The 57,019-nt window shown below is 65.1% G+C and carries 51 protein-coding genes and 1 pseudogene (1 of these 52 cut by a window edge); 31 read left to right on the top strand and 21 right to left on the bottom strand.

What is annotated here, in order from left to right; all coding sequences use genetic code 11:
- Both glgB and treS read right to left on the bottom strand, forming a co-directional pair.
- On the bottom strand, positions 1–1,391 hold the 5' portion of the coding sequence (glgB, locus tag ADADO0_RS04955) for a 1,4-alpha-glucan branching protein GlgB (RefSeq protein WP_511303990.1). 823 nt of this gene lie to the left of the window's left edge; the window shows 1,391 of its 2,214 coding nt (coding positions 1–1,391); it begins with the start codon at positions 1,389–1,391; its stop codon lies beyond the left edge, outside the window.
- A 52-nt stretch (positions 1,392–1,443) separates the two neighbouring features.
- Positions 1,444–4,752 carry a maltose alpha-D-glucosyltransferase gene (gene treS / locus ADADO0_RS04950; RefSeq protein ID WP_511303989.1) on the bottom strand — a complete coding sequence of 1,103 codons (3,309 nt, stop codon included), beginning with the start codon at positions 4,750–4,752 and terminating at the stop codon, positions 1,444–1,446.
- A 367-nt stretch (positions 4,753–5,119) separates the two neighbouring features.
- Between treS and ADADO0_RS04945 the strand changes: the two genes are divergently transcribed.
- The 3 genes from ADADO0_RS04945 (at position 5,120) to ADADO0_RS04935 (ending at position 8,725) form a co-directional block, all read left to right on the top strand.
- Positions 5,120–6,676: an alpha-amylase family glycosyl hydrolase gene (locus ADADO0_RS04945; protein WP_511303988.1), complete on the top strand. Its 1,557-nt coding sequence runs from the start codon at positions 5,120–5,122 to the stop codon at positions 6,674–6,676.
- Between the two features lie 185 nt (positions 6,677–6,861).
- A complete protein-coding gene (locus ADADO0_RS04940; RefSeq protein WP_511303987.1) occupies positions 6,862–7,608 on the top strand; it encodes a YebC/PmpR family DNA-binding transcriptional regulator in 747 nt (248 codons plus the stop codon).
- A 316-nt stretch (positions 7,609–7,924) separates the two neighbouring features.
- Positions 7,925–8,725, top strand: a complete 801-nt coding sequence (locus tag ADADO0_RS04935; RefSeq protein WP_511303986.1) for a mechanosensitive ion channel family protein — start codon at positions 7,925–7,927, stop codon at positions 8,723–8,725.
- Positions 8,726–8,758: 33 nt separating this feature from the next.
- Here ADADO0_RS04935 and ADADO0_RS04930 read toward each other — a convergent pair whose 3' ends face one another.
- On the bottom strand, positions 8,759–10,492 hold the full coding sequence (locus ADADO0_RS04930; RefSeq protein ID WP_511303985.1) for a CocE/NonD family hydrolase: 1,734 nt from the start codon (positions 10,490–10,492) through the stop codon (positions 8,759–8,761).
- Positions 10,493–10,694: 202 nt separating this feature from the next.
- Here ADADO0_RS04930 and ADADO0_RS04925 point away from each other — a divergent pair, with 202 nt between their 5' ends.
- Positions 10,695–11,762, top strand: a complete 1,068-nt coding sequence (locus ADADO0_RS04925) for a Bug family tripartite tricarboxylate transporter substrate binding protein (RefSeq protein WP_511303984.1) — start codon at positions 10,695–10,697, stop codon at positions 11,760–11,762.
- Positions 11,763–11,802: 40 nt separating this feature from the next.
- Here the strand turns inward: ADADO0_RS04925 and ADADO0_RS04920 are convergent, their stop codons facing one another.
- From ADADO0_RS04920 to ADADO0_RS04885, 8 genes are all read right to left on the bottom strand, one after another.
- A complete protein-coding gene (locus tag ADADO0_RS04920) occupies positions 11,803–12,573 on the bottom strand; it encodes an ABC transporter permease (RefSeq protein ID WP_511303983.1) in 771 nt (256 codons plus the stop codon).
- Positions 12,570–13,349: an ABC transporter ATP-binding protein gene (locus ADADO0_RS04915; RefSeq protein WP_511303982.1), complete on the bottom strand. Its 780-nt coding sequence runs from the start codon at positions 13,347–13,349 to the stop codon at positions 12,570–12,572. Before ADADO0_RS04915 ends, ADADO0_RS04920 begins: the two co-directional genes overlap by 4 nt.
- 175 nt (positions 13,350–13,524) lie before the next feature.
- Positions 13,525–14,541, bottom strand: coding sequence for an ABC transporter substrate-binding protein (locus ADADO0_RS04910; protein WP_511303981.1), 1,017 nt, complete (start codon positions 14,539–14,541; stop codon positions 13,525–13,527).
- Between the two features lie 846 nt (positions 14,542–15,387).
- On the bottom strand, positions 15,388–16,086 hold the full coding sequence (locus ADADO0_RS04905) for an ABC transporter ATP-binding protein (protein WP_511303980.1): 699 nt from the start codon (positions 16,084–16,086) through the stop codon (positions 15,388–15,390).
- Positions 16,073–16,861 (bottom strand): ABC transporter ATP-binding protein, encoded by a 789-nt coding sequence (locus ADADO0_RS04900; RefSeq protein ID WP_511303979.1) that lies wholly within the window; start codon positions 16,859–16,861, stop codon positions 16,073–16,075. The genes ADADO0_RS04905 and ADADO0_RS04900 overlap by 14 nt, the downstream gene beginning before the upstream one ends.
- Positions 16,858–17,805 carry a branched-chain amino acid ABC transporter permease gene (locus tag ADADO0_RS04895; protein WP_511303978.1) on the bottom strand — a complete coding sequence of 316 codons (948 nt, stop codon included), beginning with the start codon at positions 17,803–17,805 and terminating at the stop codon, positions 16,858–16,860. The genes ADADO0_RS04900 and ADADO0_RS04895 overlap by 4 nt, the downstream gene beginning before the upstream one ends.
- A complete protein-coding gene (locus ADADO0_RS04890; RefSeq protein ID WP_511303977.1) occupies positions 17,805–18,677 on the bottom strand; it encodes a branched-chain amino acid ABC transporter permease in 873 nt (290 codons plus the stop codon). The genes ADADO0_RS04895 and ADADO0_RS04890 overlap by 1 nt, the downstream gene beginning before the upstream one ends.
- 198 nt (positions 18,678–18,875) lie before the next feature.
- On the bottom strand, positions 18,876–20,033 hold the full coding sequence (locus ADADO0_RS04885; protein WP_511303976.1) for an ABC transporter substrate-binding protein: 1,158 nt from the start codon (positions 20,031–20,033) through the stop codon (positions 18,876–18,878).
- A 266-nt stretch (positions 20,034–20,299) separates the two neighbouring features.
- Between ADADO0_RS04885 and ADADO0_RS04880 the strand changes: the two genes are divergently transcribed.
- Positions 20,300–21,067: a TetR/AcrR family transcriptional regulator gene (locus tag ADADO0_RS04880; RefSeq protein WP_511303975.1), complete on the top strand. Its 768-nt coding sequence runs from the start codon at positions 20,300–20,302 to the stop codon at positions 21,065–21,067.
- 16 nt (positions 21,068–21,083) lie between these two features.
- On the opposite strand, the gene ADADO0_RS04875 is transcribed toward ADADO0_RS04880, so the two are convergent.
- Positions 21,084–21,881, bottom strand: coding sequence for a hypothetical protein (locus ADADO0_RS04875; protein ID WP_511303974.1), 798 nt, complete (start codon positions 21,879–21,881; stop codon positions 21,084–21,086).
- Positions 21,882–22,231: 350 nt separating this feature from the next.
- Here ADADO0_RS04875 and paaX point away from each other — a divergent pair, with 350 nt between their 5' ends.
- The 12 genes and pseudogenes from paaX (at position 22,232) to ptsN (ending at position 33,783) form a co-directional block, all read left to right on the top strand.
- A complete protein-coding gene (paaX, locus tag ADADO0_RS04870) occupies positions 22,232–23,083 on the top strand; it encodes a phenylacetic acid degradation operon negative regulatory protein PaaX (protein WP_511303973.1) in 852 nt (283 codons plus the stop codon).
- Positions 23,084–23,425: 342 nt separating this feature from the next.
- Entirely contained in the window at positions 23,426–24,448 is a 1,023-nt protein-coding gene (locus ADADO0_RS04865) for an SDR family oxidoreductase (RefSeq protein WP_511303972.1), read from the top strand.
- A gap of 289 nt (positions 24,449–24,737) precedes the next feature.
- Positions 24,738–26,240, top strand: a complete 1,503-nt coding sequence (locus ADADO0_RS04860; protein ID WP_511303971.1) for an MFS transporter — start codon at positions 24,738–24,740, stop codon at positions 26,238–26,240.
- Between the two features lie 383 nt (positions 26,241–26,623).
- Positions 26,624–27,415: pseudogene (locus ADADO0_RS04855) on the top strand (retron St85 family effector protein); the annotation flags it as partial.
- Complete coding sequence (locus ADADO0_RS04850) at positions 27,408–28,394, top strand: retron St85 family RNA-directed DNA polymerase (protein ID WP_511303970.1); 987 nt, start codon at positions 27,408–27,410, stop codon at positions 28,392–28,394. The pseudogene ADADO0_RS04855 and the gene ADADO0_RS04850, both read left to right, overlap by 8 nt.
- Before the next feature lie 103 nt (positions 28,395–28,497).
- A complete protein-coding gene (gene paaA, locus ADADO0_RS04845; protein ID WP_511303969.1) occupies positions 28,498–29,487 on the top strand; it encodes a 1,2-phenylacetyl-CoA epoxidase subunit PaaA in 990 nt (329 codons plus the stop codon).
- Between the two features lie 17 nt (positions 29,488–29,504).
- On the top strand, positions 29,505–29,792 hold the full coding sequence (paaB, locus tag ADADO0_RS04840) for a 1,2-phenylacetyl-CoA epoxidase subunit PaaB (RefSeq protein ID WP_511303968.1): 288 nt from the start codon (positions 29,505–29,507) through the stop codon (positions 29,790–29,792).
- Positions 29,793–29,958: 166 nt separating this feature from the next.
- Positions 29,959–30,735, top strand: coding sequence for a 1,2-phenylacetyl-CoA epoxidase subunit PaaC (gene paaC / locus ADADO0_RS04835; RefSeq protein ID WP_511303967.1), 777 nt, complete (start codon positions 29,959–29,961; stop codon positions 30,733–30,735).
- The gene (gene paaD, locus ADADO0_RS04830) at positions 30,735–31,238 is read left to right on the top strand and encodes a 1,2-phenylacetyl-CoA epoxidase subunit PaaD (RefSeq protein ID WP_511303966.1); all 504 of its coding nucleotides are present in this window, start codon (positions 30,735–30,737) and stop codon (positions 31,236–31,238) included. The genes paaC and paaD overlap by 1 nt, the downstream gene beginning before the upstream one ends.
- 23 nt (positions 31,239–31,261) lie before the next feature.
- A complete protein-coding gene (paaE, locus tag ADADO0_RS04825) occupies positions 31,262–32,386 on the top strand; it encodes a 1,2-phenylacetyl-CoA epoxidase subunit PaaE (protein ID WP_511304103.1) in 1,125 nt (374 codons plus the stop codon).
- A gap of 231 nt (positions 32,387–32,617) precedes the next feature.
- On the top strand, positions 32,618–33,211 hold the full coding sequence (gene hpf, locus ADADO0_RS04820; RefSeq protein ID WP_511303965.1) for a ribosome hibernation-promoting factor, HPF/YfiA family: 594 nt from the start codon (positions 32,618–32,620) through the stop codon (positions 33,209–33,211).
- 107 nt (positions 33,212–33,318) lie between these two features.
- Positions 33,319–33,783 carry a PTS IIA-like nitrogen regulatory protein PtsN gene (ptsN, locus tag ADADO0_RS04815; RefSeq protein WP_511303963.1) on the top strand — a complete coding sequence of 155 codons (465 nt, stop codon included), beginning with the start codon at positions 33,319–33,321 and terminating at the stop codon, positions 33,781–33,783.
- A 13-nt stretch (positions 33,784–33,796) separates the two neighbouring features.
- On the opposite strand, the gene ADADO0_RS04810 is transcribed toward ptsN, so the two are convergent.
- On the bottom strand, positions 33,797–34,144 hold the full coding sequence (locus tag ADADO0_RS04810) for a cupin domain-containing protein (protein ID WP_511303962.1): 348 nt from the start codon (positions 34,142–34,144) through the stop codon (positions 33,797–33,799).
- Positions 34,145–34,282: 138 nt separating this feature from the next.
- Here ADADO0_RS04810 and bioB point away from each other — a divergent pair, with 138 nt between their 5' ends.
- Genes bioB through ADADO0_RS04780 form a run of 6 tightly spaced genes read left to right on the top strand, consistent with a single transcriptional unit; the run spans position 34,283 to position 40,071 of the window.
- On the top strand, positions 34,283–35,272 hold the full coding sequence (gene bioB / locus ADADO0_RS04805) for a biotin synthase BioB (protein ID WP_511304102.1): 990 nt from the start codon (positions 34,283–34,285) through the stop codon (positions 35,270–35,272).
- A complete protein-coding gene (locus ADADO0_RS04800; protein ID WP_511303961.1) occupies positions 35,269–36,414 on the top strand; it encodes an 8-amino-7-oxononanoate synthase in 1,146 nt (381 codons plus the stop codon). The genes bioB and ADADO0_RS04800 overlap by 4 nt, the downstream gene beginning before the upstream one ends.
- Positions 36,415–36,419: 5 nt before the next feature.
- Positions 36,420–37,031, top strand: a complete 612-nt coding sequence (gene bioD, locus ADADO0_RS04795) for a dethiobiotin synthase (RefSeq protein WP_511304101.1) — start codon at positions 36,420–36,422, stop codon at positions 37,029–37,031.
- Between the two features lie 16 nt (positions 37,032–37,047).
- Entirely contained in the window at positions 37,048–38,313 is a 1,266-nt protein-coding gene (locus ADADO0_RS04790; RefSeq protein WP_511303960.1) for an adenosylmethionine--8-amino-7-oxononanoate transaminase, read from the top strand.
- The gene (locus tag ADADO0_RS04785) at positions 38,310–39,287 is read left to right on the top strand and encodes a beta-ketoacyl-ACP synthase III (RefSeq protein WP_511303959.1); all 978 of its coding nucleotides are present in this window, start codon (positions 38,310–38,312) and stop codon (positions 39,285–39,287) included. Before ADADO0_RS04790 ends, ADADO0_RS04785 begins: the two co-directional genes overlap by 4 nt.
- Positions 39,288–39,309: 22 nt before the next feature.
- Entirely contained in the window at positions 39,310–40,071 is a 762-nt protein-coding gene (locus tag ADADO0_RS04780; RefSeq protein ID WP_511303958.1) for an SDR family NAD(P)-dependent oxidoreductase, read from the top strand.
- On the opposite strand, the gene ADADO0_RS04775 is transcribed toward ADADO0_RS04780, so the two are convergent.
- Positions 40,064–41,008: a LysR family transcriptional regulator gene (locus ADADO0_RS04775; RefSeq protein WP_511303957.1), complete on the bottom strand. Its 945-nt coding sequence runs from the start codon at positions 41,006–41,008 to the stop codon at positions 40,064–40,066. The two genes, ADADO0_RS04780 and ADADO0_RS04775, sit on opposite strands and share 8 nt — an antisense overlap.
- 138 nt (positions 41,009–41,146) lie before the next feature.
- On the opposite strand from ADADO0_RS04775, the gene ADADO0_RS04770 reads away from it, so the two are divergent.
- The 6 genes from ADADO0_RS04770 (at position 41,147) to ADADO0_RS04745 (ending at position 46,886) form a co-directional block, all read left to right on the top strand.
- Positions 41,147–42,235, top strand: a complete 1,089-nt coding sequence (locus ADADO0_RS04770; protein WP_511303956.1) for an ABC transporter ATP-binding protein — start codon at positions 41,147–41,149, stop codon at positions 42,233–42,235.
- 23 nt (positions 42,236–42,258) lie between these two features.
- Positions 42,259–43,305: an ABC transporter substrate-binding protein gene (locus ADADO0_RS04765; protein WP_511303955.1), complete on the top strand. Its 1,047-nt coding sequence runs from the start codon at positions 42,259–42,261 to the stop codon at positions 43,303–43,305.
- Between the two features lie 2 nt (positions 43,306–43,307).
- Positions 43,308–44,177 carry an ABC transporter permease gene (locus tag ADADO0_RS04760; RefSeq protein WP_511303954.1) on the top strand — a complete coding sequence of 290 codons (870 nt, stop codon included), beginning with the start codon at positions 43,308–43,310 and terminating at the stop codon, positions 44,175–44,177.
- A gap of 9 nt (positions 44,178–44,186) precedes the next feature.
- Complete coding sequence (locus ADADO0_RS04755; RefSeq protein ID WP_511303953.1) at positions 44,187–44,996, top strand: ABC transporter permease; 810 nt, start codon at positions 44,187–44,189, stop codon at positions 44,994–44,996.
- A gap of 17 nt (positions 44,997–45,013) precedes the next feature.
- The gene (uraD, locus tag ADADO0_RS04750) at positions 45,014–45,892 is read left to right on the top strand and encodes a 2-oxo-4-hydroxy-4-carboxy-5-ureidoimidazoline decarboxylase (protein ID WP_511303952.1); all 879 of its coding nucleotides are present in this window, start codon (positions 45,014–45,016) and stop codon (positions 45,890–45,892) included.
- Positions 45,893–45,992: 100 nt separating this feature from the next.
- On the top strand, positions 45,993–46,886 hold the full coding sequence (locus ADADO0_RS04745; protein ID WP_511303951.1) for a LysR family transcriptional regulator: 894 nt from the start codon (positions 45,993–45,995) through the stop codon (positions 46,884–46,886).
- Between the two features lie 15 nt (positions 46,887–46,901).
- Here ADADO0_RS04745 and ADADO0_RS04740 read toward each other — a convergent pair whose 3' ends face one another.
- From ADADO0_RS04740 to ADADO0_RS04715, 6 genes are all read right to left on the bottom strand, one after another.
- Positions 46,902–47,612: an SDR family oxidoreductase gene (locus ADADO0_RS04740; protein ID WP_511303950.1), complete on the bottom strand. Its 711-nt coding sequence runs from the start codon at positions 47,610–47,612 to the stop codon at positions 46,902–46,904.
- Between the two features lie 11 nt (positions 47,613–47,623).
- Complete coding sequence (locus tag ADADO0_RS04735) at positions 47,624–49,072, bottom strand: MFS transporter (protein WP_511303949.1); 1,449 nt, start codon at positions 49,070–49,072, stop codon at positions 47,624–47,626.
- Between the two features lie 188 nt (positions 49,073–49,260).
- A complete protein-coding gene (locus ADADO0_RS04730; protein ID WP_511303948.1) occupies positions 49,261–49,773 on the bottom strand; it encodes a DinB family protein in 513 nt (170 codons plus the stop codon).
- 64 nt (positions 49,774–49,837) lie between these two features.
- Positions 49,838–51,553, bottom strand: a complete 1,716-nt coding sequence (locus tag ADADO0_RS04725; RefSeq protein WP_511303947.1) for a solute carrier family 23 protein — start codon at positions 51,551–51,553, stop codon at positions 49,838–49,840.
- A gap of 16 nt (positions 51,554–51,569) precedes the next feature.
- Positions 51,570–52,286, bottom strand: coding sequence for a carbonic anhydrase (locus ADADO0_RS04720; RefSeq protein ID WP_511303946.1), 717 nt, complete (start codon positions 52,284–52,286; stop codon positions 51,570–51,572).
- Between the two features lie 173 nt (positions 52,287–52,459).
- Positions 52,460–54,886 (bottom strand): carbohydrate-binding family V/XII, encoded by a 2,427-nt coding sequence (locus ADADO0_RS04715; protein ID WP_511303945.1) that lies wholly within the window; start codon positions 54,884–54,886, stop codon positions 52,460–52,462.
- Positions 54,887–55,104: 218 nt separating this feature from the next.
- Between ADADO0_RS04715 and aqpZ the strand changes: the two genes are divergently transcribed.
- Positions 55,105–55,791 (top strand): aquaporin Z, encoded by a 687-nt coding sequence (gene aqpZ, locus ADADO0_RS04710; RefSeq protein ID WP_511303944.1) that lies wholly within the window; start codon positions 55,105–55,107, stop codon positions 55,789–55,791.
- 46 nt (positions 55,792–55,837) lie between these two features.
- Here the strand turns inward: aqpZ and ADADO0_RS04705 are convergent, their stop codons facing one another.
- Complete coding sequence (locus ADADO0_RS04705) at positions 55,838–56,389, bottom strand: sugar O-acetyltransferase (RefSeq protein WP_511303943.1); 552 nt, start codon at positions 56,387–56,389, stop codon at positions 55,838–55,840.
- 99 nt (positions 56,390–56,488) lie between these two features.
- Here ADADO0_RS04705 and ADADO0_RS04700 point away from each other — a divergent pair, with 99 nt between their 5' ends.
- Positions 56,489–56,965 carry a CinA family protein gene (locus ADADO0_RS04700; RefSeq protein ID WP_511303942.1) on the top strand — a complete coding sequence of 159 codons (477 nt, stop codon included), beginning with the start codon at positions 56,489–56,491 and terminating at the stop codon, positions 56,963–56,965.
- Positions 56,966–57,019: the final 54 nt, after the last annotated feature.

Here is a 57,019-nt window from a genome sequence, read left to right as displayed (position 1 = left end):
GCGCCCGGCGCCTCGTGGGCGATGGTTTCATTGAGGCGCTTCAGGAACGCGACCGCTTCCAGGTTTTCCCGCCCGCCGTGGATGTTGGGCACCCATTCCCCGGCCTTTCGGGAATAGTCGCGGTAGAGCATGGAGGCGACCGCATCCACCCGAAGCCCGTCGATGTGGAAATGGCGCAGCCATTCCAGCGCGCTTGCGATCAGGAACTGCGACACCTCGCGACGGCCGAAATTGTAGATCAGCGTGTTCCAGTCATGGTGGAACCCCTCGCGCGGGTCGGCATGCTCATAGAGGGCGGTGCCGTCGAAGCTGGCGAGGCCGTGGGCGTCGTTGGGAAAATGCGCCGGCACCCAGTCGAGCAGAACGCCGATCTTCGCGGCATGGCAGCGGTCCACGAAGCGGGCGAAATCGGCCGGTGAGCCGTAGCGCGCGGTGGGGGCGAACAGGCTGAGCGGCTGGTATCCCCAGGAGCCGCCGAACGGATGCTCCATGATCGGCATCAGCTCGATATGGGTGAAGCCGAGGCGGGTCACATAGGGAATGAGCCGGTCGCCCAATTCCTGCCAATTGGGATCGCGCCACCCCTCCATGTGCATCCACGAACCGGCGTGCATCTCATAGATGGAGATGGCGGCATCCGCGCTCTGGCGCACCGCGCGTTCCGCCATCCAGAGATCGTCGGACCAGGAAAACGGCGTCGGATCGGCGACCACCGATGCGGTCTTGGGCGGCATTTCGGCGGCGCGGGCCACCGGGTCGGCCTTGAGTGGCAACAGGCGACCATCCTGCGAGAGGATTTCGTATTTGTAGCTGGTGCCGGCACCGAGACGGGGGATGAAAATCTCCCACACGCCCGCGCCCGGATGCCGCCGCATGGCATGACGGCGCCCGTCCCACGTATTGAATTCACCCACCACCGACACGCGCTGCGCGTTGGGTGCCCAGACCGCGAAGCGCACGCCGGGCACGCCCTCCACTGTCGTCACGCGGGCGCCGAGCGCATCGGCGAGATTAAGATGCGTGCCTTCCGAGAGAAGATGCAGGTCCAGCCCGCCAAGCAGAGGCGGGAAGGCGTAAGGGTCCTCGCCCTCTTGCACCGCGCCGCCGGGCCAGGTGACGCGCAGACGATAGGCGGGCGTCAGCGCGCCCTTGATGCGACCCGCGAAGATGCCGGCGGGATCGATGCGTTCGAGGTTTGCAAGTTCTTCGCCCGCAGGGCCGATGGCGACCACGCGCTCGGCGCCGGGCTGGACCGTGCGCAGGGCGATGGCCCCCTTCAGCGCATGCGGCCCAAGCACGGAGAAGGGATCGCCATGGCGGCCTTCCCGCAGCAAGCGAAGGGTTTCGGCATCAAGGCCAGGCGTTGCGAGGGAGGGGTCGATGGCGCCCATCAGATGCTCCTCCAGAAGCGTGTTTTCCCGATAAGCGTCACGTCAGTGCGCTTCATGCCGTCACCCGCTCGAATGCAGCTTCGGCGTGCAACTCGGCGGCACCGGCATGCTTGACGGCTAGGTTGTGCAGGCTGCGCACGGCATATTCGATCGCCACCTGCCGCGCATCCGGATCCTGGCCGATCCGGCGGGCCAGCATTTGCAGCAAGAACAGGTCCATGAGCGGGCGATCCGCCCCGCTTGTCGTCGCGCCGCCATCGACATAGCCCGAGAGGAATGCGCGCAGCGCGCGGGACTTGAAGTTCTCCATCAAGGCGCGGCGCTGATGGGTCGAGGCGAGGCCGTGTATCTCCTTGCCGGAGAAATCCACATGGGCGGCGGCGGCATCGATGGAGCGCACCAGCCCCGCCACGTCGCGCCACGGACTGTCCTTCATCCGCCTGACCTCGGTGGAATCATGGGGATTGCCCTCGAAATTCATGATGTAGGCATCGCCGCCCGAAACCATGACCTGGGCAAAGTGGAAATCGCCATGGATGCGGGTGAGGATTGCACCGTTCCCCGCCGCGGCGAGCCGGTCCACGGCAGCCAGAAGGCCCTGGCGAGCGGCGAGGATCGCAAGCACCTCCTCCCGCACATCGTCCGAGGTCCATTGGCGGTCCGTCTCAAGTGTCGCGAAGGCTTTTTCCAGCGCAGTGCGCGCGGCTTCGGCCCACGCGGAGACATGGGCCTCGTTCGCGAATTCCGGGGCAAAGGCGGGATTGTCGGTCTGCCGCGCCAGCACGGCGTGAAACTCCGCCAGCCGCCGGCCGACCGCCCGCATGAACGGCGAGAGACCGGACAATTGCTCCTCGAAGCTCTGCTCCACATCTTGCCCGCCCTGGGTGGAGGCGGTGAGGGCGCGGCGCAACTGGTCGATCACCCAGTTCCAGGCATCGCCCTGGTTGCCGACATAGCCGAGCAGCAAGGCAAGGACCGCCGGGCGTCCCTCGGGGTCGAAGCGCACCACCTCGCCCAGAAGTGGCGCGGTGTTGGCATAGTTCTGCTGCGTGAGGTAGCGCACCATCTCGGATTCCGGGTGGATGCCGAACAGGGTGCGACGGATCACCTTGAAGGTGGCTTTCTCCTCGATGACGATGGTCGAGTTCGCCTCTTCCGCGCGGATGCGGTGGATCCGCGCCTCGGGCGGAATGTCCAGTCCGGCGAGGCGGCTGGTGGCAACAAACCTCAGATCGCCGCCATCCGGCAGCGGCAGAGCCGTGCCGCTGCGCAGGGCACGCACGACGGCATGTGGCATGGAATCCAGCGTGAGCGCATCGGTGAGATAGCCGACGCGCCGGCCCTGCCGCACCCGCGTCAGCGCCAGTTGCACCGACAAGGCGGAGGGCTGCTGGTCTTCCCAGGCGATGGCGAGCGGCATGACATAGCGTTCCGTGCCGCCGGCCACCTCGATCGCGATCTCCGCCAGGAACACATTGTTGCCGGCACGCGGCAACGGCATCGCCCAGGACAGGCGCACCGCGCCGATTTGCTCCTTGCGGGAGGCGAACCAGCGCCGCCGCCGCACATAGGCCGGCAGCGCGTCGCGCTCAAGCGCCGGGCGGTGGCGTTCCGACACTACGTCGGCAAGCCCGCCGCGCAGCACCAAAGTCTCGAATTCGGGAAGCTGCTCGGGCGGCGAGGAGTGCCAGCTCGGCTCGGCCATCTGGCTGGACAGGTTGAAGGCGTAGAAGCCATAGGCCGGGATTGTCAGGAGATAAGGAAACCGCCCCACGGGAGGGAACGGCGTGCCGCCGGCCATCTCGACCGGCACCCGCTGCTCGAATTCCGAGAGATCAAGCTCCACCGCCTGCAACGTCTGCGAAAGGTTCGCAACGCACAGGATGGTCTCGTTCTCGTGCGAGCGCAGATAGGCCAGGATCTTGCGGTTGCCGGGATACAGCAGGCGAAACGTGCCGCGCCCCATGGAGGGATGGCGCTTGCGGATCGCGAGCACCCGCCGCGTCCAGTTGAGCAGCGAGTGGGGGTCGCGCAATTGCGCTTCCACGTTCAGCGCGAAGTAGCCGTAGAGCGGGTCCTGGATCGGCGGCAGCACGAGTTGCTCGGGATCGGCGCGGGAGAAGCCGCCGTTGCGGTCCGGCGACCATTGCATGGGGGTGCGCACGCCATCGCGGTCGCCCAGATGGATGTTGTCGCCCATGCCGATCTCGTCGCCGTAATAGATCACCGGCGTTCCAGGCATGGAGAGCAGCAGCGCGTTCATCAATTCGATGCGCCGCCGGTCACGCTGCAGCAGCGGGGCGAGGCGGCGGCGGATGCCGAGGTTGAGGCGGGCGCGCCGGTCCGCTGCATAGACGGTCCAGAGATAGTCGCGCTCGGAATCCGTCACCATCTCGAGCGTCAGCTCGTCGTGATTGCGCAGGAAGATGGCCCACTGGCAATTGTCGGGAATGGCCGGGGTCTGGCGCAGGATGTCGGTGATCGGGAAGCGGTCTTCCTTGGCGATCGCCATGTACATGCGCGGCATCAGCGGGAAGTGGAATGCCATGTGGCACTCATCGCCGTTCTCGCCGAAATATTGCTGGGTGTCCTCCGGCCACATATTGGCTTCCGCCAGCAGCATGCGGCCGGTGTAACGCTCGTCCAGATGGGCGCGGATCTTCTTTAAGATGTCATGGGTCTCGGACAGGTTCTCATTCGAGGTGCCGTCGCGCTCGATGAGGTAGGGCACCGCGTCGAGCCGCAGGCCGTCCACGCCGATATCGAGCCAGAAGCGCATGACCGAGAGGATGCGGTCCAGCACCTCGGGATTATCGAAGTTGAGGTCCGGCTGGTGGGAATAGAAGCGATGCCAGAAATACTGGCCGGCCACCGGGTCATACGTCCAGTTGGACTTCTCGGTGTCGAGGAAGATGATCCGGGTGCCCTGATAGCCCTGGTCGTCGTCCGCCCAGACATAATAATTGCGCTCCGGCGAGCCCTTGGGCGCGTTGCGTGCCGCCTGGAACCAGGGGTGCTGGTCGGAGGTGTGGTTGACCACCAGTTCGGTGATCACGCGCATGCCGCGTGCGTGCGCCGCCTCGATGAAGCGGCGGGCGTCCTCCATGGTGCCGTAGTCCGGCGAGACGCCCTCGTACAGAGCGATGTCGTAGCCATCGTCGCGGCGCGGCGAGGGATAAAAGGGCAGCAGCCAGATGGCGGTGGCGCCGAGGTCGGCGATATAATCCAGCTTCGAGATCAGGCCCGGAAAGTCGCCGATCCCGTCATTGTTGGAATCGAAGAACGACTTCACATGAAGCTGGTAGATCACCGCATCCTTGTACCAGAGCGGGTCGTCGCCGGCGGTGATGGGAGCGGTCATGTCAACGCTCCAGACACGAGCTTAAGGAAACGGAAGGTGCGGTGCGCGCGGAGTGAACGCTGTGGAAAACGGCGGGTTCGCGAAGTTTCGGCATCGGCCTCGTCGCGGGTGCTGGCGGAGCGACGGATTTCCCTCCGGCAACGTGCCGGCAAATCCCCTCCACCTCGGCCAACGCCTCGCCGCGCTTCCGGTTCCATACCACCGCCGTATTCCGGGTGCGATTTTTTGGCGCCTTTTTCAAGTCCCGCGCCAGCCGGGGAACAGAGGCTCGCGCGCACCGGTTAGAAGCGGGCAGGGAACGAGGAGAACCATTTTGCAGAACCCACCAGCGCGGCATTCGGACGAGGCTCCTTGGTGGCGAAGCGGGGTGATCTACCAGATCTATCCCCGCTCTTTTCAAGACACGAACGCGGACGGCATCGGCGACCTCGTCGGCGTCACGGGGCGGCTCGACTATCTCGCGGAACTGGGTGTCGATGCCGTCTGGCTGTCGCCCTTCTATCCCTCGCCCATGGCGGATTTCGGGTATGACGTGGCCGATTATGTGGACGTCGACCCGATCTTCGGCACCCTCGCCGATTTCGATGCGCTGGTGGCGGCGGCGCACGAAAAGGGCCTGAAGATTCTTGTGGACCTTGTCCCCAATCACACCTCGGACGAACACGCTTGGTTCAAAGAAGCGCGGTCCTCCAGGGACAATCCCAAGCGCGATTGGTATATTTGGCGCGACCCCGCAGCGGACGGCGGCCCCCCCAACAATTGGCTGTCGGAATTCGGCGGCAGCGCCTGGGCGCTGGATGCGGCGTCCGGCCAATATTACTACCACGCCTTCCTGGACCGGCAGCCCGACCTCAACTGGCGCAACCCGCAAGTTGCGCAGGCGATCTTCGAGGTCATGCGCTTCTGGATGCGGCGGGGCGTGGATGGGTTTCGCGTCGATGTGCTCTGGCACATGATGAAGGACCCAAGCTTCCAGGATAATCCGGAAAACCCCGGATTCGCGGTGGGCAAGAACCCCTATCAGCGGCTGATCCCGCTCCACACCACCGACCTTGACGATGTCCAGGAGGTGGTCGCCGGCCTGCGGCGCACGGTGGATGAATTCCCGGACCGCCTGCTGATCGGCGAGATCTATCTGCCGCTGGAACGCCTCGTCGCCTATTACGGGGCGAACCTCGACGGCGCCCACCTGCCCTTCAACTTCGCTTTGCTCGATACGCCCTGGAACGCACGTAACATCGAGGCGCTGGTTTCCGCCTATGAGGCCGCCATCCCTGAGGGTGGCTGGCCCAACTGGGTGCTGGGCAACCATGACCGCCCGCGCATTTCCAAGCGCGTCGGTGCCGATCAGGTGCGGGTCGCCGCCATGCTGCTGCTGACGCTGCGCGGCACGCCGACACTCTATTACGGCGATGAGATCGGCATGGCGCATGTCGATATCCCGCCGGAGCGCATCCAGGACCCCTATGAGAAGAACGTGCCCGGCCTCGGGCTCGGCCGCGACGGCGTGCGCACCCCGATGCAATGGGACGCTTCGGATTTCGCCGGCTTCTCCAAGGTTGAGCCCTGGCTTCCGGTGGCGCCGGATTTCACCGAGGTGAATGTCGCGTCCGAGCGCGGCGCGGCCGGCTCCATGCTGACCTTGCATCGCCGCCTCCTGGCACTGCGGCGGGCGCATCCTGTGCTGGCGCTCGGCGACTACAGCCCGGTCTCGGCGCAAGGCAATCTGCTGCTCTATGTCCGCTCGGACGCGCAGGCGCGGATTCTCATCGCACTGAACCTTGGCGCGGAACCGCTGGAGGCGTCCGGCGTAGACTTCAACGGCCGGGTTCTTCTCTCCACCTTCTGCGACCGTGAGGGCGAGACAATCACGGACGAGATCGCATTGCGGGCGAACGAGGGGCTGATGATCCTGCTGGGTTGAGCCTCAACGGGCGCGGTCTCCCGCAGTGCACATAGGGAATACCTACGCCTAAGCCCATTTCGCCGTCGCCTTTCTTGCCCTCCGGCCATTTGCCGACCTATAAGGCCGGCTCATAACAGGAACGGGATGATCCGGGCGGCGCCGCGGGCGCGGCGCGCGGGACGCCCCGAAAACCGGAGGCGGCCATGGCCGGGCATTCACAGTTCAAGAACATCATGCACCGCAAGGGGCGGCAGGACGGCATTCGCTCCAAGCTGTTCTCCAAGCTGGCGCGTGAAATCACCGTTTCTGCCAAGATGGGCCTGCCGGACCCCGGCATGAACGCGCGCCTGCGCGCCGCCATCCTCGCGGCCCGCGCCGAGAACATGCCCAAGGACAATATCGAGCGCGCCATCAAGAAGGCGTCCGGTTCGGACAGTGAGAATTACGACGAAATCCGCTACGAGGGCTACGGCCCCGGCGGCGTCGCCGTCATCGTCGAGGCGCTGACCGACAATCGCAACCGCACCGCCGGAGAGGTTCGCTCCTACTTCACCAAGTCCGGCGGCAATCTCGCCGAGACCGGGGCCGTATCCTTCATGTTTGACCGGGTCGGCGTCATTGAGTTCGAGGCCGGCAAGGCCAGCGACGAGGCCATCATGGAAGCCGCCATCGAGGCCGGTGCCGACGATGTGTCGTCCTCGCCCGAAGGCCACGAAGTGGTGTGCGCGGGCGATGCCCTCGCGGACGTGCAGCGCGTGCTGGAAGCTAAGTTCGGCGAGCCCCGCAAGGCGAGCCTGGTGTGGCGCCCGCAGAACTCCATAGCGGTGGACGATGAAACCGCCGAGAAGCTGATCCGCCTGGTCGAGGCGCTCGAGGATAATGACGACGTGCAGAACGTCACGGCGAACTTCGAGTTGTCCGATGCCATGATCGCGAAAATGAGCGACTGAGCGTGGCCTGAGCGGTGCCGGTCATTCCGGCACCAGGGGGCGAGTGTAAGCCAACAGCATCCCTCGCGGCGTCCTGAGTCGCGAGTACGGATCCCGCGAATTGCGAGATCAGCCGGCAGTTGCATGTCCGAAAGTCCTGACCTTGCGAGTTCATGACCTTTGGCGAGATCGAGACTTGCCGCGTGCATGGTGGCGTGAGAGCGGCGCCGCGTTGCACCGGGAACCTGTGACGTGCCGGGTCGTTGCCGATGAGGAAAGCACGCTCTTTCTGACGTGCACGGGCCGTGAACGCGCTTCCGGCACTCAAGGATGCGACATGAATTTGGACTTCAACCGCCTCGGCGAACTCGCGATCATTTATGGCATAAATGGTCTTGGCGCGCTGACCATCGGGTTCATCGGTTGGTGGGCGGCGAGCTTCGCGGAGCGCCTGACCTATCGCGGGCTCATGGTGTCGAAGCACATGGACCGCACCGTGGCGGCGTTCGTGTCGAACCTCGCCAAATATGCTGTCATCGTGGTTTCGTTCGTGCTGATCCTTCAAGTTGTCGGCATCCAGGCCACCAGCCTTGTGGCGGTGCTCGGCGCGGCGTCCCTCGCTGTTGGCCTCGCGCTTCAGGGCACCCTGTCCAATATGGCGGCTGGGGTGATGCTACTGCTGTTCCGCCCGTTTCGTATCGGGGACAATATTGAGGTGGGCGGCAGAGCCGGAACGGTGCGGAATCTGAATCTATTCATGACGGAATTAATGAGCGGAGAGAATATCCAGATCCTCATCCCGAATGGTCAGGTTTGGGGGGCTGCGCTCATCAATCGGTCTACCTACGATACCTCAGAAACAGCACATATCAGCGTCACCTTGCCGGTCGCGCTGGCCAATGATCCGCAGATGGTGATGGATCGAATTCAAGACATGCTGGCACACGAGCCTGCCGTTCTGCCTTCCCCTGCTCCCAGCGTCACCTTGACCAAGGTCACGGATTCCACGGCAGAAGTCGCCGTGGAAGCGTGGTCGAAGAAGGAGAATGCTGCCAAGATCCGTGAGGCGCTGTTGCGTCAGGCACTTATGCTGGTTGCGCCGCGCGAGCCGAACGCGGCGCCAACTCCAGCAGAGTGACCCCTCTCCCACCTCAAGGAGAGGGGCCGGGGGTCAGCCGGGAATAACCGGCAGAAGCAAATACGGCTCCTTCCCGGCATCGAAATGCAGGGTATAGCTCTTGCCGAAGATGGCCGGCGGGCGGTCTTCCTCAATGTCGTGCAGGAACGGCCCGACGCCCTTCATGGGATACATGGCGTTCGCCACCTCGGCCACGCCGAGGCCGTGGTCATAGTCGTTGCCCTTGATGGTGACGGCGATCCGGTAGCCCTTTGGCACAACGATCGACGTGTTCCAGATCTCAACATCGAGTTCCACCGGCTTGCCGGGCTCGAGCGGCTGCAATTCGTCGTGGCTGTGCCAGGGGCGATAAGGCGTCGACTTCACAGGATCAAGCTTGCGGTGCGAGGCCCGCAGCCAGCCGAGACCCACCGGCACACGCGGATCGTTGGAGCCGATGAACAGCACTTCCTTGTCCTTGGGATCGTAGACCCGCAGCGCCAGGAAGACGTCCGCATCGCTGGTTTCCGAGGACAGGAACAGCTTTGCCGCCACCGGTCCGGTGATCTCCACCTCTTCAGTGAGCGGCGCCGTGGAGAAGGTGACGCCTTCGCCCATGGCCTCATAGGTGATGGCGCTGCCGGAGGCCGCCTTCGGGCCGAAGCTGCGTTCCGGTGTCAGGTAGAATTTGGTCCACTGCGTGCGGGCAAGCGGCCATTCGTTTTCGGCGCGAATGACGAACTTCTCGTCGGGATGGCGGATGTGGAGTTCCACCAGGGGGCGATCCTTCCAGCCGTTTTCCTCGCCCTTGAGATAATAGCCCAGGAACTGCTTCTGAAGCGCGACGCCGGCATCGCGATAGAACGGGGAGAAGTGAGAATCCCCGTGCACTTCCAGCCATTTGTCCTTGCTGGCGGCGCCGAGATATCCTTCAAAATTGCCGCGCGGATGCAGGCCCATGCCGCCCCAGTTGGCGGAGGAGAGCAGGGGCGCCACCACCTTGGAGAGGTCGGCGGTGCGGGAGCGATAATAGTCGTCCTCCAGCGGCCGGGCGAGAATCTCGATGCCGGGATCGACCCGGTTCTTTGCGAGTTCCTCGGCGCTGAGCGTGGCAGGCCCTGCCACCGTTTCCCCTGTGGTGGGGGAGCGGAAGCCGTTGTCGCCCACCCCGTGCTGCACGCGCGCCACCTGACGGTTGAACCACGCCGTCAGGAAGCGGCACAAGATGCCGCCATGACGTGAGAATTCACGGTAATAGTCGTGGGCGCCTTCCCACACGCAGATGGCTGCGAGGTGTGGCGGCTGAAGCGCGGCGACATGCCATTGGTTCATGGCGTAATAGGAAATCCCGTTGATCCCGACCTTGCCGTTGGACCAGGGCTGCACGCCGCACCATTCCACGCATTCGTAGAGGTCCTGCGTCTCACGCGGCGACCACACGTCGAGGAAGCCGGGTGAGCGGCCCGAGCCGCGGGAATCGATGCGCACGCAGACGTAGCCGTCCGGCACCCACTTCTCCGGGTCCACGAGTTCCCAGTTCTGATACTTGTTGGACGTGCCTTCCGTGATCTCCGGAAAGGCCGCGACCATGCGGTCCCAATTGCCTTTGAAACCCTCCTGGAACAGCAGCCCCTTGGCGTAGGGGCCATGGCTGAGCACCACGGGATAATTCCCGTCCGCGATGGGCCGGAACACGTCGGCGCGCAGCACGATGCCGTCGCTCATCGTGATCGCAACATCCCAGTCGATCCGCATGCCATCGGCGACGACGCTGGACTCTGAACTCATGGGTTTCTCTCCTTGTTGCTTCCCGGTCGCCGCGCTTGCGATGGCGGCGTTTTCCCTTGACGTATTCAAACGTTTGTTTACGAATAAACATTCGTTTGTATATGTCAATCTTGGTCTCTTTAGGGAAGGCTTAGATTTCGGCGGCAAAGACTGGCGAAAGTCCAGCATGCGCAAACGTAGGGATGGCCAAGGAGAACTGAACATGTATGGGACTTTCCGTGCACGCATTTCGACGCGGGCTGGTTTGCGTGACGGCAGGTCGGCAGGCGCCGCCGTAGCCCTCTTGCTGGCTGGCGTGTTTTTCGTCGGAGGCCAGAGCGGCTCCGCGCAGGCCCAAGGGCAGCCCCAAGGGGCGGCGAATTATCCGAACCACCCCATCAAGATCGTGATCCCGTTCGCGGCGGGTGGGCCGATCGATACCGTCGGCCGGCCGATGGCGGATGTCATGTCCAAGGATTTCGGGCAGCCCGTCATCATCGAGAACAAGCCCGGTGCCAACGGCATCATCGCGGCCGGCGGCGTCGCCCGTGCCGCGCCGGATGGGTACACGATCCTCCTAACCACCGGCTCGCACACCGCGAACCCGAGCGTGGTGAAGGATCTGCCGTTCGATCCGATCAAGGATTTCAAGGCTGTCAGCCTGCTGGCCGAGGCGCCCTATGGGCAGGTGCTGATCGTCCGCAATTCCCTGCCGGTGAAGACGGTGCCGGAACTGGTCGCCCTCGCCAAGAAGGAGCCTGGCAAGATCCTGTTCGGCCATGCCGGCATCGGCAATGTCACCCACATCACGGGCGAATTGTTCCAGAATGCGGCGGGGGTCACCTTCGCCCCGGTGCCCTATCGCGGCACGCCGCTGATCATCAACGACCTGATCGGTGGGCATGTGGATGTCGGCTTTGTCCTCACCTCCGCCGCTGCGGCACTTATCAAGGACGGCAAGGTGCGGGCGCTGGCGATCACCGGCACCAAGCGCGCGCCGGCCTTGCCTGACGTGCCGACCTTCACGGAACTCGGCATGCCGGACGTGGTGATGACCGGCTTCTTCGGCTTCCTGGTGCCGGCGGGTACGCCGGATGCGATTGTCGAGAAGCTCTCAAAGGAAGCGCAGAAGGCGGTGAAGGAGCCGGAGGTGATCAAGGCCTTCGAACTGGCCGATCTGGTTCCGGTGGGCTCGACCCCCGAGGAATACGCCGCCTATCTCAAGAAGGACCTGGACTATCAGGCCGCCATCACCAAGCGGATCGGCTTTCAGCCCGTCGCGATCCAGTGACGTTGCGCGCCGCCCGGTGATGCACCGGGCGGCCGCAGCTTCAGGCGGCCGCGCTCATGGAGGAGCGGAACGCCCAGCTCACCATGCGCTTCTCCATCACGGCGAACACCGCGTACATGAGGATGCCCTCGATCGCGAGCGCCAGGAGGCCGGCGAACACCAGCGGCATCTGGAAGTTGGAGCCGGCCTGGACCATCAGGTGCCCGAGCCCCGCGTTCGCGCCGATGGTCTCGGAAACTACGGCCCCCACGAAGGCGAGCGTGATGGCGACCTTCAGCGCGCCGAACAGGTAGGGTCCGGTTCGGGGAATACCCACCTTGCGCATGATGTCGAGCTTGCTGGCGCCGAGCGCCCGCATCACGTCCTCAAGCTCCGGCTCGGTGGTGGCAAGGCCAGTGGCGACGTTCACCACGATGGGGAAGAAGGAGATGAGGAAGGCAGTGAGGATGGCGGGGATTTCGCCGATGCCGAACCACATGATGAGGATCGGCACCACCGCCACCTTGGGGATGGAATTGAAGCCGATCATGACCGGGTAAAGCCCGCGATAGATCGCCCGGGACCAGCCCACCAGGATGCCCAGCGCGATGCCGAACGCCACCGCCAGGATGAAACCGACCACGGTGGTCCAGAGCGTGACGTAGGAATTCTTCAGCAGGGGCCACCAATAATGGCCCATGGCGGCGAAGATCAGGCTCGGTGCCGGCAGGATGAAGCTGTCGATCTTGAAGAGATAGCAGACCGCCTCCCAGACCACGAAAATCGCGACCGTGAAGATGACGGGGGTGAGATCCTCAGCGGTGATTTTCATGCCTGCCGAACCTCCGCGATCTTGCCGCGCAACGCGTGGACGAGGTCGGTGAAGGGCGGCGTGTAGCAGACCTCCAGCGGACGGGGACGCGGGAACTCCACGGTGCGGCTCTCCACGATATGGCCGGGCCGGGCGCTCATGACATGGATGGTGTCGGCCAGAAACGCGGCCTCGCGCAGATCGTGCGTCACCAGCACGACGGTGAAGCCCAGGCGCTGCCAGAGGTCGCGCAGCACCACCCACAATTCCTCGCGGGTGAAGGCATCGAGCGCCGCGAACGGCTCATCCAGCATCAGCAGCGCCGGCTCATGGATGAGCGCCCGGCAGAGCGAGGCGCGCTGCTGCATGCCGCCGGACATTTCCCAGGGAAAGCGGTCGGCGAAATCACGCAGGCCGACCACGCCGAGCAGGTCCAGCGCCTGCTCGCGATAGGCGGCCTTGTCGCGGCGGAACCGGCTGCGGTGCGGCTCGACGATCTCCAGCGGCAGCATCACGTTCTCGATCACGGTGCGCCAGGGCAGCATGTTGGCGGACTGGAACGCCATGCCAGCCACTTTCACCGGCCCGGTCACTTCCTTGCCTTCCACCTCCACCTTTCCCTTGGTGGGGCGGATCAGGCCCGTCACCAGCTTCATCAGGGTGGACTTGCCGCAGCCGGAAGGGCCGACCACGGCGGCGAACTCGCCCTTCTCCACCTTGATGGAGGTGTGGGCGAGGGCGGTCACGAGGCCGGCGCGACCGCTATAGGACAGGGTGACGTCGTGGAGGCGGATCACGGTTGGGCTTTCAAGAAGAGGTCACGGGGATTCCCTCTCCCGCTTGCGGGGGAGGGCGAGGGAGGGGGAAATGCGCTCCCCTCGAAGTCTCGGCGTTGCCCTGCTTCACCTGCCCCCTCCCCAGCCCTCCCCCGCAAGCGGGAGAGGGGGTGGGCTGTGCTTGTGAAGGTGCCCTTCACTTCAGCTTGCGCGCGGCGGCCGGGGGGAGGAATTCCTCGGTGAAGATGTCGACGGAGGTCGGCAGCTTGGCCTTGAAGTCATAGGTGACGGCGATCTGGTCGATGGACTTGTTCATGCGGTCCCGGTCGATGCCGCCGATGCCGTTCGCCGTCACCCACTCGGTGGCGATATTGTCTTTGATGGCCATCTTCAGCCGGGCGAGTTCGATCTTCTCGTCGCCGGTTTCATTGCGCTTCATCACGGACTTGATGGCGTCCTCGGGATTGGCGACGGTGTCGATGATGCCCTTGATGGTTGCACGCACGAAGCCGGCGACATCCTTGGGGTGCGCCTTGGCGAACTCGTCGTTCACCACCACGGCGTTGCCGTACAGCACGAGGCCGTAGTCGGACATCAGCATCACCTTGATGTCCTCGGGCTTGAGGCCCTTTTGCAGCAAGTTGAAATAGGAGGAGAAGGAGAAGCCGGTGATGGCGTCCACCTTGCCGTCCGCCAGCATGGGCTCGCGCACCGGGAAGCCGACGTTCTCGATCTTCACCTTGTCGGCGTCGATGCCGTTTTCCTTCACGAACGCCTTCCACTGGGCGAACGCGCCGTCCGGCGCGGGCGCGCCCAGCACCTTGCCTTCCAGGTCCTTCGGCTTGGTGATGCCGGTCTTCGCCAGGGTGACGATGGAGAAGGGCGGCTTGTCGTAGACCATCAGCACGGCCTTCACGCCCTTGTCGGGGTTCTGGTCGCGGAACTTCACCAGCGAATTGATGTCGAAGAAGCCGAGCGGGTAGGTGCCCGCCGCGATGCGCGCGATGCCGGCGACCGAGCCGGGGCCGCTATCGATGGTCACGTTGAGGCCCTCGGCCTTGTAGTAGCCCTTGTCGATGGCGACGAAATAGGGCGCGGATGGACCCTCGAACTTCCAGTCCAGCGCGAATTTGATGTCGGTGTCGGCCAGGGCCGGGATGGCGGCGCCCAGCAGCGCGGCGGCGCCGGCGAGGGCGGAAAAGAAGGACCTCATTGTGCTCTCCCTGTTTGCCCTAAAGGCAAGCAAGGCATGTGCCACGGGGTGCGCGCTTAAGCTTGCCCTCCCGCTTGCTGTAATTCCCTTCCCCCTTGGGTGAGGGGGAAATCCGAGGGGCTCGCGCGGGGCTTCCAAGTCGGCGCACGCTTTCGCATCCTTTCCCCGGCCAAGCGACGCCGTCTCCCCCTCACCCTAGCCCTCCCCCTCAAGGGGGGATGGAAACCCAGACATCGACACCAGCATCCCCGCCGTTTCGCCCTTCCTTTAGCTCCCTCCCCCCTTGAGGGGGAGGGTTGGGGTGGGGGGTATGGCGCCGCCCAAACCACCACCTCCGCACCCAGTGGAGAGATACCCCCCACCCTGCCCTCCCCCTCAAGGGGGGAGGGGAAAATCGGAGGGGGTCGTGCCCAACACCTTTATCCCCGCCGTTTCCGGCGAGGGTGGAGGGATGTGGGAGTGGATGGCGCGTCGGCAGACGCGCGCCGAGGTGAAAGTTGATATCAGGGCCTTCGCCCCTCCACTCCCACGCGGTGATTTATGGCTTCTCGCTGACGCCGAGTGGGTAATAAGTTCTCCCATTAGCACCGGACGAACCAGTCCCGGATCCATGCGTCACGCCCTTGGGCCTCCTTGGCTAACAGTCCCGGGGGCGTTAATCCCGGTCCCGTCGGACAACCGCCCCAAACACCACACATCAGGTCGCTCCGGACGCGCCCCTCCTTGGTGCAAGGTGAAAGGACGCTAACACAGACGACAGATAAAAGGAATATAGTCTCTAAGATTTTTTTCTTATATTTCCGTAACTGCCCGATTATTGGGCAGTCGCCTTAAGCGCGGGCCGCGTCACAGGCCCAGATAGGCGGCACGAACCTTCGGATCGTCCAGCAGCGCCTGGCCTTCGCCCTCCAGAACCACATGCCCGGTTTCCAGCACATAGCCTCGGTCGGCGATGGCCAATGCGGCGGAGGCATTCTGCTCCACCAGCAGCACCGTGATGCCCTCGCTTTTCAGCCGCACCACGGCGGCGAGAATCTGGTCGATCAGCAGGGGCGCGAGGCCGAGCGAGGGTTCGTCCAGCAGCAGCAGCTTGGGCGCCGCCATCAGCGCGCGGCCGATGGCGAGCATCTGCTGCTGCCCACCGGACAGGCTCATGGCGGGGATGCGGCGCTTTTCCGCCAGCACCGGAAACATGTCGTAGATGCGGGCCAGCGCGCCGGCCTCGGGACTGCGCCGCCGGAAGGCGCCGAGCTTCAGATTGTCCTCCACCGAGAGCGGGCCGAACACCTGCCGCCCCTCGGGCGATTGCGCGATGCCCAGCGCCACACGGGCATGGGGCTCCAGCCGCTCGATGGCGGCGCCCTCGAACAGGATCCGCCCGGAGGCGGTGGGCTGCACGCCGGAGAGGGTGCGCAGCAGCGTGGTCTTGCCGGCGCCGTTGGAGCCGACCAGCGCGACGATCTCGCCGGTGCGCACCTCCAGGCTCACATCGTGCAGAACCGAGATGCGGCCATAGGCCGAGTTGAGGCTTTCAACCTTGAGCACGGTCTGCCTCCCGTGCGCCGTGTTCACCGAGATAGGCGGCGATGACGGCCGGGTCCTCGCGCACCGCGCGCGGCGGCCCCTCCGCGAGGCGCCGGCCTTGGGCCAGGACCAGAACCCGGTCGGAAATCTTCATCACCAGCTTCATGTCGTGCTCGATCAGGACCACGCCGACGCCGCTCTTGGCGATGTCGCAGATCAGATGCTCGATGGCCTGTGTCTCCACCGCATTGCAGCCGGCGGCGGGTTCGTCCAGCAGCAGAACCTTCGGCTCGGCGGCGAGCGCGCGGGCGATCTCCAGGCGCTTCAGGGCGCCATAGGAGAGCGAGCCGGCGGTGGTGCCAGCGGTATCTCCCAGGCCCACCCGTTCCAGCAGCGCCTGGGCGGCGTCGCGGGTGATCTTGTTCTGCCGTCCGGCGGACGGCAGTCCGAACAGGTCGGAGACGAACGAGGTGCGCTCCGACAAATGCCGGCCCACCATGACGTTTTCCAGCGCGCTCATGCGGAAGAAGATTTGCAGGTTCTGGAAGGTGCGCGACATGCCGCGCCGCGCCAGCAGGTGGGGCGCAAGGCCGGTCATGACCTCGCCCGCCATGGACACCCGCCCGCGCTGGGGCGTGTAGATGCCGGTGACGAGGTTGAACAGCGTGGTCTTGCCCGCGCCGTTGGGACCGATGATGGAAAAGATCTGGCCCGGCTCCACCGTGAAGCCGACGCCGTCCACGGCGATCAGGCCGCCGAACGAGATGCCGAGGTTTTCGACCGCGAGCAGGCTCATGACAGGCGCTCCAGCAGCCATTTGCGCAGGGTGGGCACGATGCCGGCAGGCAGGAAGATCATGAAGACCATGATGAGCAGGCCCAGCACCGCCTGCTCATATTCCTGAAGCGCGGTCAGCGCCTGGGGCAGCACCACCAGGAAGGCTGCGCCCACCACCGCGCCGAGCACGGAACCGAGCCCGCCGATGATCACCATCGCCACCAATTCGATGGAATGCATGAAGCTCGCGGTATCCGGCGTCACGAGCCCGTTCATGCCCGCCAGCAGCCCGCCTGCGAAGGCGGCATAGATGGCGGCGATGACAAAGGCGGCGAGCTTCTTGCGGGTGACGTCGATGCCGGCGCCCGCCGCTGCCACTTCGCTGTCGTGCAACGCGCGCAAGGCGCGGCCTGTCGGGCTTGCCTCGATATTGAGCGCTAGCCAGGCGCCGATCATCAGCGCGCCGCCCGTCACCCAATACCATGTGGAGGCACCGGAGATGCGCCAGCCGAGCACGGTGGCGCGGGCCACCTGCATGCCGTCCGGCCCGCCGGTCCATTGGCTTTCGCTATGGAAGACCAGCGCCAGGATGACGCCGAAGCCCAGCGTCGCGATGGCGAGGTAATAGCCTTTCAGCCGCAGGATCGGCCGCCCGACGATGAAGGCCAGGAGGCCGGACAGCGCCGCGCCGATAAAAAGGGACAGCACCGGGTTGAGCCCGAAATGGGCCGGGCCGATGGCGACCGCATAGCCGCCGATGCCGAGGAAGCCGGCATGGCCCAGGCTCACCTGCCCGGCATAGCCCATGAGAATGGTGAGGCCGAGGGCGGCAAGCGCGAACACCCACACCACCGCCGCCACCCTGAGATAGAAGGCGGAGGGGGCAAGCCAGGGGATCACCGCGATGATGATCGCGAGGAAAATCAGCGTCGAGAGACGCGAGCGGATCAGTCTCGCCAGCATCACACGCGCTCCACCGAGCGGCCGCCGAACAGGCCGCGCGGCATGAAGAACAGCACCAGCAGGATCACCACGAAGGCAACCGCATCCTTGTAGGTGGAGGAGATGTAGCCGGCGCCGAACGCCTCCAGCAGACCGATCAGCAGGCCGCCGACCACGGCGCCCAGCGGATTGCCCATGCCGCCCACCATGGCGGCGGCGAAGCCCTTCAGGGCGAATAGGGTGCCGACATCATAGCGCGTGAGGGTGATGGGCGTGACCACTACGCCGGCGATGGCGCCGATGGCGGCCGAAACGCCGAAGGCCAGCGCCAGGATAACGGTGACGTTGATGCCGACGAGACGCGCCGCGAGCCGGTTGGCGGCGGTGGCGAGCAGCGCCTTGCCCAGCAGGGTCTTTTCCAGAAACAGATAGAGCGCCACGAACAGGGCGAGGGCAACGCCCATCACCCAGATGCTCTGCGGCAGGATCGTCGCGCCGCCGACCGCGATCGGCGCATCGCCGGAGAAGGCGGGCAGGGAATGGAACTGCTTGTCGAACACCACCTGCGCCACGCCCTTGATGAAGATGGACGCGCCGATGGTGATCATGATGAGCGCCACCGGCGAGGCGCCCCGCGCCGGCTCGATGGCGAGGCGATGCAGCAGCAGGCCGACGATCACCGCGCCGACGATGGCGATGAACGCGGCCACCGGCAAAGCGAGGCCGGCGGAGGCGAGAAACACCGTGCCCATGCCGCCGATCATCACGAAATCGCCCTGGGCGAAATTGATGACGTCCGAGGCGTTGTAGATGAGCGTGAAGCCGAGGGCGACGAGCGCATAGACCGCGCCCACCGTCAGCCCCGAGAACACCAGTTGCAGGAACTCGGCCATGTGTGCTCGCTGCGCCCTATCAGAATTTTCCCGATCCCGCCGTTCGCCTCCCTCCCCCCTTGAGGGGGAGGGCAGGGTGGGGGGTACTCTCTCCACTTGATCCGGCGGAGGTGTTCCTGGCGGCGCCATACCCCCCACCCCAACCCTCCCCCTCAAGGGGGGGGAGGGGCGCGTTGAGCGGGAGGGGCGCCGTTTTGCCTACTTGCCTTCCATCACCCAGTCGCCGCCCTTGATCTGGAGCATGCGGAACGAGTCCGTGCCCAGGCCAAGATGGTCGGTGGGGGACATGGTGTAGATGCCGGTCACGCCCACATAATTCTTGGTGCCTTCGATGGCATCGCGAACCTTCTGCGGGTCGGTGGACTTGGCGGCCTCGATCGCCTTCACCAGAATCTGGATGCCGTCGAAGCCGTAGCCGCCGAAGGTCGAGACCGGCTGGCCGGTCGCCTTCTCGTAGGAGGCCTTGTATTCGGTGGCGATCGCCTTCTGCTTGTCGTCGGCGGGCAGCTTGTCCACCACCAGCAGGGCAGGGGCGGGCAGGCGGACGCCTTCGGCGGCGGGGCCGGCAAGCTCCACATAGCTCTTGGAGGCAACGCCGTGGCTCTCATAGAGCGGCAGGGTGATGCCGAGCTGGGCGTAGTTGCGGGTCACGATCGCCGGGCCCTGGCCGAAGCCGGGGTTGAGCACCGCCTGGATGCCGGCGGTGTTCTTGATCTTGTTGAGCTGGGGCGTCATGTCGGAATCGGTGGCGCCGTAATTCTCATCCACCAGCACCGAGATGCCGTAGTCGCCGATCACCTTCAGGCACTGGGCGCGCATGGATTTGCCGAAACCGTCGGTGCCCGAGATCATGCCGATCTTGGTGAAGCCCTTGGACTTCATGTCCTCGAAGATCTTCTGGCAGGCGGTCTTGTCGGTGTGCGGCGTCTTGAAGACGAAGGCGCGGACCGGCTCGACGATCTCGATGGCGCCGGCGAGCGAGATGAACGGCAGCTTGGCGTCCTCGAACACCGGGGCCATGGCCATGGTGGTGCCGGTGGTGGTGCCGCCGACCATGGCGATCACCTTGTCGTCTTCCACCAGGCGGGTGGCGAAGGTGCGCGCCTTGTTGGCGTCCCCACCATCGTCATAGAGCACCAGCTCGACCGGGCGGCCGAGCAGCCCGCCCTTCTTGTTCAGCTCGTCCACATAAAGCTTGAGCGTCTTGGCTTCCGGATCGCCCAGGAAGGCGGCGGGGCCGGTGGCGGAGACCACCGAGCCGATCTTCACAGGATCGGCGGCGAAAGCGGACGAAGAAATCAATGCAGCAGCGGCGACGGCGCGCAGCGCCCATCGTCCGGCGACGGACGTTCCCATGTGGCGTTCCTCCCAAAAAGGCCGGTCGAAAGGAGCGGGTTGGCCCGCCTCCACGCTGCCGCGACCTTACGGAAGCGCAGCAGCACCGGCAATCTATGATTAACCGACCGATTGGTCAATCTTATCCGTGGCGATCCTGCGCGCGCTGGGTTAGATTGAACCATCAACCGGACAATCTTTGATAGGCCGGACAATGACCGGCGCGCATGCAAGGCGCCGGCGCCGTGGCGCCACACCGCCCGCGCGAAGGCTGGATGGAAGCAAGGATGGCTCGCACCCGCGCCCAGGATTACGACACCAAGCGGCTGGCCATCCTGCACAGGTCGGCGGAACTGTTCGCGCAATACGGCTATTCAGGCACCTCGATCACCATGATCGCGGACGCGTGCGGCGTCTCCAAGGCGTTGCTGTACCACTACTACCCCGACAAGGAAGCGGTGCTGTTCGACATCATCTGCGACCATCTGGAGATGCTGATCTCCGTGGTGGAGGCGGCGATTGCCGGCGCATCCGACCCGGAAGACCGCCTGTTCGCCATTTCCACCGCTCTGCTCGAAGCCTATCGCGATGCCGATGCCGAGCATCAGATCCAGATCGCCAATCTCAAGCTGCTTCCCGAGGAGCGGCAGGAAATCCTGCGCGGCATGGAGCGGACCCTGGTGGTGCTGTTCTCCGATGCCATCGCCGAGGCGGTGCCGGAGATCGGCCGCGGACCGCTGCTGAAGCCCATCACCATGTCGCTGTTCGGCATGCTGAACTGGCACTATCTCTGGTTCCGCGACGGCAAGGGCCTGACCCGCGCCGAATATGCCCGCCTCGTTACGCAGATGCTGGCGGGCGGGGCCGCGCGGGCGCTGGCTGCGGTGACGCTGGACTCAGTGCCGCCTGCCTCGACGCCGCCTGCCTCGACGCCGCCTGCCTCGACGCCGCCTGCCTCGGCGCCGCCCGCCTCGACGCCGCTTGCCGCGGAGGCGCCCTCAGCGGAACCCGTGGTCCGCGCGTCGGTCAAAGCCGGCCTCGCGAAGGCGCGGTAACGAGGCGGGCCGCCGCCTACCAGTTGTCCTTGAGCTTCTTCCAGCCATCCACTGCGGTCAGGGTCAGGACCGCTGCTTCCATGGTGCTTTTGTCCCGGTAGCCATTGGTCCAGGAGCCGGACAGCAGGAATATGGTCGCCAGAGCCGCGAGGCAGCCATTCTCCTTGCCGGACGTGATCAAATCCCTGCTGACCTGTTCCTTCGGCCTCACCTCTTTGGCGATCATGGACTTGAGCTTCTTCCCCGTGGAGTGGAAGATCTTCAAAATCCCCGCGACACCCAGCGTGCCGACGGAAACCGCGACAACTCCGACGTTCCGCTCTTTCTTGTCGATGATATATTGGATATTCTTCTCGCACTGCGTGCAGTTGCAGTAATAGACTGTGGCGCCGTGCTTTCCGCCGCGGGCATCGTCTCTCAATGTGTAGAGATCGAGCACCTTCCCCGCCTGCACGGCGACGGTCGCCATACTGATCCACGCGGTAATCGCCGAGCCGAACGGCGCCAAGGTTGTGGTCATCGGGATGGCGTGGTGCAGGACGTTGACGTTCCCGCCAACCGAGACACCGCCATGAATGAGCGCGCTTCCAGCTGTCGCCGCCAGCTTGGGTGCGGCTGTGCCGACGCCCTTCTTGGCGTAGTATGCGGCCTTATCCAGCGTGGGCCTCGACCCCGGTGCCGGCGGCGGGCTGCCGAGCCGCGCAAGCTCAGCGCGCTGGTCCTTCTCGCTCCAGAAGCCCATCTTGTTTGATTGGTGCGAGCCGTCGAGAATATCGGAGAGTTCCGCAAGCAGCTGAGGGGAAGGCAGACCCATAAGCGTTTCCTCGTTGGCCGCGAGTTTCATGACCTCACGATAGAAGGTCTATTGCTCCGGCAACCTGTTCTACGAGCCGGACAGGATGAGAGAATTCTCTTTCAGGAGGGCTCAATTCACACTGCGGCGATTTCGCTATGTCTATTGCAAGCGGCCAAGCTGAGCAAGTAAAACAAGCCGTGAAGTCCTTGCTGCGGCAGGTTTTTGGCCGGTGCGGCATTGCGCTCCGGGCGCGCTGCCGCGCCGTCCTCGGCTATTTTGCGACGCGCCTTTGAGCGGGCGCCCGTCGCGTGCGGGCGAAATCGGCGGGCCTCTTTCGCCCACGCCGTCCGCGCTTTATGCATCAAGCCATGTCGCGTGCCCTTGCTCCCATCCTCGATCATGTCCGCGCCGAGCCCTCGCGCACCTGGTCCATCATCGTCACGGTCTATGGCGATGCCATCGTGCCGCGTGGCGGCAGCGTGTGGTTGGGCACGCTCTCAGCCTTCTTCAAGGCGCTGGACATCTCGGACGGCGTGGTGCGCACCGCCATGTCGCGGCTTGCTTCGGACGGCTGGCTGGAGCGCACCAAGGTGGGGCGCAACTCCTATTACCGGCTCGCCGAGAAGGGGCGCGACACCTTCCGTCAGGCCTCCGAGCATATCTACAATCCCCGCCCGCCGGCCTGGGCCGGGCATTTCGACATGCTGCTCGCCGACACCTCAGTCCGTGCCGCGCTGGAAGCGGCGGACTTCGGCTCGCCCGCGCCCGGCGTGTGGATCGCGCCCGGCGGCACGCCGGTGCCGGGGGAGGCGGTGGACGCGGTGCTCCTCCAAGCAGGAGGCGATGACGCGGCCAACCGCGCGCTCGCCGCGCGCAGCTGGCCGCTGGAAGAAACCGGGGCAGACTATGCCCGTTTCCTGGAGGCGTTCGGCCCGCTGCGCGCCGCCGTCGCGGCGGGGCGGGGGCTGTCCGACCTCGATTGCCTGGTGGCGCGGGTGCTGCTGATCCACGATTATCGCCGCATCGTGCTGCGCGATCCCATCCTGCCGGCCGAGGTGCTGCCGCCGGATTGGCCGGGTACCGCCGCGCGGGCCTTGTGCGCCCAGGTCTACGCCGCTCTGCTGCCCGGCTCGGAGCGTTGGCTGGATGAGAACGCGGTGGACGAAACCGGCGCCTCGCTGCCGGCAAGCGATGAGGTGTGGCGGCGGTTTGGCGGGTGAGGGTGGATGATCTGGGGGGCGGGTGTTTCTCTCTCCCGCTTGCGAGAGCCCTGGGAAAGGGATCTCGCCAAGTGCCACGGTTCGTTGAGTGCAGAGGCTGGGCTGTTTTCACCTCGCCCCGAGGGGGAGAGGTCGGCTGCGTAGCAGACGGGTGAGGGGGCTCCGCCATTTCAGGACTGGAGAGGGTTGTCCCCCCTCACCCCAACCCTCTCCCCCGCGGGGAGAGGGAGCATCGCGCGGTCACTCAAGCAACATCACGGACTCCCTGCAAGCGGGAGAGGGGGCGACCTAGAGTGGACAGCGCATCACGAAACGGCCGCGTCCCGGCAGAAGGAGAAGCGCATGAGCACGGTTCTGGTCACGGGCGGGTCGGGCTTCGTCGGAAGCCATGCCATCGTCCAGCTTCTGAACGCCGGGCACTCGGTTCATGCCACGGTGCGCGACCTCGCGCGCGGTGGAGAGGTGCGCGCCATGGTGGCGCGTGGTGGCGCGGATGCGGGTGCGCGCCTCTCTTTGTTTGCCGCCGACCTTCTGAAAGATGATGGCTGGACGGCCGCGGTGGCCGGCTGCGACTATGTCCTGCATGTCGCCTCGCCCATGCCGCTGCGCCAGCCCGCGAATGAGGATGACCTCATCGTGCCGGCGCGAGAGGGCACGCTGCGGGTGCTGCGGGCGGCGCGCGATGCCGGGGTGAAGCGGGTGGTTCTCACCTCCTCCTTTGCCGCCATCGGCTATGGGCAGCCGGGGCGGACGGCGCCGTTCGACGAGACCTGCTGGACCGACCCGACCCATCCCGAAGTGCCGGCCTACATGCGCTCCAAGACCCTGGCCGAGCGCGCCGCCTGGGATTTCATCGCCCGCGAGGGCGGCGGCATGGAGATGGCGGCGATCAACCCCACAGGCATCTTCGGCCCCGCCTTGGGGCCGGACTTGAACGGCTCGCTCGCCATCATCAAAGGTATGCTGACCGGCGCGATCCCGGTGGTCCCGCGCATCAATTTCGGCGTGGTGGACGTGCGCGACGTGGTGGACCTGCATGTGCGTGCCATGCTCGACCCCGCCGCCGCCGGCCAACGCTTCATCGCCACTTCGGGCGAGTTCATGTGGCTGCGCGAGATCGCCGCCGTCCTGCGCGCCCGCCTGGGGGATGCCGCCCGCAAGGCGCCGCGCCATCAACTGCCTGATTTCGTGGTGCGCCTCGCTGCCCTTGTCGCCCCCATGGCACGCCCCGCCGTGCCCCTGCTGGGCGTGGTGCGCAACGCCACCAGCGAAAAGGCGATCCGGCTGCTGGGCTGGACGCCGAGGGCGCCGGAGGATGCGATTGTCGCGGCGGGGGAGAGTTTGGGGCGGTTGGGACTGCTCTGAAGGCGGTTCTGCCTCCCGCCTTCGGCCGGTTTTGCCTGCTATGCGGGCAGGGCGGGCGTCGCCCTTGCGGTATGCCGGTTTGCGCCTTGTGCGGGTGGTCCGGCTGGGGTTCTTTGGGGCTGGCGTTGCGCGGGCCTTTGCCGCCGCGCTCGATCTTTTGCACCTCGACAGTCAACGCTCCAGAACCGTCTCAGATTTTTTCCCTTTCATCCCGCCGCCCGCGCGCCGCAGATAAGGCTCTTTGCCTGTCGATGCGGGGCAGGCGTGGTGCGCTTTTCGATGGTCGCCCATGTCCGTAAACGTCACCGCACGCCAGCGTCCCTATGTGGTCGGGGCGATCCTCCTGTCCACCTTCATGGTGGCGATCGAAGCCACCATCGTGGCGACCGCCATGCCGAGCATCGTCGGGCAGTTCGGTGGGTTCGGGCATTACAGCTGGGTGTTCTCGTCCTTCCTCCTGGCGCAGACCACCACCACCGTCATCTATGGCAAGCTCGCGGACGTGTTCGGGCGCAAGCCGACGCTGATCGCCGGGACCGCCCTGTTCCTGTTCGGCTCGCTGATGTGCGGGCTGTCCTGGTCGATGCTGTCCCTGGTGGGGTTTCGCCTGCTTCAGGGCATCGGCGCCGGGGCGATCCAGCCCATCACCATCACGCTCATCGGCGACCTCTACAAGCTGGAGGAACGCGGCAAGGTGCAGGGCTTCGTCGCCAGTGTCTGGGCCGGCTCGGCGGTGGTGGGGCCGCTGGTGGGCGGCGTGCTGGTGGACCATGTGTCGTGGGTCTGGATCTTCTGGATGAACATCCCCATCGGCATCCTGTCGATGGTCGGCTTCGTGATGTTCCTGCATGAGAAGATCGAGCCGCGCGAGAGCCCGATCGACTATCTCGGCGCCGGCCTCCTCACCATCGCCATCGCCTCGTTGCTGATCATCCTCAGCGAGACCGATAGCTCCTGGCCTGTCATGGCGGGCTTCGCCGCCGTGTGCGTGGTGAGCGGCGCGGCTTTCGTCTGGCAGGAACGCCGCGCGCAGGAGCCGATCGTCTCCTTCGACCTGTGGCGCCGAAAGCTGGTGGCGGTGTGCAACACCACCGCGCTGCTGGTGGGCGTGCTGCTGATCGGCCTCACCACCATTCTGCCGCTCTATGTGCAGGGTGTGCTGGGCTATTCGCCCATGGTGGCGGGGCTCGCGCTGACCATGCTGATCCTGGGCTGGCCGGCCTCGGTGAGCCAGTCGGCGCGGATGTTCCGCGCGTTCGGCATCCGCAACACGCTGCGCACGGTCAGCGCCATGCTGCCGGTGGGCACGGCCATCATGCTGTTCCTGACGCCCGGCAGCCACCCCGCTCTCGCGGGGCTGGGCTCGTTCGTGGTGGGCATCGGCATGGGCACCACCAGCTTCACCTGCATCGTGCTGATCCAGGATAGCGTGGAATGGTCCATGCGCGGCAGCGCCACCGCCTCCAACATCTTCGCGCGCAACCTCGGCAGCGTCCTGGGCGCCACCGTGGTCGGGGCGATGGTGAATATCGGTCTGGTCTATTATTCCGCCCCCGATATCGCCGGCCGCGTGCATGACGTGCTCAACCAGAAGGCGGGCCTTGCCGACGTCGCCGCCGACCCCGCCGTGGTGGCGGTGTTCGACCAGTCGCTGCACCTCGCCTTCTGGGCGCTTTTCATCGTCGCGCTGCTCACGGCGGCGACCGCGTGGCTGATCCCGGTTGCGCCTATAGGCGGAGATAAACGGGCCACCAGTGCGCCGGCCTTGGGGGAACATGCGCTGGGGGAATAGGTCGGGGTGGGGTCATGGTCTTGACAGTATATCAATTCTTGAATACCGAGGTATCTGCTTACGTGTAAAGTGCCGCAAGGTACTTGGCCTGGTGTCTTCGCTAGGTCTCATTTTATTGTTCCCACTTGGGGCCTTGGAAGACGGCTTTGCGCCATCGTCCAGGGACCGCTCCGCTCGATGCCTCAAAGCCGTCTTCCAAGGCCTTAAAGGTAAGCATTGCTTCCGTATTTAGAAGATATCGATGTCGATCGGGTCCACGTACAGGAGCCGTTCGACATCGTTCTTCTTTGTGGTGGAACATGCAGCGATATCAGCAATCCCACTCCTATGTCGCTTCGCGACGCCTTTCTTAAGGCGACACTCCCGCTCCGCTTAAAGATAGATATCTTTTACAAGCAGAGAGTGTGACTTCTGAATTTGATTTTTTCAAAAACTACAATGATTTACTTATATTTGAAACCGATCTTGCCCAGATAGTCGAGTTAATAATTTTATTCTGTGAAAGCGAAGGTAGTTTGGCGGAATTGGGAGCGTTCGCTGCTACAGATGAGATTATGAAGCGCCTTTTTGTTGTTATTCGCGAGAGGCATTGGAATGAAAATTCATTTATCAAGCTTGGCCCGTTGAGGCGAATAGAAAATCATGTTGGTCGCAACGCCATTTCTGTCATAGCGGATGATGATGTCGGTTTCAAAGGCCATTCGGCAGCCGATATCGATAAAAATAAGCTTATTGATATATTGATTGACCCTCTCAATGCTAGGCTTGAGATGGTGAGGAAGACCACCACGCTGGATCATGGTCTATCGGGTCATGTTATTAAGCTTATTGTCGGGCTTGTTCAGGAATATGGTGCACTTACGTTGGGGGAAATAATTGAAACTCTAAAAATTTTTCATATTCACAAAGATAAAGACGATATACGCGGTTATCTACTTTGTTCAATTGCCGTAAGATGGTTGGAAATCGTTTCCAAGGGGGCGCGCGATTTTTATGTCCAAACAGCTTCTAGTCACGCCAACGGCAAAGATGCCGCCACCCTCTATATGAAAGATGGGGCGAAGGAGGCAAATAAAGGACGCCGCCGCTTCGACATAAGGCAGTACTGGAAAGAAAAAGACAAATTGAGATTTGCCGCAATTCAACAGGTTATGAAAGGAATGCCGCTTGTCTAAAGTCGTGCAAATCCTTTCAATAGCTAGCGGGTTGAGCGAGACTGATACGAGGTCTATCCTTGCCTCGGCGCCCGTCCGCTACAAAACTTACTTGATACCTAAACGAAATGGTGGCTCGCGGCAGATTTCTCAACCGGCAAGAGAAGTAAAATTTTTACAGAAAGTTTTTTCTGATGAAGTTTTATCTAAACTTTATATTCATGAAGCCGCTATGGCATACCGTCGCAATAGATCGATTAAAGATAATGCGGCTGCACATGCTGGCAGTGGGGCGATTATTAAATTCGATTTCTCAAATTTTTTTCCATCAATTACCGCGACAGATTGGAAGTCGTATTGTGAGAAATTTTCTGTTTTTGAAAACGAGGAAGACATAAATTTAACCTGTAATCTTCTATTCCGCCGCTCAAAGTACGGTTCAATTTTGCGTCTTGCTATAGGCGCGCCATCGTCACCCATATTATCTAATGTAATAATGGCTGATTTTGACAAGCTTATTTCTGAATTAGTTGCAAAACACAAAGTTTCGTATACGAGATATGCCGATGATCTGACTTTTTCAGCAAAACGAGCAGGTAATTTATCAGAAGTTGAACGTATATTGCGGAATGTTCTTCAATATATGCCGTCGCCGCGTCTGCGCATTAATGAGGGTAAGACAGTCTTGGCGACAAAAAAATATCGCCGCGTAGTTACTGGTCTTGTTCTTACTGACGATGGTGAAGTGTCCCTCGGGCGGGACCGTAAGCGAGTGATACGTGAAAGTGTACACAGATATACGCTTGGCCTGCTTGATGATGAACAGGCTGCTCGCTTATCTGGTCTCTTAGCCTTCGTGAATGCCGTTGAGCCCTCTTTTCTGGATAGGCTCGTTGAAGTCTATGGATTGAGTAAAATTGAAGAAATAAGAGGGCGATTTAAAAAAAAGCAGTTGATATATAAATTATACGATAATCCACAGTATTTTTCTGAGGAATAGGCAATTTCAGTCTGTAATATCGTTTCATTTAAATCCGTTACAAAATTCCCTTGCCTCTGAAAATTCCGTCACATATAATCCTTCCAAACATAGGGAGGAGTGCATGTATACGCAGGCCCTCAACGCCAATCCGGATGCCGCCGAACGCAACCTCGAAGATGCCGCTCTCGCTGCGCGCTTTCAGGAGCGGGTGGATGAGGAAGAGCGGATCGAGCCCAATGACTGGATGCCGGCGGCGTATCGCAAGACGCTGACGCGCCAGATCTCCCAGCATGCCCATTCCGAGATCGTCGGCATGCTGCCCGAGGGCAATTGGATCACCCGCGCACCCTCGCTGCGGCGCAAGGCGGCGCTGCTGGCCAAGGTGCAGGACGAGTGCGGCCACGGGCTCTATCTCTACGCCGCCGCCGAGACGCTCGGCACCTCGCGCGAAGAGCTGGTGGATCAGATGCTCTCCGGCAAGGCGAAGTATTCGTCCATCTTCAATTATCCCACCCTCACCTGGGCGGACATCGGCGCCATCGGCTGGCTGGTGGACGGCGCGGCGATCATGAACCAGATCCCGCTGTGCCGCTGCTCCTACGGGCCCTATGCCCGCGCCATGATCCGCGTGTGCAAGGAGGAATCCTTCCACCAGCGCCAGGGCTACGAAATCATGGTCACGCTGGCCCAGGGCACGGCCGAGCAGAAGGACATGGCGCAGGACGCGCTGAACCGCTGGTGGTGGCCCTGCCTGATGATGTTCGGCCCGCCCGACAGCGACAGCCAGCATTCCGACCAGTCCACCAAGTGGAAGATCAAGCGCTTCTCCAATGATGAGCTGCGCCAGAAGTTCGTCGACGCCACCATTCCCCAGGCGCAATATCTCGGCCTGACGCTGCCCGACCCGGACCTGAAGCAGGACCCCGAGACCGGGCACTGGAGCTACGGCACCATCGATTGGGACGAGTTCAAGCAGGTTCTCGCCGGCAACGGCCCCTGCAACCGCGACCGGCTCGCCGCCCGCCGCAAGGCCCATGAGGATGGCGCCTGGGTGCGCGATGCAGCCCTCGCCTTCGCCGAAAAGCGCCGCGTGAAAGCGGCCGCCGCCTGACAGGAAGGAAGCGCACCATGTCGAGCCAGTCCATTCCGCTTTGGGAAGTGTTCATCCGCTCCCGCAACGGCCTCGCCCACAAGCATGTGGGCTCGCTGCACGCCACTGACGTCACGCTGGCCCTCCAGGCCGCGCGCGATCTCTACACCCGGCGCGGGGAGGGGCTCTCGATCTGGGTGGTGCCCTCCAACGCCATCACGGCGTCGGACCCGGCGGACAAGGGCATGATGTTCGAGCCCTCCGAAAGCAAGATCTATCGCCACCCCACCTTCTACGACGTGCCGGATGAAGTCGGGCATATGTGATCCCGCCGTCCGTTCCCTCTCCCGCTTGCGGGGGAGGGTTAGGGAGGGGGCTTTGGTGAGGATGGGTTGAGTTCGGTGTGTGCCGTGAGGCGCCTGCCCCCTCCCCAGCCCTCCCCCGCAAGCGGGAGAGGGGGCGCCATCGATAAAAACAACCGAGGAAACACCCATGTCCGCAGGCTCCATCACCGTCTCCGAGACGCCGCTCGTGCGCTATGTGCTGCGCCGCGCCGACGATGCGCTGGTGCTCGGCCATCGCCTGTCCGAATGGTGCGGCCACGCCCCCATGATGGAAGAAGACATGGCCATGGCGAACATGGGCCTCGACCTGCTGGGCCAGGCGCGCTCGCTCTATGCCTATGCCGCCGAAGTCGAAGCCGCCGGCCACACGGAAGATGATTTCGCCTATCTGCGCGACGTGCGCGGCTACGGCAACATCCTGCTGGTGGAGCAGCCCAACGGCGATTTCGCCCGCACCATGGTGCGCCAATATCTCTATTCCGCTTTCATCGATCCCTATTGGCGCGCCCTGATGGGCTCGTCCGATGCGACGCTTGCCGCCATCGCCGCCAAGGCGGAGAAGGAAAGCGCCTATCATGTGCGCCATTGCGCCGAATGGGTGATCCGCCTCGGCGACGGAACGGACGAAAGCCATCGCCGCGCGCAGGAGGCGGTGGATCATCTGTGGGCCTTCACCGGCGAGATGTTCGAGGTGGACGCCCCCGAGCGCGCGCTGATCGAAGCCGGCATCGTGCCCGACCCCGAGGGCCTGCGCGCCGAATGGCGCGCCGCCGTTGGCAAGGTGCTGGACGAGGCGACCCTTAACGTGCCCGGCAATGCCTGGATGCAGAAGGGCGGCCGCGCGGGCGCCCACACCGAGCACCTCGGCCATCTGCTCGCCGACCTCCAGCACATTCAGCGCAGCTTCCCCGGGGCGACCTGGTGATGAGCGCGGCGCGCCGAGACGCTGATGCTCTGCGCGGCGAGGTTTGGCGCGTGGCAGGCGCCGTGGTGGACCCGGAAATCCCGGTGCTCTCCATCGCCGATCTCGGCGTGCTCAGGGATGTGACGGTGGCCGACGGGCGCGTCGAGATCGCCATCACGCCGACCTATTCCGGCTGCCCGGCCATGAACATGATCGCGCTGGAAATCGAGATTGCGGTCGAGAAGGCGGGCTTGGGGCCGGCGGTGGTGAAGACCGTGCTCTCCCCCGCCTGGACCACCGATTGGATGACCGAGGACGGGCGACGCAAGCTGCGCGAATACGGCATCGCCCCGCCGGTCAAGGGTGGCGGACGCCGGGCGCTGTTCGGCGAGGACGAGGTCGCCTGCCCGCAATGCGGCGCCACCGACACGGCGGAAATCGCCGCCTTCGGGTCCACCTCGTGCAAGTCGCTCTGGCAGTGCCGCCGCTGCCGCGAGCCGTTCGACTATTTCAAATGCCACTGATGGGTAACGCCATGTCTACCGTCATGTCTGATGTGACCTCTCAAGCGGCCCCCAACGCGGCCGTAAAGCCCGTCGCGAGCCCGAAATTCCACCGCCTCGCCGTGCGCAATGTGAAGCGCGAGACCGGGGATGCGGTCTCCATCGCCTTTTCCGTGCCGCCCGACCTGTCGGAGCATTATGCGTTCGCGGCGGGCCAGTATTTGACGCTGCGCGCGACGGTGGAGGGCGAGGACGTGCGCCGCTCCTATTCCATCTGCTCCGGGCCGGACGATGGGGAATTGCGCATCGCCGTGAAGCAGGTGGAAAGCGGCCTGTTCTCCACCTGGGCGAACAGCTCCATCAAGGCGGGCGATGAATTGGAGGTGATGACCCCCACCGGCCGCTTCGGCCTCGGCGGCAATCCGGGCGACGGGCGCCTGCATGTGGGATTTGCGGCCGGCTCCGGCATCACGCCGATCCTCTCCATCGTGCGGGGCGTGCTGTCACGCGAGCCCGGCAGCCGCTTCTTTCTGTTCTACGGCAACCGCTCGACCAACGAGATCCTGTTCCGCGAGGACCTGGAGGAGTTGAAGGACCGCTTCCTGGGCCGGCTCTCCGTGTTCCACGTCCTCTCCAAGGAGGAGCAGGATCTGCCCGTTCTCAACGGCCGGCTGGATGGGGACAAGGTGCGCCTGCTGCTCACCGCCATGGTGCCGGCGGCGGCGGTGGATCACGCCTTCATCTGCGGCCCCGAGGGCATGATCGATGACCTCGAAGCAACGCTGAAGGACCTGGGTCTGCCGGAGAGCCACATTCACACCGAGCGATTCGTCTCGGCGCTGGGGGGCGCGCCGCGTCCCAAGCCGGTGGTGGTGGCGGATGCCCCGCCCGCCCATGTGGCGGCGATGATCGTCGACGGCAAGCGCCGGGACGTGCCGGTAGCCGCGGGCGAGACCGTGCTCGACGCCGCGCTGCGCGCCGGCATGGACCTGCCCTTCGCCTGCAAGGGCGGCATGTGCTCCACCTGCCGCGCCAAGGTCGCGGAAGGCGCGGTGGAGATGGACGTCAACTATTCCCTGGAGCCTTGGGAGTTGAAGGCCGGCTTCGTCCTCACCTGCCAGTCGCATCCGACCACGCCGCGCGTGGTGATCGATTTCGACCAGATGTAGGGTCGCTGAATTCCCCTTTGGAATCGAACCGTCCACCGGTTTTTGCGCCGCGTCTGTCCCGCCTTTTCGCGGGGTGGGTGCGGGGTCGTGCCCGTGCGGGCACTTCGCTAAGCCTCCCATATCGTTGACAGTTGGTCGCGGCGCTCCTACCACTGATGCGCCGGTCGGTTTGCAAAGAACGGGGGAAATGTGGGGCGACCCATCTCCCTAACCCAAAGGGGACCAAATCGCATGGCCTTACGCGTTTCGGGTAAGAACATCGACGTCGGAGAAGCACTCCGGCACCGCCTTTCGGATCGTGTTTCCGAAGTGCTCGGCAAATATTTTGACGGCGGCTGGTCCGGCCATATCACAGTGGCGCGAGAAGGCTCCGGCTATCGGTCCGAGTGCATGCTCCACCTTGATTCGGGCGTGAACCTCCAGGCTCACGGCAATGCGCACGACGCCAATGCGTGCGCCGATGTTGCGGTGGAGAAGATCGAGAAGCGCCTGAGGCGTTACAAGCAGCGCCTCAAGGATCGCCACGGGCACGGCCACAGCAACGGTATGGACGCGAGCAGCGCGCAAGCCTATGTCCTCGCGCCCGCAACGGAAGCGGAGACCGACGAGGTCGTGGAAGGCTGGAGCCCCACGGTGGTCGCGGAACAGGTGACCGCGCTGCGCAGGATGACGGTCGCCGATGCCGTGGTGGAGCTTGAGATCACCGGCGCGCCGGTGGTGGTGTTTCGTCACGCCGGACATGGCCGCATGAGTGTGGTGTACGTCCGTCCGGACGGGCATGTGGGTTGGATCGACCCCGCAGCCTTCGCCGAGGAAAAACATTGAGTCCCGCGGGACGGGGAGGGCGGTCGTCGCCCCTCCCGTCCCGCTTCCGCAGCAGGGGCCGCAGCGGCCCCGGCGCGGTCCGAGTTTAGACCCAGGAACAAGGTTCGATGCCTCTCGCCGATCTCCTCTCGTCCGACGCGGTTTTTCCGTCCCTTCGGGCGAGCAGCAAGAAGCAGGCTCTTCAGGAGCTTGCCCATCACGCCTCCCTTCTTGTGGGGCGTGACCAGAGGGAGATTTTCGACACTCTGCTTCAGCGCGAGCGGCTTGGCTCCACCGGCGTCGGTGGTGGCATAGCTATACCCCACGGCAAGCTGCCGAAGCTGGGACGGCTGTTCGGCGCCTTCGCCCGGTTGGAAAAGCCGATCGATTTTGAGGCGCTGGACGGGGAGCCGGTGGATCTGGTGTTTCTGCTGCTGGCCCCCGAAGCGGCGGGCGCGGACCATCTCAAGGCCCTCGCCCGCGTGGCACGCATGCTGCGCGATCCGCTGATCGCCGAGAAGCTGCGGGCGACCCGCGATGCCGGCGTCATCCACGCCCTTCTCACCGCTGTTTCGGCCTCCGACGCGGCCTGAGGGCGCGACCCGGTTAGGGCGTGCGCACAACGAAGTGTTTGCGCATGGGCTCCAGAACCTCCCAGGTTCCGCTGAAGCCGGGCTCCAGCACGAAGGCATCGCCGGGACCTGCGGTGATCACCGTGCCGTCATCTCCGGTGACGATGCAGCGGCCAGACACGATCAGGCAATATTCCCATTCGTCATAATTCACCCGCCACTTGCCGATTGTCGCCTCCCACTCGCCGGCGCACAGGCGCTCGAAGGGGGCGTCGTAGGTGACGAAGGCTAGGGTCTGGGGTTCGCCGGCAAGCAGCACGGCCGAATCGACCGGCCCGGTGATCGGCTCGGCCTTTTCGCGGTTGAGTTCATGCAGTTTCATCAGGCAGTCCATCCGCTGGGCACTTGCGCCGCCACGTAGGGTGGCGGGACGAGGCCCGGTTTCATTCTTAGCGCTTTGTGGTCGCACTTTTCGGGTATAATTCAAGAGGTACGAGCCATCAGGATCAGGGTTTCGATGATGACGGTAGTGGTGCCTGTTCCGAGCGAAGATGGGGTCCGCAGCCTTTGGGGCCGCGAAGAGGCCGAGCGCCTCTACAATCTCCCGCTCAATGACCTGCTGTTTGAAGCCCAGGGCGTCCACCGTCGCCATTTCGATCCCAACAAGGTGCAGATGAGCCGTCTGCTCTCCATCAAGACCGGCGGCTGCCCTGAGGATTGCGGCTATTGCAGCCAGTCCGCCCATGCGCCCACCGGCCTCAAGGCGTCCAAGCTCATGGAAGTTGAGCGCGTGATCGCCGAGGCCCGCAAGGCCAAGGAGACCGGCGCGACCCGCTATTGCATGGGCGCCGCCTGGCGTTCGCCCAAGGATCGCGACATGGACATGGTGGTCGCCATGGTGGAGGGCGTCAAAGCCCTCGGCATGGAGACCTGCATGACCCTTGGCATGCTCAATCCGAACCAGGCCGGCCGCCTCGCGGACGCGGGGCTGGATTATTACAACCACAACCTCGACACGTCGGAGCGTTACTACAGCGAGATCATCACCACCCGGACCTTCGCCGACCGGCTGGAGACCCTCTCTAACGTGCGCGACGCCGGCATGAAGGTCTGCGCCGGCGGCATTCTCGGCATGGGCGAAACGGCGGGTGATCGCATCGACATGCTGCTCACGCTGGCCAATATGACGGTGCCGCCGGAGAGCGTGCCGATCAACATGCTGATCCCCATTCCCGGCACGAAGCTTCAGACCGCAGAGCCGGTGGACCCCATCGACTTCGTGCGCACCATCGCGCTCGCCCGCATTCTCATGCCCACCTCGCATGTGCGCCTTTCCGCCGGCCGCACCGAGATGAGCGACGAATTGCAGGCCATGTGCTTCTTCGCCGGCGCCAATTCCATCTTCGTGGGTGACACCCTGCTGACCGCCGACAATCCCGGGGAGGACCACGACACCGGCCTGTTCCGGCGGCTGGGCATTTCGGCCGAGGGGCTGGACGCGCGGCAATGACGGCCGGGCGGCTCGCCCGCTTCACGCAGACATTGGAAGGCTTGAGAGGGCGCAGCCGTGGCCGCGCCCTGGAGCCGCGTGCCGGGCACGACTTCGCCTCCAACGATTATCTCGGGCTCGCTTCTTCTCCCCGCCTGCGCGCGGCAGTGGCGGATGCGCTGGCGCGGGGCGTGCCGGTGGGTGCTGCGGGCTCGCGCCTGCTGCGCGGGAACGATCCCGAGCACGAGGCGCTGGAGGAAGAGGCGGCGCGCTTCTTCGGCGCCGATGGCTGCCTGTTCTTCGCCTCCGGCTTCGATGCCAATCTCGCCCTATTTTCCACATTGCCGCGCCGGGGCGACCTGATCGTCCATGACGCGCTGATCCATGCCTCGGTCCACGCCGGCATGCAGGCGGGCAAGGCGCAGGTGGCCGGCGCCGCGCACAATGATGCCGATGCGGTCGAGGACGCGATTCTGGCCTGGCGGGCGGCGGGCGGCATGGGCACGCCGTTCATCGCCGTGGAGAGCATCTATTCCATGGACGGCGACGCCGCGCCGCTCGCCGATCTCATGGCCATCGCCGAGCGCCACGACGGCTTTCTGGTGGTGGACGAGGCCCACGCCACCGGCGTGTTCGGGCCGCAAGGTCGGGGACTTGCGGCGCAGTATGAGGGGCGCGAAGCGTTGATCGCGGTCCACACCTGCGGCAAGGCTCTGGGCGTCTCCGGCGCTCTGGTGACGGCGCACCGGTCGCTGCTGGATTTTCTGGTCAATCGCGCCCGGCCCTTCATCTATGCCACTGCGCCGTCTCCCTTGGTGGCGGCAGGGGTGCGCGAGGCGCTGCGCATCCTCAAGGACGAACCCGAGCGGCGGGAGCAATTGGCGGCGCTGGTGAAGACCGCCGAGGGTTCGCTCATGCAGCGTCTCGGCGTGCCGGCCTCCGGCTCGCAGATCATCCCGGTTCTGCTGCGCTCCAATGCGCGTGCCAGCGCGGTCGCCGCGAAGGTGCGGGCCGCCGGTTTCGACTGCCGCGCCATCCGCCCGCCCACCGTGCCGGAGGGCACCGCCCGGCTGCGCGTGTCGCTGACCCTAAACGTGGACGCCGGCATCGTCGCGGGGCTGGTGGATGCTATCGCGGAGGCGATGGCCGAGGTGCCGGCGTGACCGCAATGATCGTCACCGGCACCGACACCGGCATCGGCAAGACGGTGTTTTCCGCTGCGCTGACCCACGCACTGGGCGCGTTCTATTGGAAGCCGGTGCAGGCGGGACTGGATGAGGCGACGGACGCGGAGAGCGTCGCCCGGTTCGGCTCGGTGCCGCCGGAGCATATTCTGCCGGAGGCCTACCGCCTGAAATTGCCGGCTTCGCCCCATCTCTCCGCCGAATCGGAAGGCGTCGAGATCGATCCCCGGCGGCTCGCCCTGCCGCCGCAGCGGCCCCTGGTGGTGGAGGGCGCGGGCGGCCTGATGGTGCCGCTGACGCGCGATCTCCTGACCATTGATCTGTTCGCGCGCTGGGGCCTGCCGGTGGTGCTGTGCGCCCGCACCACGCTCGGCACCATCAACCACACCCTGCTGTCGCTGGAGGCGCTGAAGGCGCGCGGCATTCCCGTGAAGGGCATCGCCTTCATCGGCGCGGAGATGCGCGACAGCCAGGATGTCATCGCCGCCTTTTCCGGCGTAAAAGTGCTGGGCCGCCTGCCGCCGGTCGATCCGCTGACGCCGGATGGGGTTCAGGCGGCGTTCGCGGGGGCGTTCGCGGCGAGAGACTTCCTGTGAGGCTTGATTTTCTGTGATGACGCCTTCGCCGGTCTGGCATCCCTTCACCCAGCACGCCACCGAGCCGTCGCCGCCGCTGATCGCGCGCACGCAGGGCGCCTATCTGGAGACGGCCGACGGCCGGCGCATCCTCGACGCCATCTCCTCCTGGTGGGTCGTCACCCACGGCCATCGGCATCCCGCCATCATGGCGGCGATCCGCGAGGCCAGCGAAAATCTCGACCAGATCATCTTCGCGGGCTTCACCCATGCCCCGGCCGAGGAACTGGCGCGCGAACTCGTGGCGCTGGCGCCCGAGGGGCTGACCCGCGTGTTCTATTCGGACAGCGGCTCCACCTGCGTCGAGGTGGCGCTGAAGATGGCGCTCGGCACGTTCCGCAATCGCGGCGAAAAGCGCAGCCGCATCGTGGTGATGGAGGACAGCTATCACGGCGACACCATCGGCACGATGAGCGTTGGCGCGCGCGGCGTGTTCAACGCAGCCTATGAGCCGATCCTGTTCGACGTGGACCGCATTCCCTTTCCCGCCGCCGGCCGCGAGCAGGAGACGCTGGACGCCTTCGCGCGGTTCGCCGCGACCGGCAGGACCGCCGCGATCATTCTGGAGCCTCTGGTGCTGGGCTCGGGCGGGATGCGCATGTATTCGCCGCGGGTGCTGCGGGAGCTTCACGCCATCGCCAAGGCCAGCGGCACGCTGTTCATTCTCGATGAGGTGATGACCGGCTGGGGACGCACTGGCACCGTGTTCGCGTGCGAGCAGGCGGGCATCTCGCCCGATATCTTATGCACCTCGAAGGGCCTCACCGGCGGCGCCGTGCCGCTCGCCGTTACCCTCGCCACCGAGGAGGTTTTCGCGGCGCATTATTCGACCGACCGCGCGAACACCTTTTTCCACTCCTCCTCCTTCACCGCCAACCCCATCGCCTGCGCCGCCGGCCTTGCGAATGTGCAGGTGTGGCGCGACGAGCCGGTGGCTGCGCGGGTTGCGGACCTGTGCGCCCAGCAAGCCGCGCGCATCGCCCGGTTTGCGGATGACCCGCGCTTCGCCGATGCGCGGCAGTGCGGCACCATCACGGCGCTGGATCTCAAGGTGGACGGCGCGGGCTATCTCGCCGATGTCGGGCCGAAGATGCGGGCGTTTTTCCTCGAGCGCGGACTGCTCGTGCGGCCGCTGGGCAACGTGCTCTATGTGTTGCCGCCCTATTGCATCACCGCCGCCGAACTCGACCGCGTCTATGACGCCATTGACGAGGCCGGCACGCGCTTCGGGGTGAAGACATGAGCCAGGGAACGCGTCTCGCCGGCCTCGGCCACGCGGTGCCTTCGCGGGTGGTGACAAGCGCGAAAATCGAGAGCGCCCTCGGGCTGGAGGCCGGCTGGATCGCGCGGCGGACCGGCATCATCGAACGCCGCTGGGCCGAGCCGGATGAGACGCTGTCCGACCTCGCCACGGCGGCCGGGGCCATGGCGCTGGACCAAGCGGGCCTGCCGCGCGGCGACATTGGCTTGACGCTGCTCGCCACCTCTACCCCGGACCATCTCCTGCCCCCCTCCGCGCCGCTGGTGGCGCACAAGCTGGGGCTGACGGGCTCGGGCGCGGTGGACCTTGCCGGCGCCTGCGCGGGCTTTCTCTATGCATTGGTCATGGCGGAAAGCTTCGTGCGCGCCTGGCGCAGGCCGGCGCTGGTGATCGGCGCCAACATCCTCTCCCGCCGCATCAATCCGCTGGAGCGCGGTTCGTCCGTGATCTTCGCCGATGCCGCCGGGGCGGTGGTTCTGGCGCCGGGCGGGGAGGGCGGCATGCTCGGCACCGCGCTCGGCTCCGATGGATCAGGCTACGACCTCGTGCATATTCCCGCCGGCGGCAGCAATCGTCCGTTCGCGCCGGATCTGCTGATCGAGGACACGCGCATGACGCTGACCGATGGCAAGGCGCTGTTCCTGGGCGCGGTCCGCCTCATGAGCGAGAGCGCGCGGGCGGCGCTGGAACAGGCGGGTCTGACCGCCGCCCAGGTGGATCGCTTCGTGCCGCACCAGGCGAACGAACGCTTGCTGGACGCGGTGGCGCGGAACCTCGGCATCGCGCCGGAAAAGACCGCGCGCTCTATCGCCCGTTTCGGCAATTCCTCCGCCGCCACCATTCCGCTGACGCTGTCGCTCTCGCACGCGGAAAAGCCGCTGGCGCCGGGCGAACTTGTGCTGATGAGCGCGGCGGGGGGCGGACTAACCGGCGGGGCCTGCGTGCTCAAAATCTGAACGAGAAAAAAGGGAGAGGGACATGCAGGTGAAGGGACATGCCGCCCTGGTGACAGGCGGCGCATCCGGCCTCGGCGAGGCCAGCGCCCGCGCCCTGGCTGCGGCCGGCGCCAAGGTCGCCATTCTCGATGCCAACGAAGCGGGCGCGAAGAAGGTCGCCGAGGAGATCGGCGGCATCGGCCTCCTGTGCGATGTCTCAAGCGCGGAGAGCGCCGAGGCGGCAGTGGCGACCGCGCGCGAGGCCCATGGCGCGGCGCGCGTGCTGGTGAACTGCGCCGGCATCGCCCCCGCCGGACGCGTCGCCGGGCGCGACGGGCCCATGCTGCTCGACAATTTCCGCCGGGTGATCGAGATCAACCTGATCGGCACGTTCAATCTCATGCGCCTCGCCGCCGCCGGCATGGCGGGGCTGGAGGCGCTGGAGGGCGGAGAGCGCGGGGTCATCGTCTCCACCGCCTCCATCGCCGCGTTCGACGGGCAGATCGGCCAGTCCGCCTATGCCGCCTCCAAGGCCGGCGTGGTGGGGCTTGCCCTGCCGGTGGCGCGGGAACTGGCGCCGCTGGGCATAAGGGTCTGCACCATCGCGCCGGGCATTTTCGAGACCGCCATGCTGAAGGGCCTGCCGCAGAACGTGCAGGACAGCCTGGGGGCCAGCGTGCCGTTCCCGCCGCGCCTGGGAAAGCCGGAGGAATATGCCGCCCTCATGCTGCACATCGTCGGCAATGCCATGCTGAATGGCGAGGTGATCCGCCTCGATGGCGCGCTCAGGATGGCGCCTAAATAGCGGCATGGGCGCCCGCGCGCCGGGCATCGGCAATGCTGCCGCTGATCTGTGCTTCGAGGGCGCTCGCCACGATGCGGCCGACGCGGGTGAGCGGCTTGCGGCCATCCATGGCGATGCTCACCATCTGCGGTTCGGCGCCCTTGTCGCGCACCGGGCGAAACACCAGCGTGCCGGCGATGAGTTCCGGCGCGGCATCCAGTTCTGAGGTGAACGCCACATAGCCGCGCTCCTTGGCGAGGATTTTCACGAGCTGGAGCGAATTGGTCTCCACGGTCTTGCGGTCTTCCGTGAACAGCCAGCCGTGGTGGGATTCCAGATAGCGGCGGATCATCAGGGCGCGGCTCTGGAGCACGATCGGGTGGGCCACCACCTCCTGGAGGCTGATGGTGGCGGTGCGGGCCAATGGGTGGTTCGGCGCGATGACGCAGCCCAACGGAAGTTCCGCCGACCACAGCACATGGATGTCGCGCCGGGGCGACAGGTTGAACACCGCCGCGATGTCGGCATCGCCGGCCGTCAGCGCGGCGACGGCCGCGTCCGTGCTCATCACCTCGATATCCAGCGAGATGCGGGGATGCCGGGCGTCGAGATCGGCGATCAGCGCGGGCAGGATGCCGTTGACGTGGCTGTCCATGGCCACCACCCGGATGTGCCCCTGGTCGACCCCCTGCAACTGGCGCAGTTCGGCGACGGCGCGGCGCTCGTCCGAGCGCCAGCGGCGCGTCAAAGTGACGATGGCATCGCCCGCCGGCGTCGCCCGCATGCCCTTCGCAACGCGCTCGAACAGCGGCACGCCGAGGGTCTGTTCCAGTTGCAGAATCTGCCGGTTGATGGCGGAGGCTGCGATGTTCAGCTCCTTGGCCGCGCGCTGGATGGAGCCCGAGCGCGCCACCTGCTCGGCATAACGCAGCGACGCGGGAACGAGTGATGCCGGCATAGCTTGCTCCATACGCATTTTGCGTATGCAAAACTATCAAATCTGCGATGGACGGCAATGGTCTCGCGGCCGCAATGATGGCGGCGAAAGAACGTGGCTTGGCGGGAAATGCCCGGATGCCATGTGGGGTAAAGCACCATGAGCCAATCCGCCGGGCATGCGCTGACCCTCCGGAAAATCTCCCATTCGTTCGGCCAGATGGTGGCCGCGAATGACATTGATCTCGACATCCGCCCCGGCGAACTGGTGTCGCTGCTCGGTCCCAGCGGATGCGGGAAGACCACGCTGCTGAAGATCATCGCCGGCTTCCTGCGCCAGGATGCGGGCGACGTGCTGGTGGATGGCGCGTCCATCTCCCATCTGCCCACCAACCAGCGCCGCATCGGCATCGTGTTTCAGAATTACGCGCTGTTTCCGCACATGAGCGTGGCGCAGAACATCGCCTATGGCCCCACCGCCGCCGGCTGGCCCAAGGCGGAAATCACCGCCGTGGTTGCCGAGATGCTGGAGGTGGTGCGGATGTCGGCGCTCCGCGACCGTCTCCCGCGCGAACTCTCCGGCGGCCAGCAGCAGCGCGTGGCGCTGGCGCGGTGCCTTGCCATCCGCCCCAAGATCCTGCTGCTCGACGAGCCGTTCAGCGCGCTCGACAAGAACCTGCGGCTCGACATGCAGATCGAAATCAAGCGCCTTCAGCGCCAGTCCGGCATCACCACCGTGATGGTGACGCACGACCAGGAAGAGGCGCTCAGCATTTCCGACCGCATCGCCGTGCTCTCGCGCGGCAACCTGGAGCAGTTCGCCAGCCCCACCGACATCTATGACCGGCCGGCGACCCTGTTCGTGAACACCTTCGTCGGCACCGCCAATCTGGTGAAGTGCGACGTGGTCGGCGAGAGCGCCGCCGGTGCCGCTGTCCGGCTACCTAACGGCGCGGTGATCGAGACCGGCAAGACCGGGCTGGGGCCGGGCGCCCGCGCCGTGGTGGCGCTTCGGCCGGAGGGGCTGCGCGTCTGCGCCGTCGGCACGCCCGGTGCGCTGCCCGCCCAGGTGACGGCGGCCATGCTCATCGGCTCCTCGCTCATCTATCAGGTCGCGCTGGACGACGGCACGCCGATCAAGGTGGTGCAGGAGCGCGACGACGATGCGTCCGCGCCGCTCGAAGGGGCGGTGTCCCTCGCCATCAAGCCGAACCGCATCAGCGGACTGTTTCCGGACCCTTCCAACTGACACCCATAGACAGGGGATTGAGCATGACGTTCGAGATTTCGCGCCGGAGCCTTCTCGCGTCCGCCGGCGCTGCCGCCGGCCTCGCGATGCTGCCGCGCGGTGCTTTCGCCGCGGACGAACTGGTGGCGGCGACCTTCGGCGGCACCTGGGCCAATGTGCAGAAGCAGGTGCTCGCGCCCTATTTCACCAAGCGCACCGGCGCCAGCGTGGTGCAGTCGCCCATGCTCGCCACCGAGCAGATCGCCAAGCTCACCGCCGCCAAGGGCGGCCAGCCGCCGTTCGATGTCGCCATGCTGGACGAGGGGCCGGCACTGGAGGCGATCGATGCCGGCCTGATCGCCAAATACGACCCGGCCAAGTCGCCGAATTTCGCGTCGCTGAACCCGCAGTTCCAGGGTGCCTACGGCCCCGCGATCACCATGCAGGCCATCGGCATCGCCTATAACCCCAAGACGGTGAAGACGCCGCCGACCTCGTGGGAAGACCTGTGGAAGCCCGAGTTCAAGGGCCGCGTCGGCATCACCTCGCTCGCCAGCACCCTCGGCCTCGCCTTCCTGCTCGACATCAACCGCCTCGCCGGCGGCACGGAAGCGAACATGGAGCCGGCCTTCAAGAAGCTGAAAAGCCTGCTGCCGAACCTTGCCGCCGTCTCCGCCAATTTTGGCGCCCACGGTGCGCTGTTTCAGCAGGGCGAGATCGACATCGGCGTGCAGAATTTCAACTTCGCCGAGGAGTTGAAGGCCAAGGGCGTGCCGATCGAGTTCGTACGCGTCTCCACCGGCACGCCGGCCTGGAAGACCACCATGCATGTGGTGGCGGGCGCCCTGAAGAGCGACCTCGCCTACGCCTATGTGGACAGCCAGATCGCGCCCGAAGTGCAGAGCGAAATGCAGAAGGCGCCGTGGAACGTCATCCCCACCAGCAGCAAGGTGCCGTTCGCGGGCCTGGTCGCGGAGAAGATCGCGAAGACCCCGGCGGATCTCGACAAGATGGTGTTCTTCGACTGGAAAAAGGTGAACGAGAACCGCGCCGCCTGGACCCAGCAGTTCAACCGCGAAATCCGGGTGTGACCATGGCGGGCGCCCGATCCTCGACCTCTTCATCGGCCACGAAGGATTGGGCGCTCGCGCTGCCGCTGGCGCTGTTTTTCCTGCTGTTCTTCGCCGCGCCGCTGGGCCTGCTGATCTCCACCAGCTTCCAGGCGGAACGGCAGATGACCGGCGCGCTGGGACTGAACCAGTACGCCGCCTTCATCGCCGACACGCTGAACCTCTCCGTGCTCGGCGACACGCTGCTGGTGGGGGTAAAGGCGACCGCCTTGTGCCTCATCGCCGGCTATCCGCTCGCCTGGCTCTGCACCAAGGTTTCCGGGCGCTGGCAGGCGGTGCTGATCTTCCTGGTGATCCTGCCCATCGTCACCAGCGTGGTGGTGCGCACCTTCGCCTGGATCGTGATCCTCGGCCGCTACGGCATCGTCAACGAGGCGATCGTGGCGCTCGGCCTGTCCGCCCAGCCGCTGCGCCTGCTGTTCAGTGAAACCGGCGTGGTGATCGTCCTGGCGCAGGTGCAGATGCCGCTCATGGTGCTGCCGCTCATCACCACGCTCCAGCGCATCGATCCCAACCTGGAGAGCGCATCTTTGGCGCTGGGGGCAGGGGCGTGGCGCACCTTCTTCAAGGTCACGCTGCCGCTCAGCCTGCCGGGCATCATCGCCGGCACCATTCTCACCTACACCGCGTGCGTGACCGCTTTCGTCACCCAGTCGCTGATCGGCGGCTCGCGCCTGCTCTACATGCCGATGATGATTTTCCAGCAGGCGATGGATCTTCAGAACTGGCCGTTCGCCGCCGCCGTTTCGGTGATCTTCATGGTCTCGGTCCTGCTCATCGTCGGCGTGCTGGTGGCGCTCTCGCGCAGCCGCGCCGCGCAGCTCTACGGCTAGGAGAGGCACATGCGGTTCCGCATCGACTGGCAGGCACTCTCCTTCAAGGCCGTGTTCGGGCTGATCTCGCTCATCAGCGTGATCGTCCTGGCGGGGCCGACCATCGTCATTCTCATCCTCTCCTTCAGCGGGGAGGAATCGCTGCATTTCCCGCCGCAGAGCTACGGCGTGCGCTGGTATGCGGCGCTGCTGGACGCCAACGAGCTTCAGGCGGCGGTCTGGGTCAGCCTGAAGGTTGCGGTCATAACGGTAGTGCTCTCGGTGGTGCTGGGGGTGGCGTCGTCGCTGTTCATCGCCCGCAGCCGCTCCGGCTGGGCGCGGTTTCTCGAAACCCTGTTCATGTCGCCGCTCATCCTGCCGGCACTGGCCTTCGGCTTCGCCGCGCTGATGCTGTTCTCCATGCTGGGCATGCGCCCCTCAACGATGACGCTGGCGATCGGCCATATCGTGGTGTGCGTGCCGTTCGTGCTGCGCACCACGCTTGCCAGCCTCACCCAGCTCGACCCGGCGCTGATCGACTGCTCCAAGAGTCTCGGCGCCTCCGATCTCCACACGTTCCGCGAAGTCACGCTGCCGCTCATCAGCCGGGGCGTCGCCTCGGGCGCCTTCATCGCCTTCATGGCTTCGTTCGACAATGTGCCGGTGTCGCTGTTCCTCCAGGACGCGCGCACCCAGGTCTTGCCGATCTATCTCTGGGACATCCTCCAGAACCAGTTGGACAGCCGCGCCGCCTCCGCCTGCGGGGTCATCATCATCGCAACCATGATCCTGATGGTGCTGATGGAGCGGTTCGCCAGCTTCTCGCGCTTCATGAAATAATCGTCCGGGAGAGACAGGTGCCAAACGATCTCACCACCCTCGAAACGCTCAACGCCGCCGACGAGGCGACGTTTGTCGCCGTGCTCGGGCCGGTGTTCGAGAATGCGCCCTGGGTCGCCCGGCATGCGGCCGGGCAGCGTCCCTTCGCGAGCCTGACCGACCTGCACCGCGCCATGATCGATGCGGTCATCGCCCTGCCGCAGGAGGCGACCTGGGCCTTCCTGTGCGGTCATCCCCGGCTGTCGGCCGAGACGCTGCGCGGCGGCACCACGGTGGAATCGACGCAGGAGCAGACGGCGCTCGGCCTTGCGGCGCTGGACCAGGCGCTGAGCGCGCGGCTGGACAGCCTCAACCTCGCCTATGAGGCGCGGTTCGGCTTTCCGTTTATCCTGGCGGTGCGCAATGCATCCCTTGCAACCCTGTTCGCGACTTTCGAGCGCCGGCTTGCCGCCAGTCCCGAGGCGGAGTGCAAGGAGGCGCTGGCGGAGATTTCCGCGATCAGCTGGATGCGCCTGCTGGACCGGGTCCGCGCGGCGCCCACCGGCAGCCTCTCCACCCATGTGCTGGACACCGTGCGCGCGGCTCCCGCCGGCGGCCTCGGCGTCGAACTCTGGCGCCGCCATGCCGGCGGCGACATGGTGCGGGTCGAGGCCTTCATCACCAATGCCGACGGGGCGTGCGACGGCAATCTGCTGGACGGCGGGCGGCTTTCCGCCGGCACCTATGAGTGGCGCTACGACACGCCGACCTATTTCGCGCGCCACGGCTATGCCACGCCCAACCGGGCCTTCCTCGGCAAAGTGAAGGTGGCCTTCACGGTGTGGAATCCGGAGGAGCATTTTCACGTACCCCTCCTGCTCTCGCCGGGCGCCTACACCACCTATCGTGGAAGCTGAGCGGGCATCCGGCGCAGCTTTGTGCCATGCCCCTCTCGCCGGGAGACATTTCGAGGATCAGATCATATAAATCTCATGCAGCTATATCTGAGGCTCATGAGTGAAGCGGGAAGACCTTGTCGATCTCAATGCCCTTCTGGTGGTGGCGGAGGAGCAGAGCTTCACCCGCGCGGCCGCCAAGCTCGGGACGTCGCAATCATCCCTCAGCCACACCATTCGCCGGCTTGAGACACGCCTGGGCGTCCGCCTGCTGACCCGCACCACCCGCAGCGTCGCGCCGACTGATGCCGGAGAACGGCTGCTCGCCACGCTGCGCCCGGCGCTGGGCACCATCGACACCGAACTCGCGGCGCTGAGGGAATTGCGCGACAAGCCATCGGGCATGATCCGGATTACCACGGCGGAGCATGCCGCCAATTCGATCCTGTGGCCGGCGCTCGCAAAGCTGCTGCCCGATTATCCCGATATCCACATGGAACTGAGCATAGATTCCAGCTTTACCGATATCGTCACGGAGCGGTTCGATGCCGGCGTCCGGCTGGGGGAGGCTCTGGCCAAGGACATGGTTGCGGTGCCCATCGGTCCCGACCTGCGGATGGCCGTGATCGGCTCCCCCGCCTATTTCAGGGATCGCCCCATTCCGCGCACGCCGCACGATCTGGCCGACCACAATTGCATCAACCTGCGCCTTCTCAGCGGCGGCGGCCTCTATGCCTGGGAGTTGGAGAAGGACGGTCGTGACGTGCGGGTCCGCGTCGAGGGGCAACTCGCGTTCGACAACATCAACATGGTCGTGCGCGCCGCCAAGGCCGGATTCGGCCTTGGCTTCGTCATGGAAGATCAGGTGACGGAAGACATCGCTGAAGGGCGCCTGATCCGCGTGTTGGAGGATTGGTGCGCCCCGTTCCAGGGCTACCATCTCTACTACCCGAGCCGCCGCCAGCCCTCGGCCGCCTTCGCGCTGTTAGTCGAGGTGTTGCGCTATCGGGGTTAAGCGTGGAAGGGCGCCTCAGGCGAGTGCGCCGCCGCCGTCGAGATAGATGATGGAGCCCGTCATATAGGGATTGTCCATGCAGGCGATAACCTGGGTCGCGATATGCTCGGGCAGGCCGACGATGCCGGCCGGGAGGCGGGAGGCGGCATTGTCGAACATGGACTGGCGGGCATCGCCGGCGAGGCCGGAGAACATCTCGGTCGCGACCAGGCCGGGCGAGACGCAGTTGACCCGCACCGGCGCGAATTCCAGCGCGAGGCCCTTGGTCAGCGCCTCCACCGCGCCGTTGATGGCGCCCTGGATCGCGGCACCCTTGCGCGGGCGAATGGACAGAAAGCCGGAAACCAGGGTGAGAGACCCGCCATCAGTGATGCGGGCGGCGCGGGCGATGCGATAGGCGCCCCAGAACTTCGAGGCGAAGGACTGGTAGGCGTCCTCAAGCGGCAGGTCGCGCACCGCCGCCACCTTGGTTTTGGACGCCGTGACGGCCACATGGTCGAACGGCGCATGGCGCGCGAAGAAGGCGGCGATGCCGGGGTCGTCCCCGGTGTCCAGAACTTCTCCGGCAGCAGCGGCGCCGAGCCGGGACAGGGCGTCCGCGACTTTGTCCGGGGAACGCGAGGCGATGGTGACGTGCGCCCCCGCTGCAAGCGCCGCCTGCGCGGTGCCGAAGCCGATGCCCGAGGTGCCACCCACCACCAGAACCCGTTTCGCCTGAAGCGTCATGGTTTGCTCTCCTATTTTGCCGGCACCGGCTTTTGGGCTGGCGCCGGTTTGCGCGCGATGTTGTCGCCGGCTGTGGGATCGAGCCGGATGCTGTCGATAAGGCTCGCCGCCGATACCAAAGCGATAATGAGGAAGCCGCCGCGATAGCTGACGGCGGGAATGCCTGAGAGTCCCGTCAGATCGGCGATCCAGGCACAAAGGCGGATGGAGATGGCGCCCAGCGCGATGCCGAGGGCCAGCGCCACCTGGAACGCGGTCGAGAACAGGGTATTGGCCCCGCTCATGCGCTCGGAGGGGACGTCGGCGAACGCCAGGGTGTTGAGCGCGGTGAATTGCATGGAGCGCGAAAGGCCGCCGACGAACAGGACTGCGGCGATCACCGGCACCGGCGTCTGCGGCGTGAACAGGGCGCAGGCCGCGAGCGCCGCGACGGTGATCAAGCCGTTGACGATCAGCACGCGGCGGAAGCCGAAACGGCGTAGGATCGGTGTTGTACCCGGCTTCATCATGATGTTCCCGGCGAACACCGCCATCATCAACATGCCGGAGTTGAAGGCGTCGAGCCCGAACCCGAGCTGGAACATCAGGGGCAGCATGAACGGGACGGCGCCGATGCAACTGCGGAACACAGAACCGCCGCGTATCGGCACGGCGAAGGTGCGCATGCGCAGCGCAGACAAATCCAGAATGGGATGCTGCGCGCGCCTCAGGTGCCGCACGCCGAAGGTCATCAGCACCGCTCCCACCAACAAGGTGATGGCGGCGGACGCCCATTCCACGTCCGGCCGCCCGAGGGCCTCGGCGGTCCAAAGCAGGCTGAACAGAGCGGAGCCCGTCAGAAGGAAGCCCGGCCAGTCGAACGGCTTGGGCGTGCGCTCATGGTCTCGCGGGATCAGGATCAGCGCCGCCACCAGGCCGATGAGACCGAGCGGCAGGTTGAGGTAGAAGATCCAGCGCCAGGAAAAATAGGTGGTGATGAAACCGCCGACCGGAGGCCCGAGAACCGGGGCCACCAACGCCGGCCAGGTGAGGGTGGCGATGGCTGCGATCAGCCGCTCCTTGGGCGTGGCACGCAGCACGACGAGCCGCCCCACCGGCACCATCATGGCCCCGCCGATGCCCTGGAGCACACGCAGCAGCACGAACTCGGTCAGTCCCTGGGCCATTCCGCACAGCAGGGAGGCAAAGGTGAAGACAATGATCGCGCTGGCAAAAACCGTGCGCGCGCCGATGCGATCCGCCACCCAGCCGCTGATCGGGATGAACACACCCAGCGTCAGCAGATAGGCGCTGACGCCGATGTTCAATTCGATGGGCAGGACGCCGAACGAGTGCGCCATGCTGGGGACGGCCGTCGTGATGACCGTGCCGTCGAGATTTTCCATGAAGAACGCACCGGCCACCAGCAAGGCGATCGCGATGCTGCGTTGACGGCTCGGCGGGGAGGAAGCGGTGTTCATTGAGCGCCGTCTTAACCGCTTGGCACCACACGCGCTACCGCTCTCCAAGGGTCAGCAGGCAAGATTGAGGGAAAGGCCTCGGATCGAGGTATCCTTGTCTTCGGATCGCATGTCTGCGCCGATCCGGCGCGTCGGTTCGATCGCCTGATCGAGGGCCGGGTAAGACCGGCTGCCGCTACCGCAATTGGCTAGGCGGCGGCGGGGTTTTCCCGCTGGAAGACGATCATGTCCAGCGACGGCGCGGCATCGCGCCCCGCGATCTGCGTGAGCAGGCCATGCGCCTGCCCGCGATGATGAGCCTGATGGTTGAAAAAATGATCGAGCGCGCTCCACAGGCTTTGGGAAAAGCGCGTGCCGCTGCTGTTGGTATAGCTGATCTCGACATCAAGGTCCGCCGCGCCCAACGGTTCGATGAACACGCGGATGCGGGTGTCCTCCGCCGCGCGGGCACTGCGCAGGGCGAACAATTCCTCGAAAAGAATGGTGTCGAGCGGCGGCGCCGGGCAGTTGAACTGGGCGAAGCGGTCCATCCAGATGCGGTCCGTCACCAGCAGATGGTTCAGCGTGCCATGCACCGAGCCGAAAAAGGCACCGAGGGGGCGGCGATAATCCGAATCCGACAGGCGCGCCGCCGCCGCATAGATGCGGGTATTGGCCCATTCGTTATAGGCGGCGAGGTCGTGATAGGCGCGGTGCGGCATGAACCTTCCCCGTTCGGGCAATGGCGTGGGCTGGAAAACAGGGCCGCGCGCCCAGACAACACTCTCACACTTGAAGGCGGAAATGCAGCTCCCACATGCTGCCGACCCGCTGCACCTGGAGGCTGGGCGCAAGGCGGGTGATGAGGTAGCCGGTCAGGGCCTGTGTCAGGTCTGGGTTATCAAGCAATTCCTCCGCAGTCGGAGGCCGGTCGGTGAGGGTGGGCGCGTCCCCCTCGTATCGGACCGCAATGTCGAAAACGACATCATCGTATCGGGTGGCGACTTCGATGACCGGTCGTGCCGGGTCCACCAGGTTCTGGCCGATGAGATCGATGGCCTGCGCGGCGGTGAAGGCGCCCCGCTGCACCACGTCGACCCGTGCGCCCCACCGCCCGCCTTCCGCTTCGATGAAGTCGGAGACATCCGTGTGCGAGGTGTGTCCCACGGGGAACCGGCGAACCACCCGGCGGGCGTTGCCGATGCGGAAAACCGCGAGCAGGATCACCGTCACCAGCACCGACATGGCGAACGAGGAGAAGGTGACGAGCCGCAGGCTCGGTGCCGCCCCTTCGATCAGCGCGCGCAGCGGCTCGTAGGCGATTGCGGTCACGAAGCCGAGGCCGATGGCCAGCACCTTGCGGGCATCCAGAACGCGGCTGGCCACCAGTTGCAGGCCGTTGACGGTGGTGAAGGTGGCGAGGAACAGGAACATGGCACCGGTGACTGAGTCCGGCATCAGAAACCAGAAGCCGATGATCTTCGGCAGGAAGGAAATCAGGATCAGCAGGCCGCCGGTCCAGTAGGCGATGGTGCGCGAGGTGCAGCCGGATGCAGCGGCAAGTGCCACCGCGCCGCCCGAGGCCACCATGGGCAAGGCGTTGAGAAGTCCCGCGAGGACATGCATGACGCCTTCAGCGCGAATGCCGCGGCTGATGGAGACGAAGTCCGGCCCCTTCCAGTCGCGGTCGTTGTTGCGCTGGGCGATGGTCTGCACGCCGACCGATGTGAGAGCGAGCACGAACCCTGTTACGGCGAAGGGGATGATAACCTCGGGCTGGAAGTCCCATCCGAACAGCGGCACCTTGGGAATGCTCAACCAGGCGGCGTGATGGAAAAGCTCGATGTCCCGAGGGTCCAACTGCCCCGCCAGCGCACTGAAGACCAGCCCCACGGCTAGGCCAATCAGGTTGGTGAACAGCCGCAGCCGATGGCGAACATAGACATGCAGGATGATAAGGGTCGCGAGCGTCAGCGCAGCGGTCAGGATGTGCGGGACCGCATTGTTGGCCGCCATACTGTGAAGGTCGAAAATCAGCAGAAGGCCCTGCTGGCCGAGCCCCACGCCGATGAGGAACACCGCGAGCCCCGCCACCTCCACGGTGAAGATGCCGCGCAGCCGGGCGATGACGAACGAAAACAGAATCTGCGACAGGCCCAGCACTGCAACCATGGTGAAGTTCTGCGCGAGGTTGAGACCCGCGGCGGAGGCATACATCAGGGCTGGAATGGCGGCGGTGGTGCATTGCAGCGGGTAGAACAGGCCCGCTCCGAGCCCGAACCGCCCCAACCCCTGCATGATGATGACGACGCCGGCGCAGAACAGCGTCAAAGCCGCGAGATCGAGAAACTGCTGGGTGTCCAATCCCAGACGCGCTGCCGCGATCCCGGGAACTCCCAGAAGCGCCACCAGGAACGCGACCTGCTGAACGGCGGAGAGCAGCGCAATCCGGACCGGCGGCAGATCATCGACGCCATAAACGAGGGCTTCGGGTTTGCGCATCGTCGCCCCGGTGCGATCAGGTGACGGGCAGCAGGGGCGCGCCCGGCGTGTCGGACGCCCAAAGGTCGCCCGAATCCAGATCGAACCACCAGCCGTGAAGCTGGAGTGTGCCGGCCTCGACGCGCTCGCGGACCCAGGGATAGGTCATGAGATTGTCCAGCGAGCCCAGGATGGAGGCGCGCTCGGCGAGGAAGGGCACCTGCTTCAGCCGGTCCAGCGGAATGGTGCGGGTTTCCCCGCTTCCGGTCTCGTCGGGCAGATAGAGCTGGCTCGCGGCGAGCGCCATCTCCACCCAGGGGGTGACGAACTCGCGCGGCGGGCGATCGCCGCCGGCGGTGGAGAGCATCGCCTTGATGCCTCCGCAATGGGCGTGTCCGAGCACGACGATGTGATCGACCTTCAGGTCGCGCACCGCATATTCGAGTGCCGCGCCGGTGCCGTGGAGGCCGTCGTCCGGGGCGTAGGCGGGCACGAGGTTGGCGACGTTGCGCACCACGAACAACTCGCCGGGGTTGGCGCCGGCGAGCAGCGCCGGGTCGACGCGCGAATCCGAGCAGGAGATCATCAGGGTCGCGGGCGCCTGGCCCTGCTCGACCAGCTGCTTCATCAGGGAGGGGGCCTGCTCGTAGAAGCGGGCCTTGAAGCGGCGCACGCCTTCCACAAGATGCGAGATATCGCGGCAGCTTTCGCCTTCGGCGTGCTCATGGCCAGCATGGGACGTTTGATCAGACACGAGCCATCTCCCTATACTGAGGGGTTCAACGGATGGCGTCCAGTGGACATCCCCAGCCAGCGCCTTGCCCTGCGTAGCTGAATTGCCGCTTTGCGGGAAGAGGCTTGGATTGTGAGAGAAAAACCAAACAGGCGCCCGAGGGCGCCTGTCGCTGGTTGACCGTTTCGGTGAAATCAGCGGCGGAAACCGCCACCGCCGTGGAAGCCACCGCCGCCACCGCCGCCGCCGTGGAAGCCGCCGAAGTCGCGGTTGCCACCACCACCGCTCCACCGCTGGGCGGACGAATCGCGAGCCTGCCGCTCATTGTCCAACGCCTGGGTGTTGTAGGAGCGATCCACCTGCTGCCAGCCGGAAGAGGTGTTGCGGTTCCAGCCATCGCTGTCGTGCTTGTAAACGTTTCCGTCGTGATCAGCGTAGACGTTGCCGTTGTTCCAGGCGACCGAATTGCCGGTGCGCTGGTTGGTGGCGACGCCCTTGCTGTCCACATTCACCTGCCCATCGGTGCGGGTCACAGAGGTGGAGGAGGCGTGCGCGGTGCCGGCGGTGGGATTGACGCCCGCCGACGTGCGGTTGGCGTCAAAGTTGCCGGTGCGCGCATTGCCCGAAATCGACGCGCTTGAGGCGCCGCGGGCGCCGGTATAGGGATTGTAGCGGCTGGTGTCGCGGGCGCCGGCATAATTGCCGGTGTAGGGATTGAACGCCCCCGCCGAGCGACCGGCGACTTCAGTGCCACGGCCGGTGACACCGTAGCCGGAGCGTGCGCTCCAGTTGGTGCCGTTCCAGGTGGTGCCCCAGGCGTGGGTCACGGTGGCGGCACCGCCCCAGCGACCGTAGACGTTGGCGGTGTTGACGTTGGCGTAGCCCCAGCGGCCCCAGCCGCCGTTGTTGCCCCAGTAGGGACCCCAATAGGGGCCCACCGCCGCGCCCCAGGCCCAGCCGGCGGCGAAGCCGAAGCCGAAGCCCACGGCCGCGCCGAGCGAGAATCCGGCGCCGTAGCCGTAGGTGGTGGGGCAGGGATACCAATAGGCCGCCCCGATATAGCCGTAGCAATTATAGCCGGTGCCGTAGACCACCGTGCCGCCGGGCGCGACGATGACGCCCATATAGCCGGGGGTATATCCCACCACGACGGTTTCGGGTGTCGCATTATAGACCCGCACATAGGTCACGTAATGCAGCGGCGAGGCGACCGGAATGCTGTAGATCGCGGGGGGAACCTCCGCCGCCACCACCCAGGGGCCGGCGGGCGAGCGGGCGACGAACCACACGCCGTTGGACACCGCATAATAGCTCGACGGCGTCACCTGGATGACCGGCGTCGACGTATTGGCGGCGTACTTCAGGGATGTGCCCGAGATCTCGGCGAATTCGGGATTGCCGGCATAGCTGACGGTGGTGGTCGCGGTGCGCTTCACGGTGGAGGTCTGCGGGATGGTCGCGGCGATCGCCGCTTCCTTCGCCTGCGGGGTGCCGGCGACCGAGACCAGAACGTTCGCCTTCGGATCCGTCGGGGGGATCTTGGCGAAATCAGCCGGCAGCGCGTCCGAGGGAACGAAAGCCCACGGGCCGTCCATGCCCGCCGAGCGGAACCAGCGGCCCGAGGTCAGCACGTAGAAATTGTTGTTGTTCGGATCCATGAACACGGCGTGGTCCGCATTGCTCATGGTGAGGAGCTGGGTGCCCGCCACGGGAAGCATCTGCGGCTGGCCGTTGGTCTGCACCAGTTCGGTCGGCTCGGTGGACACCAGGATGGCCGGCGGCGGCGTGATCGGCTTGCCGTCCTTGTTCAGCAACGGGTCCGGCGATCCGACCTTCGCGGCGGCAGCCCCTGCCGCGACCAGATCGGCGGCCGGCTTCGGTGTGACCAGCCAGGTGCCGGTGAGCGAATTGCTCTCATACCAGGTGCCCGCCGCCTGAAGGTGGAAGATGCCCTTGGAGTCATGCAGGATCAGGGGGCGAGTGTTGATGACCCGCTGATAGGTCGGTGCGCCGTCCACGGGACGCATGGCGGGCGGGCCGGAGATCGGCACCAGGATGGTCAGGGTGTCGGTGAAGACGATCTTCGGCGGCGTGTTGTCCACCGGCTGGGACTTCATCTCGGCGATCTTCTGGTTCACCGCGTAGCTCGCCTGGAGCTGGTCGAGGCGCACCGTCAGTCCATCCTTCGGCAGGCGCTGGTCGATGGTGGTCTTGACCGAAGCGGCTTGGTCCGGCGCGGTGGCCACTTCCACCTTGTCGACCGTGATGCGGTCCAGGTGGACCAGTCCGGCGGACTTGTCGATGGTGGCGTCAGCCATGAAATGCGCGAAGCCGTAGGTCGGCGTTCCGTCGGTGGGGCCGATGGCCAGCGCGGAGCGGCCGGTGATCTTGGTGCCGTCCCAGGTCTCGATCTGCGGCTGGTAGATTTCAAGGCGGTTTTTACCCACATCGAAATCGCGGGGCCATGCAAGGCCCGCCGCGCCGATGGGCGCGTTCTGGTTCGCTTGGCCGCCCTGCTGTGCATAGGCGTAGGGCGGAACCAGAAGGCTTGCGATCGAGAGGGCCGCCACGGCGCTCCTGCCTGCGAACCGGCTTCGATCCAACACTCGTGCGATGCTCATCCGTGCGCTCCCTTGGCCGTCTAGGCCGCCGCGAGCACTAGCACCTTCAGATTCGGGCGTCAGTGCGACGCGAGCCGACATGACGAAATGTTTAGGAAAAACTTTGACCCAACCCGCGCGAGAAATCGCGGCCTCCGCCGTGGCGCGGATCGCAATTTTAGCTAGCATCGGGACGCGGGTTCGCCCTCGACGGCGGATCGCCTGGGTGGGAGGAAACAATGCAAAAATATATCGCAGAATTTATGGGGACCGCTGTTCTCGTCCTCTTCGGATGCGGCTCGGCGGTGCTTACCAGTTACGGCACCGCGCCGATCGGCATGCTGGCGATCGCGTTCGCCTTCGGTCTGTCGGTGACGGCCATGGCCTACGGCATCGGCCACGTCTCCGGCTGCCATATCAATCCGGCCGTGACGGTCGGGGTCTGGGCGGCGGGACGCCTGCCCACCCGCGAGGTCCCCTTCTATTTTATCGCGCAAATCCTGGGGGGCATCGCGGGTGCGGGCATTCTCTATTTCATCGCCTCGGGCAAGATCGGCGGGTTCGACATCGCCAAGTCGGGCCTTGGCCAGAACGGGTGGGGCGAGGGATATATCGGCGGCTACGGTCTGAGCGCCGCGATCGTCGCGGAGCTGGTTGGAACCTTCATCTTCCTGATTGTGATCCTCGGCTCCACCTCGAAGGCCGGCATCACCCAAGCCGCCGGTCTCGCCATCGGCCTGTCGCTGGTGATGATCCACATCGTCTTCATCCCGGTCACGGGCGTTTCGGTTAACCCGGCGCGCAGCATCGGGCCGGCGGTGTTCGTCGGCGGCAAGGCTCTGGCGCAGCTCTGGCTGTTCATCGTGGTGCCGTGCGTCGGCGCCTATCTCGCGGGTCTGCTCTACAAGCATCGCTTTCCGGAGTGAGGCAGGACGGGCGCGGATCATCACGCGCCCGTCGCTTTCTCCATTTTCAACTTCGCACGCGCGCGGGATTGCCCATCGCCGTCGCGACGGCTGGCACCGGGCGGGTAACGATGCTGCCCGCGCCGATTACGGCATCATCGCCGATCGTGACCCCCGGCAGGATGATGGCGCCGCCGCCGATCCAGACATTGCGCCCGATGGTGATCGGCCGGCCGAACTCCAGCCCCGAGGCGCGCTCGCCCGCATCGCGGGGATGGTCGGCGGTGAGGATCTGCACGCCCGGCCCGATCTGGGTCTTGGCGCCGATGGTGACGGCCACCACGTCCAGAATAACGCAATTGAAATTCAGGAACACGCCGTCGCCGAGCGCGATGTTGAAGCCGTAATCGCAGTGGAAGGGTGGGCGAACATCGACGTTCGAGCCCACCGCTGCCAGGCGCTCCGCGAGCAGCGCGCGCCGCGCGCCGACCGGCCACGCCAGCGCGCCATTGTAACGGGCAAGCCAAGCCTGGGTGGCGTGGAGATCGCCCTGAAGCTCGGCATCGCTTGCGTCATAAAGGGCGCCGGCGAGCATTTTCTCTTTCTCGGATCTAAGCATGCATCCTCACCCTTCCATGATGGGCGCACGGTTTGGATTGCCCACGATCCCAGGAATGGACCATTGTTGGCGCGCTTATGGGGCAGGAGACGATAAATCATGGACACGTTGCTGCCACTGGCGGGCGTGCTGGGGGAGAAACTCAAGGCGCGCGGCGAGAGCATCGCGGTCGCGGAATCCTCCGCCGGCGGCCTGATCGCCGCCGCTCTGCTGGCCCAGCCGGGCGCATCGGCCTATTTCCGGGGTGGGGCGGTGGTCTACACGGCCTTTGCCAGGGAAGGGCTGCTCGCCATCACCCCCGCCGACATGGAGGGGCAGCGCGGTGCCACCGAGACCTATGCGCTTCTGCTCGCCCGCCGCCTGTGCGAGCGGCTTGGCGCGACCTGGGGCCTGGCCGAAACCGGAGCGTCCGGCCCGTCGGGCAATCGCTATGGCGATGCCGCCGGCCACTCTTGCTTTGCAATATCGGGGCCGATGGAACTGACCATGACCCTGGAGACGGGTTCCGAGGACCGGATTGCCAACATGCGGGCCTTTGCCGCCGCCGGGCTGGTTTTTCTCTCCGAAAACCTGTGAACACGGCGGTCAGCGGCCTTAAAGCTGCCGGCCGCCTTGCCACCCGTGCGGTTC

It is taken from the genome of Aquabacter sp. (assembly GCF_965279295.1).
Classification (GTDB): Bacteria; Pseudomonadota; Alphaproteobacteria; order Rhizobiales; family Xanthobacteraceae; genus Aquabacter.
Note: the sequence above shows the minus strand (reverse complement) of the source record. Positions and strands in the feature narration are given on the sequence as shown.

Coding starts and splice junctions, on each gene's coding strand:
- paaA (WP_511303969.1), top strand. CDS start 28,498: ATGTATACGCAGGCCCTCAACGCCAATCCGGATGCCGCCGAACGCAAC.
- paaB (WP_511303968.1), top strand. CDS start 29,505: ATGTCGAGCCAGTCCATTCCGCTTTGGGAAGTGTTCATCCGCTCCCGC.
- paaE (WP_511304103.1), top strand. CDS start 31,262: ATGTCTGATGTGACCTCTCAAGCGGCCCCCAACGCGGCCGTAAAGCCC.
- ADADO0_RS04885 (WP_511303976.1), bottom strand. CDS start 20,033: ATGGGAACGTCCGTCGCCGGACGATGGGCGCTGCGCGCCGTCGCCGCT.
- ADADO0_RS04930 (WP_511303985.1), bottom strand. CDS start 10,492: ATGAGTTCAGAGTCCAGCGTCGTCGCCGATGGCATGCGGATCGACTGG.
- ADADO0_RS04935 (WP_511303986.1), top strand. CDS start 7,925: ATGAATTTGGACTTCAACCGCCTCGGCGAACTCGCGATCATTTATGGC.
- ADADO0_RS04860 (WP_511303971.1), top strand. CDS start 24,738: ATGTCCGTAAACGTCACCGCACGCCAGCGTCCCTATGTGGTCGGGGCG.
- ADADO0_RS04875 (WP_511303974.1), bottom strand. CDS start 21,881: ATGGGTCTGCCTTCCCCTCAGCTGCTTGCGGAACTCTCCGATATTCTC.
- ADADO0_RS04910 (WP_511303981.1), bottom strand. CDS start 14,541: ATGAGGTCCTTCTTTTCCGCCCTCGCCGGCGCCGCCGCGCTGCTGGGC.
- ADADO0_RS04880 (WP_511303975.1), top strand. CDS start 20,300: ATGGCTCGCACCCGCGCCCAGGATTACGACACCAAGCGGCTGGCCATC.
- ADADO0_RS04755 (WP_511303953.1), top strand. CDS start 44,187: ATGCGGTTCCGCATCGACTGGCAGGCACTCTCCTTCAAGGCCGTGTTC.
- ADADO0_RS04700 (WP_511303942.1), top strand. CDS start 56,489: ATGGACACGTTGCTGCCACTGGCGGGCGTGCTGGGGGAGAAACTCAAG.
- ADADO0_RS04800 (WP_511303961.1), top strand. CDS start 35,269: ATGACGGCCGGGCGGCTCGCCCGCTTCACGCAGACATTGGAAGGCTTG.
- ADADO0_RS04735 (WP_511303949.1), bottom strand. CDS start 49,072: ATGAACACCGCTTCCTCCCCGCCGAGCCGTCAACGCAGCATCGCGATC.
- ADADO0_RS04765 (WP_511303955.1), top strand. CDS start 42,259: ATGACGTTCGAGATTTCGCGCCGGAGCCTTCTCGCGTCCGCCGGCGCT.
- ADADO0_RS04740 (WP_511303950.1), bottom strand. CDS start 47,612: ATGACGCTTCAGGCGAAACGGGTTCTGGTGGTGGGTGGCACCTCGGGC.
- ADADO0_RS04865 (WP_511303972.1), top strand. CDS start 23,426: ATGAGCACGGTTCTGGTCACGGGCGGGTCGGGCTTCGTCGGAAGCCAT.
- ADADO0_RS04900 (WP_511303979.1), bottom strand. CDS start 16,861: ATGAGCCTGCTCGCGGTCGAAAACCTCGGCATCTCGTTCGGCGGCCTG.
- ADADO0_RS04770 (WP_511303956.1), top strand. CDS start 41,147: ATGAGCCAATCCGCCGGGCATGCGCTGACCCTCCGGAAAATCTCCCAT.
- ADADO0_RS04890 (WP_511303977.1), bottom strand. CDS start 18,677: ATGGCCGAGTTCCTGCAACTGGTGTTCTCGGGGCTGACGGTGGGCGCG.
- paaX (WP_511303973.1), top strand. CDS start 22,232: ATGTCGCGTGCCCTTGCTCCCATCCTCGATCATGTCCGCGCCGAGCCC.
- ADADO0_RS04925 (WP_511303984.1), top strand. CDS start 10,695: ATGTATGGGACTTTCCGTGCACGCATTTCGACGCGGGCTGGTTTGCGT.
- ptsN (WP_511303963.1), top strand. CDS start 33,319: ATGCCTCTCGCCGATCTCCTCTCGTCCGACGCGGTTTTTCCGTCCCTT.
- ADADO0_RS04940 (WP_511303987.1), top strand. CDS start 6,862: ATGGCCGGGCATTCACAGTTCAAGAACATCATGCACCGCAAGGGGCGG.
- ADADO0_RS04810 (WP_511303962.1), bottom strand. CDS start 34,144: ATGAAACTGCATGAACTCAACCGCGAAAAGGCCGAGCCGATCACCGGG.
- ADADO0_RS04785 (WP_511303959.1), top strand. CDS start 38,310: ATGAGCCAGGGAACGCGTCTCGCCGGCCTCGGCCACGCGGTGCCTTCG.
- ADADO0_RS04790 (WP_511303960.1), top strand. CDS start 37,048: ATGACGCCTTCGCCGGTCTGGCATCCCTTCACCCAGCACGCCACCGAG.
- paaC (WP_511303967.1), top strand. CDS start 29,959: ATGTCCGCAGGCTCCATCACCGTCTCCGAGACGCCGCTCGTGCGCTAT.
- ADADO0_RS04705 (WP_511303943.1), bottom strand. CDS start 56,389: ATGCTTAGATCCGAGAAAGAGAAAATGCTCGCCGGCGCCCTTTATGAC.
- ADADO0_RS04715 (WP_511303945.1), bottom strand. CDS start 54,886: ATGAGCATCGCACGAGTGTTGGATCGAAGCCGGTTCGCAGGCAGGAGC.
- ADADO0_RS04780 (WP_511303958.1), top strand. CDS start 39,310: ATGCAGGTGAAGGGACATGCCGCCCTGGTGACAGGCGGCGCATCCGGC.
- ADADO0_RS04775 (WP_511303957.1), bottom strand. CDS start 41,008: ATGCCGGCATCACTCGTTCCCGCGTCGCTGCGTTATGCCGAGCAGGTG.
- ADADO0_RS04895 (WP_511303978.1), bottom strand. CDS start 17,805: ATGCTGGCGAGACTGATCCGCTCGCGTCTCTCGACGCTGATTTTCCTC.
- bioD (WP_511304101.1), top strand. CDS start 36,420: ATGATCGTCACCGGCACCGACACCGGCATCGGCAAGACGGTGTTTTCC.
- ADADO0_RS04920 (WP_511303983.1), bottom strand. CDS start 12,573: ATGAAAATCACCGCTGAGGATCTCACCCCCGTCATCTTCACGGTCGCG.
- ADADO0_RS04730 (WP_511303948.1), bottom strand. CDS start 49,773: ATGCCGCACCGCGCCTATCACGACCTCGCCGCCTATAACGAATGGGCC.
- treS (WP_511303989.1), bottom strand. CDS start 4,752: ATGACCGCTCCCATCACCGCCGGCGACGACCCGCTCTGGTACAAGGAT.
- paaD (WP_511303966.1), top strand. CDS start 30,735: ATGAGCGCGGCGCGCCGAGACGCTGATGCTCTGCGCGGCGAGGTTTGG.
- bioB (WP_511304102.1), top strand. CDS start 34,283: ATGACGGTAGTGGTGCCTGTTCCGAGCGAAGATGGGGTCCGCAGCCTT.
- ADADO0_RS04725 (WP_511303947.1), bottom strand. CDS start 51,553: ATGCGCAAACCCGAAGCCCTCGTTTATGGCGTCGATGATCTGCCGCCG.
- aqpZ (WP_511303944.1), top strand. CDS start 55,105: ATGCAAAAATATATCGCAGAATTTATGGGGACCGCTGTTCTCGTCCTC.
- ADADO0_RS04760 (WP_511303954.1), top strand. CDS start 43,308: ATGGCGGGCGCCCGATCCTCGACCTCTTCATCGGCCACGAAGGATTGG.
- hpf (WP_511303965.1), top strand. CDS start 32,618: ATGGCCTTACGCGTTTCGGGTAAGAACATCGACGTCGGAGAAGCACTC.